At 73.8% G+C, this 56055-nt stretch carries 57 protein-coding genes and 2 riboswitches (2 of these 59 cut by a window edge); of the genes, 19 read left to right on the plus strand and 38 right to left on the minus strand.

Annotation, left to right across the window (positions count from 1 at the left end):
* A protein-coding gene (locus ACQEU6_RS14730; protein WP_499332344.1) for a vWA domain-containing protein crosses the window boundary here: on the minus strand, positions 1–757 show its 5' portion. The gene continues 362 nt to the left of window position 1, outside the view; the window shows 757 of its 1119 coding nt (coding positions 1–757); it begins with the start codon at positions 755–757; its stop codon lies beyond the left edge, outside the window.
* Positions 758–759: 2 nt separating this feature from the next.
* Positions 760–1674 (minus strand): AAA family ATPase, encoded by a 915-nt coding sequence (locus tag ACQEU6_RS14735; RefSeq protein WP_499332346.1) that lies wholly within the window; start codon positions 1672–1674, stop codon positions 760–762.
* 137 nt (positions 1675–1811) lie between these two features.
* Here ACQEU6_RS14735 and ACQEU6_RS14740 point away from each other — a divergent pair, with 137 nt between their 5' ends.
* From ACQEU6_RS14740 to ACQEU6_RS14750, 3 genes are read left to right on the plus strand one after another with little or no spacing between them, the layout of a single operon-like run.
* Positions 1812–3074, plus strand: a complete 1263-nt coding sequence (locus ACQEU6_RS14740) for a sulfite oxidase (RefSeq protein ID WP_499332348.1) — start codon at positions 1812–1814, stop codon at positions 3072–3074.
* A gap of 10 nt (positions 3075–3084) precedes the next feature.
* On the plus strand, positions 3085–4485 hold the full coding sequence (locus ACQEU6_RS14745; RefSeq protein ID WP_499332349.1) for a selenium-binding family protein: 1401 nt from the start codon (positions 3085–3087) through the stop codon (positions 4483–4485).
* Positions 4482–5120, plus strand: coding sequence for a hypothetical protein (locus ACQEU6_RS14750; RefSeq protein WP_499332352.1), 639 nt, complete (start codon positions 4482–4484; stop codon positions 5118–5120). The genes ACQEU6_RS14745 and ACQEU6_RS14750 overlap by 4 nt, the downstream gene beginning before the upstream one ends.
* A gap of 10 nt (positions 5121–5130) precedes the next feature.
* Here the strand turns inward: ACQEU6_RS14750 and ACQEU6_RS14755 are convergent, their stop codons facing one another.
* The 14 genes from ACQEU6_RS14755 to ACQEU6_RS14820 all read right to left on the minus strand — a co-directional run bounded on the left by ACQEU6_RS14755 (position 5131) and on the right by ACQEU6_RS14820 (position 19092).
* Positions 5131–5577, minus strand: a complete 447-nt coding sequence (locus ACQEU6_RS14755) for a PH domain-containing protein (RefSeq protein WP_499332354.1) — start codon at positions 5575–5577, stop codon at positions 5131–5133.
* Complete coding sequence (gene hisG, locus ACQEU6_RS14760; protein ID WP_499332356.1) at positions 5570–6445, minus strand: ATP phosphoribosyltransferase; 876 nt, start codon at positions 6443–6445, stop codon at positions 5570–5572. The genes ACQEU6_RS14755 and hisG overlap by 8 nt, the downstream gene beginning before the upstream one ends.
* Before the next feature lie 65 nt (positions 6446–6510).
* Positions 6511–7023, minus strand: coding sequence for a 6,7-dimethyl-8-ribityllumazine synthase (gene ribH / locus ACQEU6_RS14765; RefSeq protein WP_499332357.1), 513 nt, complete (start codon positions 7021–7023; stop codon positions 6511–6513).
* On the minus strand, positions 7020–8294 hold the full coding sequence (locus tag ACQEU6_RS14770) for a bifunctional 3,4-dihydroxy-2-butanone-4-phosphate synthase/GTP cyclohydrolase II (protein ID WP_499332359.1): 1275 nt from the start codon (positions 8292–8294) through the stop codon (positions 7020–7022). The genes ribH and ACQEU6_RS14770 overlap by 4 nt, the downstream gene beginning before the upstream one ends.
* Positions 8291–8932 carry a nicotinamide riboside transporter PnuC gene (pnuC, locus tag ACQEU6_RS14775; protein ID WP_499332361.1) on the minus strand — a complete coding sequence of 214 codons (642 nt, stop codon included), beginning with the start codon at positions 8930–8932 and terminating at the stop codon, positions 8291–8293. The genes ACQEU6_RS14770 and pnuC overlap by 4 nt, the downstream gene beginning before the upstream one ends.
* Positions 8929–9522 (minus strand): riboflavin synthase, encoded by a 594-nt coding sequence (locus tag ACQEU6_RS14780; RefSeq protein WP_499332362.1) that lies wholly within the window; start codon positions 9520–9522, stop codon positions 8929–8931. The genes pnuC and ACQEU6_RS14780 overlap by 4 nt, the downstream gene beginning before the upstream one ends.
* Positions 9523–9593: 71 nt before the next feature.
* Positions 9594–9724: riboswitch (FMN riboswitch) on the minus strand.
* A gap of 116 nt (positions 9725–9840) precedes the next feature.
* On the minus strand, positions 9841–10503 hold the full coding sequence (locus ACQEU6_RS14785; RefSeq protein WP_499332364.1) for an HAD-IA family hydrolase: 663 nt from the start codon (positions 10501–10503) through the stop codon (positions 9841–9843).
* Complete coding sequence (gene rpe, locus ACQEU6_RS14790; RefSeq protein ID WP_499332366.1) at positions 10500–11177, minus strand: ribulose-phosphate 3-epimerase; 678 nt, start codon at positions 11175–11177, stop codon at positions 10500–10502. Before rpe ends, ACQEU6_RS14785 begins: the two co-directional genes overlap by 4 nt.
* Before the next feature lie 12 nt (positions 11178–11189).
* Complete coding sequence (locus tag ACQEU6_RS14795) at positions 11190–12128, minus strand: phosphatase PAP2 family protein (protein WP_499332368.1); 939 nt, start codon at positions 12126–12128, stop codon at positions 11190–11192.
* A gap of 31 nt (positions 12129–12159) precedes the next feature.
* Positions 12160–13566, minus strand: coding sequence for an RsmB/NOP family class I SAM-dependent RNA methyltransferase (locus tag ACQEU6_RS14800; protein WP_499332369.1), 1407 nt, complete (start codon positions 13564–13566; stop codon positions 12160–12162).
* Complete coding sequence (fmt, locus tag ACQEU6_RS14805) at positions 13566–14492, minus strand: methionyl-tRNA formyltransferase (protein WP_499332371.1); 927 nt, start codon at positions 14490–14492, stop codon at positions 13566–13568. The genes ACQEU6_RS14800 and fmt overlap by 1 nt, the downstream gene beginning before the upstream one ends.
* Positions 14493–15038, minus strand: coding sequence for a peptide deformylase (gene def, locus ACQEU6_RS14810; RefSeq protein ID WP_499332374.1), 546 nt, complete (start codon positions 15036–15038; stop codon positions 14493–14495). It lies immediately after the preceding gene.
* A 129-nt stretch (positions 15039–15167) separates the two neighbouring features.
* Positions 15168–16976: a hypothetical protein gene (locus tag ACQEU6_RS14815; protein ID WP_499332376.1), complete on the minus strand. Its 1809-nt coding sequence runs from the start codon at positions 16974–16976 to the stop codon at positions 15168–15170.
* Between the two features lie 46 nt (positions 16977–17022).
* Positions 17023–19092, minus strand: a complete 2070-nt coding sequence (locus ACQEU6_RS14820; RefSeq protein ID WP_499332377.1) for a primosomal protein N' — start codon at positions 19090–19092, stop codon at positions 17023–17025.
* Positions 19093–19341: 249 nt separating this feature from the next.
* Between ACQEU6_RS14820 and ACQEU6_RS14825 the strand changes: the two genes are divergently transcribed.
* Positions 19342–20895, plus strand: a complete 1554-nt coding sequence (locus ACQEU6_RS14825; RefSeq protein ID WP_499332380.1) for a DUF8823 domain-containing protein — start codon at positions 19342–19344, stop codon at positions 20893–20895.
* 83 nt (positions 20896–20978) lie between these two features.
* Here the strand turns inward: ACQEU6_RS14825 and metK are convergent, their stop codons facing one another.
* From metK to pyrR, 13 genes are all read right to left on the minus strand, one after another.
* Positions 20979–22172 carry a methionine adenosyltransferase gene (metK, locus tag ACQEU6_RS14830; protein WP_499332382.1) on the minus strand — a complete coding sequence of 398 codons (1194 nt, stop codon included), beginning with the start codon at positions 22170–22172 and terminating at the stop codon, positions 20979–20981.
* 125 nt (positions 22173–22297) lie between these two features.
* Complete coding sequence (coaBC, locus tag ACQEU6_RS14835) at positions 22298–23539, minus strand: bifunctional phosphopantothenoylcysteine decarboxylase/phosphopantothenate--cysteine ligase CoaBC (RefSeq protein ID WP_499332385.1); 1242 nt, start codon at positions 23537–23539, stop codon at positions 22298–22300.
* Between the two features lie 71 nt (positions 23540–23610).
* Positions 23611–23865 (minus strand): DNA-directed RNA polymerase subunit omega, encoded by a 255-nt coding sequence (gene rpoZ / locus ACQEU6_RS14840; RefSeq protein ID WP_121435004.1) that lies wholly within the window; start codon positions 23863–23865, stop codon positions 23611–23613.
* A gap of 27 nt (positions 23866–23892) precedes the next feature.
* Entirely contained in the window at positions 23893–24480 is a 588-nt protein-coding gene (gmk, locus tag ACQEU6_RS14845; protein WP_499340197.1) for a guanylate kinase, read from the minus strand.
* Positions 24481–24574: 94 nt separating this feature from the next.
* Positions 24575–24901, minus strand: a complete 327-nt coding sequence (gene mihF, locus ACQEU6_RS14850) for an integration host factor, actinobacterial type (protein WP_067463056.1) — start codon at positions 24899–24901, stop codon at positions 24575–24577.
* 765 nt (positions 24902–25666) lie between these two features.
* On the minus strand, positions 25667–26368 hold the full coding sequence (pyrF, locus tag ACQEU6_RS14855; RefSeq protein ID WP_499332387.1) for an orotidine-5'-phosphate decarboxylase: 702 nt from the start codon (positions 26366–26368) through the stop codon (positions 25667–25669).
* Positions 26365–27345 carry a dihydroorotate dehydrogenase gene (locus ACQEU6_RS14860; protein ID WP_499332389.1) on the minus strand — a complete coding sequence of 327 codons (981 nt, stop codon included), beginning with the start codon at positions 27343–27345 and terminating at the stop codon, positions 26365–26367. The genes pyrF and ACQEU6_RS14860 overlap by 4 nt, the downstream gene beginning before the upstream one ends.
* On the minus strand, positions 27342–28229 hold the full coding sequence (locus ACQEU6_RS14865; protein WP_499332391.1) for an iron-sulfur cluster-binding protein: 888 nt from the start codon (positions 28227–28229) through the stop codon (positions 27342–27344). Before ACQEU6_RS14865 ends, ACQEU6_RS14860 begins: the two co-directional genes overlap by 4 nt.
* A 74-nt stretch (positions 28230–28303) precedes the next feature.
* Positions 28304–31687 carry a carbamoyl-phosphate synthase large subunit gene (carB, locus tag ACQEU6_RS14870; RefSeq protein ID WP_499332393.1) on the minus strand — a complete coding sequence of 1128 codons (3384 nt, stop codon included), beginning with the start codon at positions 31685–31687 and terminating at the stop codon, positions 28304–28306.
* On the minus strand, positions 31687–32805 hold the full coding sequence (carA, locus tag ACQEU6_RS14875) for a glutamine-hydrolyzing carbamoyl-phosphate synthase small subunit (RefSeq protein ID WP_499332395.1): 1119 nt from the start codon (positions 32803–32805) through the stop codon (positions 31687–31689). Before carA ends, carB begins: the two co-directional genes overlap by 1 nt.
* Positions 32802–34088, minus strand: a complete 1287-nt coding sequence (locus ACQEU6_RS14880) for a dihydroorotase (RefSeq protein ID WP_499332397.1) — start codon at positions 34086–34088, stop codon at positions 32802–32804. The genes carA and ACQEU6_RS14880 overlap by 4 nt, the downstream gene beginning before the upstream one ends.
* Positions 34085–35026, minus strand: a complete 942-nt coding sequence (locus ACQEU6_RS14885; protein ID WP_499332399.1) for an aspartate carbamoyltransferase catalytic subunit — start codon at positions 35024–35026, stop codon at positions 34085–34087. Before ACQEU6_RS14885 ends, ACQEU6_RS14880 begins: the two co-directional genes overlap by 4 nt.
* Positions 35023–35583: a bifunctional pyr operon transcriptional regulator/uracil phosphoribosyltransferase PyrR gene (gene pyrR / locus ACQEU6_RS14890; RefSeq protein WP_141577110.1), complete on the minus strand. Its 561-nt coding sequence runs from the start codon at positions 35581–35583 to the stop codon at positions 35023–35025. The genes ACQEU6_RS14885 and pyrR overlap by 4 nt, the downstream gene beginning before the upstream one ends.
* A gap of 436 nt (positions 35584–36019) precedes the next feature.
* Here pyrR and bldD point away from each other — a divergent pair, with 436 nt between their 5' ends.
* Complete coding sequence (gene bldD / locus ACQEU6_RS14895) at positions 36020–36514, plus strand: transcriptional regulator BldD (RefSeq protein ID WP_021597992.1); 495 nt, start codon at positions 36020–36022, stop codon at positions 36512–36514.
* Positions 36515–36600: 86 nt separating this feature from the next.
* Here bldD and ACQEU6_RS14900 read toward each other — a convergent pair whose 3' ends face one another.
* Positions 36601–38022: an MFS transporter gene (locus ACQEU6_RS14900; protein WP_499332402.1), complete on the minus strand. Its 1422-nt coding sequence runs from the start codon at positions 38020–38022 to the stop codon at positions 36601–36603.
* 130 nt (positions 38023–38152) lie between these two features.
* Between ACQEU6_RS14900 and ACQEU6_RS14905 the strand changes: the two genes are divergently transcribed.
* Positions 38153–38728: a hypothetical protein gene (locus ACQEU6_RS14905; protein ID WP_499332404.1), complete on the plus strand. Its 576-nt coding sequence runs from the start codon at positions 38153–38155 to the stop codon at positions 38726–38728.
* Here ACQEU6_RS14905 and ACQEU6_RS14910 read toward each other — a convergent pair.
* From ACQEU6_RS14910 to ACQEU6_RS14920, 3 genes are all read right to left on the minus strand, one after another.
* Positions 38715–39902, minus strand: coding sequence for a CoA transferase (locus ACQEU6_RS14910; RefSeq protein WP_499332405.1), 1188 nt, complete (start codon positions 39900–39902; stop codon positions 38715–38717). The two genes, ACQEU6_RS14905 and ACQEU6_RS14910, sit on opposite strands and share 14 nt — an antisense overlap.
* Positions 39903–40135: 233 nt before the next feature.
* Positions 40136–40639, minus strand: a complete 504-nt coding sequence (locus ACQEU6_RS14915; RefSeq protein WP_499332407.1) for an SAV_6107 family HEPN domain-containing protein — start codon at positions 40637–40639, stop codon at positions 40136–40138.
* Positions 40640–40900: 261 nt separating this feature from the next.
* Positions 40901–41689, minus strand: a complete 789-nt coding sequence (locus ACQEU6_RS14920) for a L,D-transpeptidase family protein (protein ID WP_499332408.1) — start codon at positions 41687–41689, stop codon at positions 40901–40903.
* Positions 41690–41712: 23 nt separating this feature from the next.
* Here ACQEU6_RS14920 and ACQEU6_RS14925 point away from each other — a divergent pair, with 23 nt between their 5' ends.
* From ACQEU6_RS14925 to ACQEU6_RS14945, 5 genes are read left to right on the plus strand one after another with little or no spacing between them, the layout of a single operon-like run.
* Entirely contained in the window at positions 41713–42177 is a 465-nt protein-coding gene (locus ACQEU6_RS14925; RefSeq protein WP_499332410.1) for a YbaK/EbsC family protein, read from the plus strand.
* 8 nt (positions 42178–42185) lie between these two features.
* Complete coding sequence (locus ACQEU6_RS14930; protein ID WP_499332412.1) at positions 42186–42536, plus strand: arsenate reductase family protein; 351 nt, start codon at positions 42186–42188, stop codon at positions 42534–42536.
* A gap of 55 nt (positions 42537–42591) precedes the next feature.
* Complete coding sequence (locus ACQEU6_RS14935; RefSeq protein WP_499332414.1) at positions 42592–43434, plus strand: hypothetical protein; 843 nt, start codon at positions 42592–42594, stop codon at positions 43432–43434.
* Between the two features lie 9 nt (positions 43435–43443).
* The gene (locus ACQEU6_RS14940; protein WP_499332416.1) at positions 43444–43776 is read left to right on the plus strand and encodes a hypothetical protein; all 333 of its coding nucleotides are present in this window, start codon (positions 43444–43446) and stop codon (positions 43774–43776) included.
* A 10-nt stretch (positions 43777–43786) separates the two neighbouring features.
* Positions 43787–44389 carry a GNAT family N-acetyltransferase gene (locus ACQEU6_RS14945; RefSeq protein WP_499332418.1) on the plus strand — a complete coding sequence of 201 codons (603 nt, stop codon included), beginning with the start codon at positions 43787–43789 and terminating at the stop codon, positions 44387–44389.
* Here ACQEU6_RS14945 and metF read toward each other — a convergent pair.
* Positions 44326–45261, minus strand: coding sequence for a methylenetetrahydrofolate reductase [NAD(P)H] (metF, locus tag ACQEU6_RS14950; RefSeq protein WP_499332420.1), 936 nt, complete (start codon positions 45259–45261; stop codon positions 44326–44328). The two genes, ACQEU6_RS14945 and metF, sit on opposite strands and share 64 nt — an antisense overlap.
* Positions 45262–45457: 196 nt before the next feature.
* On the opposite strand from metF, the gene ACQEU6_RS14955 reads away from it, so the two are divergent.
* From ACQEU6_RS14955 to ACQEU6_RS14970, 4 genes are all read left to right on the plus strand, one after another.
* Entirely contained in the window at positions 45458–46510 is a 1053-nt protein-coding gene (locus ACQEU6_RS14955) for a polyprenyl synthetase family protein (protein WP_499332421.1), read from the plus strand.
* A gap of 77 nt (positions 46511–46587) precedes the next feature.
* On the plus strand, positions 46588–47133 hold the full coding sequence (locus tag ACQEU6_RS14960; RefSeq protein WP_499332422.1) for a carboxymuconolactone decarboxylase family protein: 546 nt from the start codon (positions 46588–46590) through the stop codon (positions 47131–47133).
* Complete coding sequence (locus tag ACQEU6_RS14965) at positions 47130–49283, plus strand: beta-glucosidase family protein (RefSeq protein ID WP_499332424.1); 2154 nt, start codon at positions 47130–47132, stop codon at positions 49281–49283. The genes ACQEU6_RS14960 and ACQEU6_RS14965 overlap by 4 nt, the downstream gene beginning before the upstream one ends.
* A gap of 92 nt (positions 49284–49375) precedes the next feature.
* Positions 49376–50464 (plus strand): serine/threonine-protein kinase, encoded by a 1089-nt coding sequence (locus ACQEU6_RS14970; protein ID WP_499332426.1) that lies wholly within the window; start codon positions 49376–49378, stop codon positions 50462–50464.
* A gap of 49 nt (positions 50465–50513) precedes the next feature.
* Here ACQEU6_RS14970 and ACQEU6_RS14975 read toward each other — a convergent pair whose 3' ends face one another.
* The 4 genes from ACQEU6_RS14975 to ACQEU6_RS14990 all read right to left on the minus strand — a co-directional run bounded on the left by ACQEU6_RS14975 (position 50514) and on the right by ACQEU6_RS14990 (position 53201).
* Positions 50514–50672, minus strand: coding sequence for a hypothetical protein (locus ACQEU6_RS14975; RefSeq protein ID WP_499332427.1), 159 nt, complete (start codon positions 50670–50672; stop codon positions 50514–50516).
* 64 nt (positions 50673–50736) lie between these two features.
* Complete coding sequence (gene thiE / locus ACQEU6_RS14980; protein WP_499332428.1) at positions 50737–51423, minus strand: thiamine phosphate synthase; 687 nt, start codon at positions 51421–51423, stop codon at positions 50737–50739.
* Between the two features lie 109 nt (positions 51424–51532).
* A complete protein-coding gene (locus ACQEU6_RS14985) occupies positions 51533–51907 on the minus strand; it encodes an Rv2175c family DNA-binding protein (RefSeq protein WP_499332430.1) in 375 nt (124 codons plus the stop codon).
* 58 nt (positions 51908–51965) lie between these two features.
* The gene (locus tag ACQEU6_RS14990) at positions 51966–53201 is read right to left on the minus strand and encodes an NAD(P)/FAD-dependent oxidoreductase (RefSeq protein ID WP_499332432.1); all 1236 of its coding nucleotides are present in this window, start codon (positions 53199–53201) and stop codon (positions 51966–51968) included.
* Between the two features lie 104 nt (positions 53202–53305).
* A riboswitch (TPP riboswitch) is annotated at positions 53306–53419 on the plus strand.
* Between ACQEU6_RS14990 and thiO the strand changes: the two genes are divergently transcribed.
* The 4 genes from thiO to ACQEU6_RS15010 form a co-directional block, all read left to right on the plus strand.
* A complete protein-coding gene (gene thiO / locus ACQEU6_RS14995) occupies positions 53409–54536 on the plus strand; it encodes a glycine oxidase ThiO (protein WP_499332433.1) in 1128 nt (375 codons plus the stop codon). Its footprint overlaps the riboswitch before it by 11 nt.
* Positions 54533–54733 carry a sulfur carrier protein ThiS gene (thiS, locus tag ACQEU6_RS15000; RefSeq protein WP_499332434.1) on the plus strand — a complete coding sequence of 67 codons (201 nt, stop codon included), beginning with the start codon at positions 54533–54535 and terminating at the stop codon, positions 54731–54733. Before thiO ends, thiS begins: the two co-directional genes overlap by 4 nt.
* Positions 54734–54735: 2 nt before the next feature.
* Positions 54736–55512, plus strand: coding sequence for a thiazole synthase (locus tag ACQEU6_RS15005; protein ID WP_499332436.1), 777 nt, complete (start codon positions 54736–54738; stop codon positions 55510–55512).
* Positions 55513–55648: 136 nt separating this feature from the next.
* Positions 55649–56055: the start of a DMT family transporter gene (locus ACQEU6_RS15010; protein ID WP_499332438.1), read on the plus strand. The gene runs 562 nt beyond the window's last position; 407 of the gene's 969 nt are visible here — the first part of the coding sequence; it begins with the start codon at positions 55649–55651; its stop codon lies off the right edge, out of view.

Below are 56055 nucleotides of genomic sequence, written 5' to 3' on the forward strand. Positions count from 1 at the left end.
CCGCCGCCATCGCCGCGTCCGGGTCGCGGTGGCGCAGCTCCCGGGTGAGGCGGGTGAGGCGCGTCCCGGCGCTGAACACCTCGACGTCCCTCCCGCCCGAGCGCGCGGCGGCGTGCGCGAACCGCAGCAGCGCGTCGGCGTACGGGCTCATCGACCCGCTGACGTCCACGATCAGCACCACCCGGCGCGGCCGGGTGCGGTGGCTCCGGTGCCGCAGCAGGGACGTCTCGCCGCCGCGCCGCAGCGTCTCCCGGACGGTGCGCGCCGGGTCGAGCCGCCCGGACGGCGTCGCGGCGAACCGTCTCGACCTGCGCCGCTCGGCGCCCGCGTCCAGCAGGGCGATGAGCCGCGCGACCTCGGCGCGCTCGGCCGCGCCGAGCCGCGCGACGTCGCGGTCGCGGAGCACCTCGACGTCGCTGACCGCGGCCGCCTCCAGCTCCCGCGACTCCTGCCCGCCGCCGCGCCCGCCCGGCTCCGCCATCGGCACCCGGCGCACCACGACGGGCGGGGTCCTGCGGCCCGGACGGGCGGTCGCGCCGGAGAAGTACGCGGCGAAGCAGCGGTCGTAGCGGGCGAGGTCGTCGGGGTCGGCGCACAGGGTGAGCCGCCCCGCCCAGTACACGTCGCGGGGGTCGAGCACGTCCAGGTGGCCGAGCGCCGCGAGCATCGCCTGGACCCGCTCGGGATCGGCCGCCCCGCCCGCCGAACGCACCGTCCTGGCGAAGCCGACCATCGTCTCGGTGACGTCCCGGTCCACGGCTAACCCCCGTCGAGCAGGGCCTCTAGCCCGGCCGCCCCGCCGCCGCCGAGCACGCGCTGCTGGTCCTCGCGGTACTTCAGGACGGCGCCGAGCGTCACCGCCGCCGTCCCCGGGTCGAGGTCGCGGACCCCGAGGGCCACGAGCGCCTCCGTCCAGTCCAGGGACTCGGCGACGCCCGGCGGCTTCAGCAGGTCGGTCTCGCGCATCCGCTGCGCGGCCCGCGCCACCTGCCCGGCCAGCCGCTCCGCCGCGCCCGGCAGCCGCCGCCTGATGATCGCGACCTCGCGGTCGAAGGAGGGGTGCTCCAGCCAGTGGTACAGGCAGCGGCGCTTCAGCGCGTCGTGGACCTCGCGGGTGCGGTTGGAGGTCACCACGACCACCGGCGGCCGCTCGGCCCGGATCGTGCCGAGCTCGGGGACGGTGATCGTGAAATCGCTGAGGACTTCGAGCAGGAACGCCTCGAACTCGTCGTCGGCACGGTCCAGCTCGTCGACGAGCAGCACGCTGGGGGACGTCTCCAGCGCCTGGAGCAGCGGCCGCGCCAGCAGGAACCGCCGGTCGTAGAGCTCGCCCTCCAGCCGCGACACGTCGCTGACGCCCGCGGCCTCCGCCGCGCGCAGGTGCAGGAGCTGGCGGGGGAAGTCCCAGTCGTAGAGGGCCTGCGACGCGTCGAGGCCCTCGTAGCACTGCAACCGGATCAGCGGCGCGCCGAGGCCCCGCGCGAGCGTCTTGGCCAGCTCGGTCTTGCCGACGCCCGCCTCCCCCTCCAGGAACAGGGGCCGCCCCATCCGCAGGGCGAGGTAGCAGGCCGTGGCGAGACCCTCGTCGCACAGGTAGCCATGCCTGTCGAGCAGGCCCGCGAGCTCCGCGGGCGATCCGACCTGGTCCACGGTCATCGGCGCCGCCTCCCCCACGGATCACAGGCTACTCAGCCGAGACCCGGGGCACACATCCGGTCCGCCGCGTATCGCGATTCCCACCTCCGTCCAAAAACCAGTTAAAGCAGTAGGGAAAGTTGACTTTTGAGGGAGGGCTGAGCAGCATCGGAGCCATGCGAATGGGTGATCCCGGTGACCTGCCCCCTGAGGACGACCTGACCGACGAGGCGACCTACGAGCGCGTCCGGCTCCCGTCCCGGCGGGGACTGCTGCGGCTGTCGGCCGGAGCCGGGCTGACCGCCGGCCTCTCCGCCGCCCTCGGCCCGCGGCCCGCGGCCGCCGCGACCGGGATCGTCAAGCCGCTCCCCCCGGAGCTGTTCATCCCGCAGGGCACCAACGCCGAGATGCGGTGGGAGGCCATGCGCGGGCAGGGGCGCCTCACGCCCGCCGACCGGTTCTTCGTCCGCAACCATGTCGCCACGCCGCTCATCGACGCCCGCACCTGGCGGCTGAAGCTGTGGGGAAGCGGCCTGCGCGGCGCCCCCGCCGAGGACCGCCCCGTCGAGTTCACCTACGAGGACCTCCTCCGGCTCCCGGCGGAGGAGATCACCGCGTTCATCGAGTGCACCGGCAACGGGCGCGGGTTCTACGCCTCCCAGCAGGGCCAGGAGGTGTCGGGAACGCCCTGGCGGCTCGGCGCGGTCGGCGTGGCCCGCTGGCGCGGCGTCCGCCTGGCGACCGTCCTGCGTCGCGCAGGTGTCACCCCCGAGGCCGTGGACATCCTGCCGCGCGGGCTGGACGCTGAGTTCGTGGACAAGGGCGAGAACCTCGGCCGCGTACGGCGTCCCCTTCCGATCGCGAAGGCGATGAAGGACGCCCTCCTCGCCTACGAGATGAACGGCGCGCCCCTGCCGCCCGACCACGGCCACCCGGTGCGCCTGGTCGTGCCCTCATGGACGGGCATCGCGTCCATCAAATGGCTGGGAGACATCCAGGTGGCCGACGAGCCGCTGTTCTCGCCGTGGAACACCCGCTACTACCGCCTCTTCGGGCCCGGCTACCCCGAGGAGGGGTCGGCGCCCCTGACCCGCATGAACGTCAAGTCCGCGTTCGAACTGCCCTGGGACGCCTCCCTGCCCGCGCGCCCGCACGTCCTGCACGGCCGTTCCTGGTCGGGCAACGGACGGATCCGGCAAACCGAGGTCAGCGCGGACGGCGGGAGGACGTGGCGCCGCGCCCGCCCGCTCGACCGCCATGCCGGCTCCCGCGGATGGGCGCGCTGGGAACTGGCGTGGCGCCCCGAGCGGCCGGGCCGGTACGAGCTCCTGGCGCGCGCCACCGACGAGACCGGCACCACCCAGCCCGCGACCGCCCCCTACAACACGTTCGGCTATCTCTTCGGCGCCGTCGTACGGCACCCGGTCACCATCACCTGAAAGGGCACCCATGCCTTTGTGGAAGCCAGACCCGACGTTCTACGCCTCTCCCCGCGACGCCGCCTCCGCGCCGCCGGAGAAGCTCGCCTACGTCGCGGCCTTCGACCGGGCCGCCGAGAAACCCGACGCGATCGCGGTGCTCGACGTGGACCCCGGCTCCGGCTCCTACGGCTCCGTGGTGGGGTGGACGGAACTGCCCTACCTCGGCGACGAGCTGCACCACTTCGGATGGAACGCGTGCAGCAGCGCCCTGTGCCCCGGCTCCCCGCACCCGCACGTCGAGCGCCGGTACCTGATCGTCCCCGGGCTGCGGTCGTCGCGGGTGTACGTCATCGACACCAAGGACGACCCCACCGCCCCGAAGATCGTCAAGACGCTGGAGCCGGACGAGCTGGCCAAGCGCGCCGGGTACTCGCGCCCGCACACCGTCCACTGCGGGCCGGAGGGCCTCTACCTGACCGCGCTCGGCGGCGCGAACGGCGAGGACGGGCCGGGCGGGATCGCGCTGCTCGACCACACCTCGTTCGACGTGCTCGGCCGCTGGGAGGTCGACCGGGGCCCGCAGTACTTCGCCTACGACGCCTGGTGGCACATCGCGCACGACGTGCTCGTCGCGTCCGAGTGGGGCACGCCGTCGATGATCGAGGACGGCGTCGTCGGCGAGCTGCTGCTCGGCCGCGAGTACGGGCACTCGCTGAACTTCTTCGACCTGCGCAAGCGCAAGCACGTCCAGACGGTCGACCTCGGGGACGAGCACCAGATGGTCCTGGAGCTGCGTCCCGCGCACGACCCGACGAAGCTGTACGGGTTCGCGGGCGTGGTCGTCAGCGTCGAGGACCTGTCGGCGTCGGTGTGGGTCTGGCACCGCGACGGCGACCGGTGGGCGGCGACCAAGGTGATCACCATCCCCGCCGAGCCGGCCGCCCCGGACGCCCTGCCGCCCGTCATCCGCCCGTTCGGGGCCGTGCCCCCGCTGATCACGGACATCGACCTGTCCGTCGACGACCAGTGGCTGTACGTCTCGTGCTGGGGCACCGGCGAGCTGAAGCGCTACGACGTCAGCGACCCGTTCCACCCGGTCGAGGCGGGATCGGTGCGCATCGGCGGCATCGTCGGCCGGACCCCGCACCCCGCCGACCCCGGCCGCCCCCTGGCGGGCGGGCCGCAGATGGTGGAGGTCAGCCGCGACGGCAGGCGCGTCTACGTCACCAACTCGCTCTACGGCTCGTGGGACGACCAGTTCTACCCCGACGGCGTCGGCGCGTGGATGGCCAAGCTCGACTCCACCCCGGACGGCTTCTCGTTCGACGAGCGGTTCTTCCCGAGCGGCGACGACTTCCGCGGCCGCCGCCCGCACCAGACACGCCTCCAGGGCGGCGACGCCTCCTCGGACTCCTACTGCTACCCGTGAACGACGGGTCGCTCGCCGCGCTCGTCGCGCTCGGCGCGTTCCACGGCCTCAACCCGGCCATGGGATGGCTGTTCGCCGTGGCCCGCGGACTCCAGGAGCGCAGCCGGTCCCTCGTGCTGCAGTCGCTCCCGGCCATCGCCGCGGGCCACGCCGCCTCCGTCGGCGCCGTCGCCGTCCTGGTCGCCCTCACCCGCTCCGTCGTGGCGACCCGCGCGGTCGCGATCGGCGGCGGGGCCGTGCTCGTCGGGTTCGGCCTGTGGCGGCTGCTGTCGCGGCGGCACTTCCGCTGGGTCGGCATGCGGATCTCGCTGTGGCAGCTCGCCGGCTGGTCGTTCCTGATGTCGTCGGTGCACGGCGCGGGCCTGATGCTGCTGCCCGTGCTCACCTCGTCCGGGACGGCCCCGGCGGGCCACGACCACGGCCTGGCGTCGTCCTCCGGCAGCGCCCTGTCGACCGGCGTCTTCGTCACCGCCGTGCACACCCTGTCGATGTTCACCGTGGCCGGCGTGATCGCCGTCCTGGTCTACGAGATCGTCGGTCTGGCCGTCCTGCGCCGGGCCTGGTTCGACCTCGACCGCCTCTGGGCCGTCGCCCTCATAGGCGCCGGCACCGTGACCGCCTTCACCGCCTGGTGACCCCGGCGGGTCAGGTGGGGTCGGGGGCTTCGCCCCGGGTGTGGAGGAGGGTGCGGAGTTCGGCGAGCTGGTGGGCGGCGCGGGCCTTCTCGGCGCCGTTGATGCCCATGGCGGGCAGGGAGGTGCCGTCGGCCAGGTCGAAGGTGGGCCACGGGTCGCCGGTGGTCATGGAGACGTCGACGACCTCGGGCCATTCGAGGCGGCGGGTGCGGAAGGCGTTGACGACCGTGAGGCCGGACTCGTCGGCGCTGACGCGGCAGCGGGCCAGCATGTGCAGGACCCAGGCGACCACCGCGGCGAAGGCGACCATCAGGACCCGGTCGAACAGCTTGAACTGCGGCGCCACCACCACGGCGAGCACGATCATGCCGAGCACGATCACGCCCGCCGTGGTGTAGGCGACGAGCCGGGTGGTGCGGGGGCGCCACACCGCCGGCAGGGCCGGAGCGTCAGTCAACGATCTTCGCGATGGGGATTTCGAGGATGTCGTGGGCGCCCGCCGCCTTCAGCGCCGGGATCAGCGTGTTGACGCCGCGCTTGGCGACCACCGACTCCACGGCGTTGGACTCGCCGCCGGCGAGCGAGGTGACCGTGGGCGAGGACATCGCGGGCATGATGTCCAGGACCTTCTTCAGGTCGCCGTGCGCGACGTTCAGCTTCAGCAGCACCTTGCCGCGGGCGCGGATCACGCCCTGCAGCAGGAGGGAGATGTCCTCCATCGCGGCGCGCTTCTCGGCGTCCTCGTAGGCCTCGCGGTTCGCGACCAGCTCGGTGTAGCTGGTCAGGAGCGTGTCGAGGATGCGCAGGCCGTTCTTGCGCAGCGACGAGCCGGTCTCGGTGAGGTCGACGATCGCGTCGACGATGTCGGGCACCTTCGCCTCGGTCGCGCCGTAGGACGGGACGACCGTGGCCTTGACGCCGTGCTGGTCGAGGTACCGCTTGGTCATCGCCGGGAACTCGGTGGAGATCCGCACGCCCTCCGGCAGGTCCGCCACGGACTGCCAGGGCGCGCCGTCCGGCACCGCCATGATCACGCGGACCGGGTTGGAGGTCGCCTTGGAGTACTTCAGCTCGCCGAGGCTGACGACGTCGGCGTCGGTCTCGGTGATCCAGTCGCGGCCGGTGATGCCGAGGTCGAACAGGCCCTGTTCGAGGTAGGTCGGGATCTCCTGCGGGCGCAGGACCCGGACGCGGTCGATGCGGGGGTCGTCGATGGAGGCGCGGTAGTCGCGGTCCGAGGCGCGCTGGACGGTGAGGTCGGCGGCGTCGAACAGCTGCATGGTCGCCTTCTCCAGCGACCCCTTGGGCAGAACGAGTGACAGCACGGATCAGCCTTTCGATGAGGATGGGTACGGATACCGGGTGCTCGGGAGCGGCGGCCGCTCCCCGCCTAGGAGCCCAGATGCTCCAGGCCGTGCCCGGCGTGACCGTGATGCCGCAGACCTCGCAGGGTCAGTGCCGTGTCGAGTGCGGCCACAGTCGCCTCCCATCCCTTGTCCTCGGAGCTGCCCGGCAGCCCGCTGCGTTCCAGTGCCTGCTCAATGGTGTCACAGGTGAGCACCCCGTTGCCCACCGGAGTCGACTCGTCCAGCGCGACGCGGGTCACACCGGCGGTCACCGAGTCGCACACGTAGTCGAAATGGGCGGTGGCGCCCCGGATGACCGCGCCGAGGCAGACGACGGCGTCGAAGTCGCGGGCCATCTGCTGGGCGATGACGGAGAGTTCGAGCGCGCCGGCCACGCGGGCCACGACCGGCTCGTCCACGCCGCACGCCTTCGCCGCGGCGAGCGCCCGCTCCAGCAGCCGGTCGGTCACCCGCTCGTGCCAGCGGGTGCACACGATGCCGATCGTGAGCCCGGCCGCGTCGACCGTGATGTCCTCGGGGCGTCCCGCGCCGCTCATGAGAGTCCCTCGCTCCGGTGGGTGAGCTCGATCTGGTGGCCGAGACGGTCGCGCTTGACCGTCAGGTAGCGCCGGTTGTGCTCGGTGACGATGACGGGCATGGCCTCGCGCCCCCGCACGTCCACCCCGAAACCGCCCAGGCCGCGAAGCTTGTCCGGGTTGTTGGTGAGCACCCGTACCGAGCGTACGCCCAGCTCGCGCAGCATGTGGCCGGCGTTGGAGTACTCCCGCGCGTCGGCCGGCAGCCCCAGCTCCAGGTTGGCGTCGACGGTGTCGGAGCCGTTGTCCTGGAGGGCGTACGCCCGGAGCTTGGCGAGCAGGCCGATCCCGCGTCCCTCGTGACCGCGCAGGTAGAGCACGATGCCGCGGCCCTCTTCGGCGATCCGCTCCATGGCGGCGTCGAGCTGGGTCCCGCAGTCGCAGCGCTCGGAGTGCAGCACGTCGCCCGTGAGGCACTCGGAGTGGGCCCTGACCAGGACGTCCTCGCCGTCGCCGAGGTCGCCCAGCACGAGCGCGATGTGCTCGCCGCCGTCGACGGCGCTGGAGAACCCGACCGCGCGCCACGTCCCGTACCGGTTCGGCAGGCGGGTCTCGACGACGCGGGTCACCATCGACTCGGTGCGCCTGCGGTACTCGGCGAGCTGCTCGATGGAGACGAGCCTGAGGCCGTGCTCCTTCGCGAAGACCTGGAGCTCGGGCAGGCGCGCCATGGTGCCGTCCTCGTTCACCACCTCGGCGAGGACGCCCGCCGGGGGGAGCCCGGCGAGCCGGGCGAGGTCGACGGCGGCCTCGGTGTGGCCGCGCCGGCGCAGGACGCCGCCCTCGCGGTAGCGCAGCGGGAAGATGTGGCCGGGCCGGACCAGGTCGCCGGGCTCGGACGCCGAGTCGCACAGCGTGCGGATCGTGCGCGCCCGGTCGGCGGCGGAGATGCCGGTGGTGACGCCGAGCCGGGCGTCCACGCTGATCGTGTACGCGGTGCGCATGCGCTCGGTGTTCTGCGCGGTCATCAGCGGGATCTGGAGCCGGTCGAGGTCGGCGCCCTCCATGGGGACGCAGATGACGCCGCTGGTGTAGCGGATCGTGAACGTCAGCAGCTCGGGCGTCGCCTTCGACGCCGCGAAGATGATGTCGCCCTCGTTCTCCCGGTCCTCGTCGTCGACGACCACGACGGGCCGGCCCGCCGCGATGTCGGCGATCGCCGACTCGACGGAGTCGAAGATCCCCGTGCCGCCGGTCCCCGCGGCCTCGATGACTGTGTCGTTGCCGCTCATGCGGTCACCGCCCTTTGCGTGGAGTTGCGCCCGCCCCGGGACTCCCGGAGCCAGTTCCTGAACCCGACCATCACCATCACGAAGAAGATCCCGTAGACCGCGCCGGAGACGTACAGCCCGGATTTGAGGGCCAGCGGCACCCCGACCAGGTCGACGAGCACCCAGACGATCCAGAAGTCGACGAGCGCGCGGCTCTGCGCGAACGTCGCGACCGCGCTGCCGACGAAGATGTAGGCGTTCGCCCACGGCGACCAGGCGACCTTCAGCCAGTCGAGGTGCACGAACAGTTCGGCGACCACGGCCGTGCCGACCACGAGGGCGACGAGCAGCACGGCGCGCTCCTTGAACGTCGCCTGCCGCACGACCAGTCCGTCGGCCTCGCGCCGTCCGCGGGTCCACATGAACCACCCGTAGAGGGCCAGCCCGCAGAAGAGGATCTGCTTGAGCGCGTTTCCCGGGACGTGCGCGTGCAGCGAGGCCGCGAGCAGCAGCAGGGCGCCGACCAGCTGCACCGGCCAGGTCCAGAGGGTCTTGCGCATGGCGAGCCAGGCCACGGCGAGCGACAGGACGTTCCCGGCGAGATCGGTCCAGAGGATGTGCTCGCCGAAGACCTCGAAACCGGCGCCGAGCCAGCTCACGACCGGTCCCCCAGCATGCGCTCGACGTACTTGGCGACGACGTCCACTTCGAGGTTCACCGGGTCGCCGGGCTCCTTGCGGCCGAGGGTGGTCAGCGCGAGCGTCGTCGGGATCAGGGCGACGCTGAACCGGTCGGCGCCGGCCTCGACGACCGTGAGGCTGATCCCGTCGACGGTGATGGAGCCCTTGTCGACCAGGTAGCGGCTCAGCTCGGCGGGCAGGGACACCGTCACCACGTCCCACCGCTCCCCCGGCTCGCGGGAGACGATCGCGCCGACCCCGTCGACGTGGCCCTGGACGAGGTGGCCGCCGAGCCGGTCCGACAGCCGCACGGGACGTTCCAGGTTGACCTTGGAACCCGGTTCCAGCACGCCCAGGCTGGACTTGTCGAGCGTCTCCTTGATGACGTCGGCGGTGAAGACCCCGTCCTCGACGTCCACGACCGTGAGACAGACGCCGTTGACGGCGATGGACGCCCCGTGGACGGCGTCCTGGACGACCAGCGGACCGCGGACCGCGAGCGCGACCGAGTCCCCCTGGTGGTCGATCGCCACGATCTCGCCGAGCTCCTCGACGATGCCGGTGAACATCTCCCGGGCCTCCTAGATCAGTGGCTCCGGGGACGTACGAGTGTCCTGACACACCCCTGCCTAGGGGCGTACAGCGCGCTGCCTCCCATCCGGACTTTCACCGTCGGTCCCGGAGTTCCACCGGGTCAACCGGCCGATGGCTTCGGCCGGGTCGCGGACTGTCACCGCCGGTTCGGAATTTCACCGACCCCGGAGCACGCGTTCATGCTTTGCCAACCAGTGTGCCACGCATTCCCATTCCCGCCCCTGTGGCCATCGCCACACGCCGCCGCACCGGTCCCGGCCCGTGCGGGGGCGCCGGCGGCGGAGAGCGGGTGTTCAGCCGAGGGTGAGGTGCAGGCCGGCCGGGGTCGCCCTCACGCGGCTCAGGTCCTGGACGACGTGGTGGGCCTCGGCCAGGGACTCCGCCGGGTGGCTGGTGACCAGGGCGAGGACGGTGGCCCCCGCCGCGCGGCCCGCGGCGATCCCGGCGGGGGCGTCCTCGACGACCACGCAGGCGGACGGCTCCACGCCCAGGCGGCGGGCCGCCTGGAGGTAGCCGGACGGGTCGGGCTTGCCGTCCGGGACGTCCTCGGCGGTCACCACGATCGGCGGAGCGGGGATGCCGGCCACTTCGGTGCGCACCTTGAACTGCGCCCGGTCCATGGACGTGACGAAGGCGTGGGCCAGGCCGGCCAGGTCCGCCAGCAGGTCCACGGCGCCGGGCAGCGCGACGATGCCGTCGGTGGAGACCGCTTCCAGCGCGTCCAGGCGCTCGGTGGCCTCGCGGACCCGCCCGGCCGGCAGGAACTCGGCGACGCGGTCGCTCGTGCGGCGGCCGTGGGCTCCCGACATGAACACGTCCGGGTCGATGCCGTACTCGGCCGCCCATTCACGGCCGGCGCGTTCGACGAGGGGCGTCGAGTCGACGAGTGTGCCGTCGACGTCGAACAGGACGGCCGCGCAGGGCAGAGTCAGCGTGCGCTCCGCGGGGTCGTTCACCAGTCCGCCTTGGCCGTCGCCTCTTCGGCCTGCGCGCGGAGTCCGCGGACGGCCTCGGCCGGGTCCTCCGCGCCGTAGACGGCGCTGCCGGCGACGAACACGTCCGCCCCCGCCTCCGCGCAGCGCTCGATCGTCTCGGCGCTGACGCCGCCGTCCACCTGGAGCCAGACGGGCAGGTCGCGGCCCTTGATGAGCTCCCGGGCGCGGCGGACCTTCGGCAGGACGACGTCCAGGAAGCTCTGGCCGCCGAAGCCCGGCTCGACCGTCATCAGCAGGAGCATGTCGATCTCGCCGAGGAGGTCTTCGAAGCCGTCCACCGGGGTGGCCGGGTTGACGCCCAGCCCCGCGCGCGCACCCGCGGCGCGGATGGCCCGCAGGGTGCGGATGGGCGCCTTCGCCGCCTCGGCGTGGATGGTGACGCTCCCGGCCCCGGCCTCGGCGTACTGCGGCGCCCAGCGGTCGGGGTCCTCGATCATCAGATGGCAGTCGAGGGGCAGGGCGCTGTTCCTGAGCAGCGCCTCCACGATGGGGAGTCCCAGGGTGAGGTTCGGGACGAAGTGGTTGTCCATCACGTCGACGTGGACCCAGTCGGCGGAGTCGGCGATGCGCGCGACGTCCTCGGCCAGGCGGGCGAAGTCGGCGGACAGGATGCTGGGTGCGATCTGTGGAGCCATGATGCCCCGAGTCTATTGGCGCAGCCCGGCCCGATCGTCCCCCGCCTGAGTGAGGCCGGGGGTGGGACGGGACGCCAGGCGCAGGCGGACGAAGACCTCCGGCGCGCCGGCCATCACCCACAGCACGAGCAGCGCCTGGACCACGAACGCCTGGACCGGGTCGGCCCCTTCGAAGAAGGCGATGACCGCCGCCCCGGCGAGGCCCACCGGGAGGCGCGCCAGGCGCTGCCAGGCCATGCCGCCCGGGTCGAACCAGCCGCGCCAGGCGACGAGGGAAAGGCCCATCAGGAGGCCGCAGAGAGAGCCGCACGCCTGGGCCGAGTCGGTCAGCGTGATGGGCCCGGCGACGCCGCCCGCCGCCCTGATGGCCTCCGCCCACGCCTGAGGCCACTGCCAGTTCCGGAGCGGCCGTGCCGCACCCCATGACGCCGCGAGCAGCAGCAGGGAGACCGCCAGGGAGAGAGCCAGTTGCAGGGCCAGATGCCGCCGCCGCCACCATGGGACCGCGATGGGCTCCAGCCCGAGGGCGGCGACCAGGATCGCCAGGCCGACACCCCACCCCGCCAGCACCTGCCCGATCGAGTGGACGCCCAGGTAGACGCGGGACACCCCGATCAGGAAGATGACGGCGACTGCCCCCGCCCACAGGTACCACCGCCGGGTCTGCGCCGCGAAGAAGCCCCAGCCCGTGACGCTGTTCTGGGAGTGGCCGGACGGCATCCCGAACGACGACAGCGACTGCCTGCCCTGGATCGACGGGTCCGTCCAGTAAGGGCGGGGCGCGTGGAAGACCAGCTTGAGGAGCGCGTTGACGACCGCGCCGAACAGCAGCACCACGGCGGCCCTCGCGGCCAGGCGCGGCGCCACGCACCAGTACAACGCCAGGAGGAGCGGGACGTAGAAGGCTGCGCTGCCCAGGTACGACATGAAAAGCATGAAGCCGGTCAGCACAGAGCCTCCCCCGAGAGGACGGGTGCAGCGGTCAGGTTCGGCGGAGCAGCGCCAGGAACATCGCGTCCGTGCCGTGGCGGTGCGGCCAGAACTGGGCGTACGGGCCGTCCCCCAGCCCGGTGAGGCCGGGGGCGATCCCCGCCAGGACACCGGGCGCGTCGAGGCGTTCCACGTCGTCTCGCTTGCGCAGGACGTCGTCCACCACCACGCGGGTCTCCGCCAGGTGGGGCGAGCAGGTGACGTAGGCGACCACGCCGCCGGGCCGGACGGACTCCAGGGCCGTGGCGAGCAGCTTCCGCTGGAGCGGCCCGAGTTCGGCGACCGACTCGGGGCCCCGGCGCCAGCGGGCCTCAGGACGGCGGCGGAGCGCGCCCAGGCCGGTGCACGGGGCGTCCACCATGACGCGGTCGAACGAGGACGGACGCCACGCGGGAACGGTGCCGTCGGCCGCGACCACCCCGGTCCGGCCGTCGACCGCGCGCCGGACGAGACCGGCGCGGTGCGGCTGGACGTCGGCGGCGAGAAGGCGGGCGTCGCGCCGGGCGGCGAGGGCCGACAGGAGCCCCGCCTTGCCTCCGGGGCCGGCGCACAGGTCGGCCCAACGCGTGTCGGAGCCGTCCAGGGGAGCTTCGGCCAGCGCCAGGGCGACCATCTGGCTGGCCTCGTCCTGGACGGCGGCGCGCCCGTCGCGGACGGCGTCGATGCCCGCCGGATCGCCCTCGGACAGAACGGCGCCATACGGCGAGTAGGGGGCGGGCTCCGCGCCCGCGTCGTACAGCTCCTCCAGGGTCGCCCGGCCGGGGCGCGCGACCAGCGTCACGCGAGGGCGGGCGTTGTCGGACGCGAGAAGCTCGTCGATCTCGGCCGCCCCGACGGCGTCCCGCATGGCGGACACGATCCATTTCGGGTGGCTGTGGGCGATCGACAGGCGCGTCGTGGTGTCGGCGTCGGCGGGCGCCACGATCTGCAGCCAGGCGTCCATGTCGCGCATGGCGACCTTGCGGAGCACCGCGTTGGCGAACTTGGCCTGGCCGGGCCCGGAGACCGAGCGGGCCAGTTCCACGGTCGTCGCCACGGCGGCGTGCGGCGGGATGCGGGTGGCGAGGACCTGGTGGGCCCCGAGGCGCAGGACGTCCAGCAGGGGGGCGTCGACACGGCGCAGTTCGCGGTCGCTGCACAGAGCGAGCACCGCGTCGTAGGTCCCCCTGCCGCGCAGGGTCCCGTACGTCAGCTCGGTGGCGAGCGCGGCGTCGCGTCCGGTCAGGCCCCGGTCGCGCAGGCGCGCGGGAAGCAGGAGGTTCGCGTAGGCGTCGCGGGTCTCCACCGCCCGGATCACGTCGAACGCCGTACGGCGGACGAGGTCCTGGGGGCGGCCCGTCTTGCGGGGACCGCCCGGCCGGGTGTTCGGGGCGCGTCGGCGGTTGCGGGCGGGAGGCATCAGTGCAGGGCGTCCTTGCCGGTGAGGTTGAGGCCGCGGGCCCAGTCGGCGGCGGCCATGGGGCGCTTGCCTTGCGGCTGCACCTCGCCCAGAGCGACGGGGTGCGTGGCCGTGCCGACCAGCACCTCGCTCTTGCCCGCGCTGAGCGCGCCGGGCGCCAGCCGGGCGGCGTCGGGCGCGGGGCGGACGGGGCCGAGCTTGACCCGGGTGTCGCGGAAGCTCGTCCACGCGCCCGGCGCCGGGGTGCAGGCGCGGATCAGGCGGTCGATGTGCAGGGCCGGGCTCTTCCAGTCGACGCGGCCGTCCTCGGGCGTCAGCTTCGCCGCGTGGGACACCCCCTCGGTCGGCTGGGGCCGGGGCTCCAGGACGCCCGCCTCGATGCCGTTCATGGTGTCCAGCAGGAGGTCCGCACCGGCGACGGCCAGCCGTCCCAGCAGGTCGCCGGTGGTGTCGTCCGGCCGGATGGGCTCGGTGAGAACGCCGTAGACCGGGCCGGTGTCCAGGCCCTCCTCGATCTGGAACGTGGCCGCGCCGGTCACGTCGTCGCCGTGCAGGATCGAGCGCTGCACGGGGGCGGCCCCGCGCCAGGCGGGCAGCAGCGAGAAGTGCAGGTTCACCCAGCCGTGCCGCGGGATGCCCAGGGCCTCGCGGGGCAGCAGCGCGCCGTAGGCGACCACCGGGCAGCAGTCCGGGGCGATCTCGCGGAGCCGGTCGAGGAACCCGGGGTCGCGGGCCTTCGCGGGCTTCAGCACCTCGACACCGGCCTCGGCGGCCAGCGAGGCGACCGGGCCGGCGCTCAGATGCCTCCCGCGCCCCGAACGCCCGTCGGGCCGGGTCACGACCGCCGCGACCTCGTGCGAGGACCCCAGGAGAGCCGTCAGGGCCGGGAGCGCCGTCTCGGGCGTCCCCGCGAAGACCAGCCGCATCTAGATCGCCTGCCCGAAGGTGCGGTGCGGCGACTCCTTCACGACGGGGGCCGGGTCGCCGAACCACTCGGCCTCCCGGATCGCCTTCATCGCGGCCTTGCGCTGCTCGGCGTCCATCCGGTCGATGAAGATGATCCCGTCGAGGTGGTCGGTCTCGTGCTGGACGCAGCGGGCCAGCAGGTGGGTGCCCTCCAGCGTGATCGGCTCCCCGTGCATGTTGAAGCCCTTCGCCACCACCCCGACGGAGCGGGGCGTGGGGAACGCCAGGCCGGGCAGGGAGAGGCAGCCCTCGTCGCCGGTCTCCTGCTCCTCCGACAGGTCGAGCGTCGGGTTCACCACGTGCCCCAGGCGGTCGTCGACGTAGTAGGTGAACACGCGCAGCCCGACGCCGAGCTGGGGGGCGGCCAGACCCGCCCCCGGGGCGTCGACCATCGTGTCGGTGAGGTCCTTGACGAGCTGGCGCAGCTCCTTGTCGAAGTCCTTCACCGGCTCCGCGGGCGTGCGCAGCACAGGATCGCCGAAGAGGCGGATGGGCTTGACGGCCAACGGGGGACTCCGTTTCCTGCGAAAGTCGCTGATCGCTGCGGGCGGCACCGGGTCACTACGGGTGCCGCCGACTACTGGGACGCGCCCTCAAGTCTACGGAGGCGCGGGCCCTGAACCTTCACGCCATGGTCACACGCCGCGATGCGCGCTCTGGCGCGCCGAACGCGCCTTGTAGGCGGCGGTACGGGCGGCCTTGGCCGTCGCCTTGTCGGGGTGGTGGGCGCCCAGGGCCTCCAGGACGTCGGCCACGCCGGGATGGTGGGTGCGCCACAGCTCGTCCACCATGGTCTTCAGCTCCCCACCCGGCGGCGCGTCGATCAGGGCCGCCTCGACCGCCTCCTCCGGCTCGGCGGTCTCCAGCATCCCGGCGACGGTGTCCACGAACACCCAGAGGTACTCCTCGCGGGCCAGTTCCCGCCCCGCCGGGTCGCCGGCGGCGTTCAGCCACATCGCGGCGTAGGGCGCCACGAGCGGGTGCTCCTGCGCGGCGCGGACCACGCCGGCCGCCTCCGGGCCCACCCGGTGCAGGACGGCGGCGGCGAGGTTGCGGGCGCCGGGGCCGCCGGTCCGCATGACGTCCAGCAGGTCGGCGGCGGCGTCCTTGGGGTCGTGGGACGCCAGCCAGCCGTCGATCTCCTCGTCGGCGGCGTCCGGCCGGTACCAGGTGAGCCCCGCCACGAGCTCGGACGCGCGGGCGCCCGCCAGCTCGCCGATCACGGGGGCGGTGAACCCGTCCGCGAGGAGCAGCTCCCGGACGGCCCACACGCCGAGCGGCGTCAGCGCCCGCCCCGCGCCCGACTCCTCGACGACGCCCCAGTCGCCGAGGGCCGCCAGTTCGAGCGCGAGGGCGTCCGCCACGAGGGCGTGCATCGTGTCGGCGTCGCTGAGGTCGTAGGCCTCCTCGATGTGGCCCAGCAGCGCCTCGGCGAGGGCGTCGGGCGCGGTCGGCTCCTCCTGCTCGTACAGGTGGATGAGGACCCCGGTCAGCTCGTTCTGGACGAGCTCGACGGCGTCCAGGCCGTCGGCGTAGTCGTGGCCGGGCACGACGACGGCGTCGAACAGCGGGAGCCAGGCGGTGAGCAGCGCCGCGTCGTCGCCGGACCCGAGGCCCGGCAGCGCGGGGCCCGGGGCGGCGCGGCCGTTCCCGGCGTCGACCGCCTTCGCCTCGACGGCGGCCCACCACAGCCGCTCCAGCGCGCCGTCGTCCTCCATCCGCCCGTGGCGCCGCGGGACGTCGAGGGCGAGGGCGCGGCGGGCGTCCTCGGCGTCGGACTCGGCGAGCATGCCGTGCTCGGTGAGCGGGCGCTCGCCCGTCCACCGCGCCAGGGCGAGGACGGCCTCGGTGAGGGCGGACCGCCGCGCCGCGTCCGCGACCTCCGCCTGCGGCGCGAGCCGGACCGGCGGGACCACCAGCTCCCCGGACTGCCGCAGGTACTCCTCCGTGCGGGCGAAGCGCTCCTCCTCAGGCTGCGCCTCGAAGTCGCGCACCCACGCGTCGACGGCGTCCTGGTCGTCCAGGTCGATCCCGTCGGCCTGCATCAGCCCGGCGACGACCTCGGCGGCCGCCTGCCGCTCCTCGCTGTCGACGTCCGCGACGACCTTGGCGAACTCGGCGCCGGTCCGCGCGATCTCCGCCTCCAGGCCGTCGGCGGCCGCGGCGGCGAGGGCCCCGGTGTCGCGCAGGTAGGCGACGATCCGGCGGAGGGCGTCCAGGATGGTGGGGACGTCGTCGCGCCCGGCGACCACGGACTCGGGGAAGGCCTCCAGAAGCAGCTCGCGGACATGCCGCGGCTCCAGCGCCTCGGGGCCCGCGAGGCCCAGATCCTCCCGCGCCAGGTCGAGCAGGATCCGGACGCCCTGCTCGTCCAGCACTTCCCCGCGCTCGTCCGACCATCGCCGCAGATCGCCCGCGATGGTCTCCACCCAGTTGTCGGCCACGCCAGAACCCTATTGCTCACCCGACTCCCCCGCTGCCGCTTGCGGGTCAGATCAGTTCCAGGGGGTCGATCTGGACCCGTACGGTCTCCGTCGCCTTGCGTGCGCTGCGGACGCCCTGGGCTTCCTTCAGGCCACGGGCCAGAGCGTTCCCCGCGGCGCGGGGAACGCGTATCAGCGCGCGTTCCTTGTCTTGGGGGTCCGTGCCCTGCTGCGGGACGGGGACGGGGCCGAGGACCTCCGCCCCATCGGGCATCCGGGTGTCGGCCAGAAGCTCCCTTATGGCGGCCGGGGACGCGGTCAGCGACGCCATGCGCGCGGCGGGCGGGAAGCCCACTTCCCTGCGCTCGGCCAGTTCCCGCTCCGCATACGTGACCGGATCCCAGCGGACGAGGGCCTGGACCTCCGGCAGCGCCCCCTCGGCCGCCACGATCACCGGGCCCTGCGGGCGGACGAGCGACGCCGCGTTCATCCAGCGCCTCAGCGTCTCTTCACCGGCGCGCAGGTCAGGCCGTCCGAGAAGGACCCAGCCGTCCAGCAGGAGCGCGGCCGGATACCCGTTCTCAGCCGGAGGCTCGGCCCCCGGCGTCGACACCACGAGGGCGCGTTCCGGGCCGACCCGGTCGAGGACGGCCTCGCGCCCTGAGGTGCGCACGGGCACGCCGGGGAACGCGCGGCCGAGCTCCTCCGCCGTGCGTTTGGCGCCCACCACGACGGCGCGCACCTGGAAGAAGCCGCATTCGGGGCAGTGCCAGTCGCCCGCGATGTGACCGCACCAGGCGCAGTACGGGGCCGCGTGCGACGAGGCGAGGGCCAGCGGCCCCTGGCAGGTCTGGCAGCGCGCCGGCGTGCGGCACCTCCCGCAGGCGATGCCGGGGACGTACCCGCGTCTCGGCACCTGGACGAGGACGGGCCCGCTTTCCAGCGCCTGCCGGGCGGCCTCGAACGCGATGTTCGGCAGGCGCGCGGTGCGGGCGGCGGCGTCCCGGGCGAGCTGCGCGTCCTCCCCCACGTAGCGGACGCGCGGCATCCACGCCCGGACGCGGTTCCTGTCGGCGGCGAGGGTGTGGGCCCAGCCGGTCTCCACGAGTTGCGTCGCGTCGGTGGTGCGGGTGAACCCGCCGATCAGCGCGCCGGCCCCCGACCGGTGCGCGCGCAGAGCGAGCACGTCGCGGGGATGCGGATACGGCGCGTGCGGCTCGGCGTGGACGTCGTCGCCGTCGTCCCACAGCACGACCAGCCCCAGGTCGGCCACGGGCGCGAACATGGTCGCGCGGGTGCCGACGACCGCCCGCGCCTTGCCGCGCAGGACGGCGAGCCATCTCCGGTAGCGCTCCGCCGGGCCCAGCTCCGCCGTCAGGGCGACGTGCAGGCCCTCGCCCAGCTCCGCCTCAAGCGCCGCGTCGACGCGCGCCGCGTCGCGCCCGTCGGCGACGACGACGAGCGCTCCGCGCCCGCCGCTCAGCGTGGCGGCGACCGCGCGCGCGATGGCCGCGGTCCAGTCGAGGGCGGGCAGCGCGGTCCACACGGCCCGCGGCGCCCTCCCGTCGGCCAGCGCGCTCAGGAACGACTCCCCCGCCGGGTACTCCCGCCACGTGCCGGCGTCGGGCGCCTCGGGCAGGGCGGGCGCGTTCTCCTCGACGGGCTCGGCCTCGACGCGGGCGTGCCGGGGAGGGACGGCGAGCCGCAGGACGTCCGCGAACGTGCCCGCGTAGCGGTCGGCGACCTCCCGCACCAGCGCGACGATCTCCGGGGTCAGGACGGGCTCGGACGAGGTCACCCTCTCCAGGAACAGCAGCTTGCCGCCGTGACCGCTCTCGGCGACCCGCTCCAGGAGGAAGCCGTCGACGAGCTGGCCCGCGAAGCGCACCCGCACGCGGCAGCCGGGGACCGCCTTGGCGTCCAGCTCGGCGGGGACCAGGTAGTCGAAGGGGCGGTCCAGGTGCGGAAGCGACATGTCGACCGCGATCCGCGCGACGGGCAGCTCCGCGGCCGGGCGCCGCGCCCCCTTCTTCCCCGACTTGGCGGGTCTGCCGGGCCTGCTCGGCTTGGCGACGGCCGCGTCCGGGAGGGCGTCAAGCCCCGGGATCAGGTCCGTTCCCCCGCCGTCCTTCGTCACGTCCCCGTCCTACCAGATCGATCCGACAGCCGAACGCGCACGCTAGGGTTGGTGCGTTTGAACGGGTGCGCGTCCTCCGGCCCATTGCCCGACGCCCGTCCGCACCCTCGCCGTCCGACGAGCCTTGCAGGCGATGTGACCACAGCTCATGCCCATGAGCGGACGGACTCCCCGGCCAGCACTGGGGCGTCACGCCGTTCCCCAAGCCCCTCGGCCGCCTTCAGGTGGAAGAAGTGGGCCCGCCACCCCGTGGTCGCCGCCACGCTGACCGCCGCCGTCCTGCACCTGGTGTGGGGCCTGTTCCTCGCGACCGAGGGCGGCGACCTCGCGGCGCAGGCCGCGTGGACGGACTTCGCCTGGAAGCACCCCGGCGCGGCCTACAGCTTCGCCTGGTACGGCGGGATGCACCCCGCCTCCTACAGCCTCGTGTCGCCGTACCTCATGGCGCTGTTCGGCATCCGCGCGGTCGCCGTCATCACGGGCACGTTCTGCGCCACGCTCACCGCGTACCTGCTCAAGCAGTTCAGGGCCCCGGTCGCGCTGCCCGCCTCGCTCTGGGCCGCCTTCGCGCTCTCCTGCAACGCCGCCTCCGGCCGCGTCACGTTCGGCCTCGGGCTGATGTTCGCGCTCATGGCGACCATCGTGGCGTTCACCCCGCGCGGGACGCCCGCCGTGCGCGCCGCGGCGATGGTCGTCCTGGGCGTGCTGGCCTCGCTCGCCAGCCCCGTCGCGGGCCTGTTCCTGCTGGTGCTGGCCGCCGCGCTCTTCCTGACCGGACGCCGCCGCGCCGGCGTCTGCGTCGCCGTGGGCCTGCCCGTCGTGGTCGGCACGACCAGCCTGCTCTTCCCCTTCAGCGGCGTCCAGCCGATCTCCCTCGACGCGATCGTGCTGCCCTCCGTCACCAGCGTCGCCGCGATCCTGTTCTGCGCGCCGAAGAGCTGGCGGTTCGTCCGGACCGGCGCCGGCGTCTACCTGGCCGGGATCCTGCTGGCCTGGCTGGTCCCCTCCCCCATCGGCAGCAACGTCGAGCGCCTCTCGCTGCTGTTCGGCGGCGTGTTCCTGCTGTCGGCCGTCGCGCGCGCGCACGGGCGGCTCCGGATCGCCGTGCTGTCGCTGGCGTTCATCGTGACGGCCTCGTGGCAGGTCGTGAAGCCGGTCGACGACCTCATCCACACCGAGCCCGCCGCCACCGCCGCCGACCACGCCCGCGGCCTCATCTCCGAGCTGAACGCCGTCGGCGCCGGCGACGCGCGCATCGAGGTCGTCCCGCTGCGCTCCCACTGGGAGTCCTCCGGCCTCAGCCGCCACTTCGCCCTCGCCCGCGGCTGGAACCGCCAGGTCGACGCCGAACGCCACGGGCTGTTCTACGAGAAGGGCGCGCTGACGCCCGCCTCGTACCGCGACTGGCTGCACAAGTGGGCCGTCCAGTACGTGGTCCTGCCCGAGCAGGAGGTCGACTGGTCGGCGCAGGAGGAGGCCGGCCTCGTCGAAGGGGGCCAGCCGTACCTGACGGAGATCTGGCGGGACGAGCACTGGCGGCTGTTCCGCGTGGCGAGTCCCACGCCGCTGGCCGACCCGCCCGCGTTCGTCAGGGACCTGAACTCCGGCAAGCTCGTCGTCGACATGCCCTCGGCCGGGTCCGCCCTGGTGCGCGTCTCCTGGTCGCCCTGGCTGAGCGCGACGGGCGGGAACGCCTGCCTGGCGCGGGCGGGCGAGTTCGTCCGGCTGGAGGCGCGTACTCCCGGCCGCTACACCATCGCCGCCCGCTACGGCCTCCACCGCGGCAACCACTGCGCCCCCTGAGCCTCCCACCGGCGCGCGGGCCGTCCGCGGGCGTGAAGAAGGGCCCCGAGGCATCCCCGGGGCCCTTCTTCGTGGAGGACCGGTTACAGGCCGGCGGCGGAGGCCAGGTCCTTGGCGCGGTCGGTCGACTCCCAGGAGAAGTCGGGCTCCTCGCGGCCGAAGTGGCCGTAGGCCGCCGTCTGCTGGTAGATCGGGCGGAGCAGGTCCAGGTCGCGGACGATCGCGGCCGGGCGCAGGTCGAAGACGTCCCGGATCGCCTGCTCGATCTTCTCGGGGGCGACCTTCTCGGTGCCGAACGTCTCCACGAACACCCCGACCGGGTGGGCCTTGCCGATCGCGTAGGCGACCTGCACCTCGGCGCGGTCGGCGAGCTGCGCGGCGACGATGTTCTTGGCGACCCAGCGCATCGCGTACGCGGCGGAGCGGTCGACCTTGGACGGGTCCTTGCCGGAGAAGGCGCCGCCGCCGTGCCGGGCCATGCCGCCGTAGGTGTCCACGATGATCTTGCGGCCGGTGAGGCCGGCGTCGCCCATCGGGCCGCCGATCTCGAAGCGGCCGGTGGGGTTCACCAGCAGCCGGTAGTTCTCGGTGTCGAGCTCGAACTCGGCGAGCACCGGGTCGACCACGTGCTCCTTGACGTCCGGGGCGAGCAGCTCCTTCAGGTCGATGTCGGGAGCGTGCTGGCTGGACACCACGACGGTGTCGAGGCGGACGCCGCGGTCGCCGTCGTACTCGATGGTGACCTGGGTCTTGCCGTCGGGGCGCAGGTACGGCACGTCGCCGCTCTTGCGGACCGCCGACAGCCGCCGGGCGAGCCGGTGCGCCAGCGTGATCGGCAGCGGCATCAGCTCGGGCGTCTCGTTGGTGGCGTAGCCGAACATCAGGCCCTGGTCGCCGGCGCCCTGCCGGTCCAGGTCGTCGACGCCCTCGCCCTCGCGGGTCTCGTAGGCGTCGTCCACGCCCTGCGCGATGTCGGGCGACTGCGCGCCGATGGACACCGACACGCCGCAGGAGTGGCCGTCGAAGCCCTTCTTGGACGAGTCGTAGCCGATCTCCAGGATCTTCTCCCGGATCACGCCCGGGATGTCCACATAGGTCTCGGTGGTGACCTCACCGGCCACATGCACCTGACCCGTCGTGATCATCGTCTCGACGGCGACCCGGCTCTTCGGGTCGTCCTTGAGCATCGAGTCGAGGATCGCGTCGCTGATCTGGTCCGCGATCTTGTCCGGGTGACCCTCGGTCACCGACTCGGAGGTGAACAGGCGGCGAGACACGTACGTGAACTCCTTGCAGCGGCTGCTGACTGACGTCGCAGAACGGATTCTTTGTCGAGTTCGGCGAGGGACGCCGCCCCCCGCCATGGGTTCCCCACGATGTTAGGGCCAGAAGTGTAGCGGGATCAGAGGCCGTCACCTCGACGTCCGTCGGACGGCGTGCGCTCCAGCCTCGCGGCGACGAGGTCCCAGACGACCTCGGCGAGCGCCTCCTTGGCGCCGCGCGGCACCTCGGTCCGCGACCCGTCGGCGCCGAGGATGACCGCGGCGTTGTCGGGGCGGCCGAAGGTCAGGTTCTCGCCCACCTCGTTGACGACGAGGAGGTCGCTGCCCTTGCGGGCGAGCTTGGCCCGGCCGTTGGCGAGCACGTCGTCGGTCTCGGCGGCGAACCCCACCACCACCTGGCCGGGCCGCCGGATCCGGCCCAGCTCGGCCAGGATGTCGGGGTTCTTGACGAGCCGGATCGGCTCGGGCTCGGCCCCCTCGGTCTTCTTGATCTTGGAGTCGCGGTAGCCGGCCGGGCGGAAGTCGGCGACGGCGGCGGCCATGACGACCGCGTCGGCCGATCCGGCGGCCTCCACGACGGCCTTGCGCATCTCCTCGGCCGAGCCGACGGCGACGGTCTCGGCGCCCGCCGGGTCGGGCAGGGCGACGTTCGCCGAGACGAGCGTCACCCGGGCGCCGCGGGCGGCGGCCGTCCGGGCGAGGGCGTAGCCCTGAAGGCCGGACGAGCGGTTGCCGATGAAGCGGACGGGGTCGATGGCCTCCCGGGTGCCCCCGGCGGAGACCACCACGTGCCGTCCGGCGAGGTCGCGCCCGCCGGCGCCGCGGGCCAGGACGTGCCGGGCGACCTCGAACAGCTCGGCGGGGTCGGGCAGCCGGCCGGGCCCGGTGTCCCTGCCGGTGAGGCGACCGGACGCGGGCTCGACGACGACGGCGCCGCGCTCCCGAAGGGTCGCCACGTTGGCCCGCGTGGCCGGGTGCTGCCACATCTCGGTGTGCATCGCGGGCGCGAACACGACGGGGCAGCGCGCGGTGAGCAGGGTGTTGGTCAGCAGGTCGTCGGCGAGGCCGTGAGCCGCCTTGGCGAGCAGGTCGGCGGTGGCCGGGGCGACGAACACCAGGTCGGCCTGCTGGCCGAGCCGGACGTGCGGGACCTCGGCGACGCCGTCCCAGACCCGCGGGGACACCGGCTTGCCGGACAGGGCGGCCCAGGTGGGCTCTCCGACGAAGCGGAGCGCGTCGGAGGTCGGCACGACGGTGACGTCGTGACCCGACTCGGTGAGCCGCCGGAGCAGCTCGCACGCCTTGTACGCGGCGATCCCGGCGCTCACTCCGAGCACGACGCGCGGCTTGGGGGAGGTCATGTGGCCCACGATCCCATCACGCGCCGCCCGCTCTCCTCCCGGGGTTTGGTCTCGGCCCGCCCTCGACGGGCTCAGCCCTCGATGGGCTCGGCGTTCAGGAGGCCCTCGCGCGTCTCGCGGAGCGCGATCGACAGCGGCTTCTCCTGGACCTGCGTCTCGACGAGCGGGCCGACGTACTCCAGCAGGCCCTCGCCCAGCTGGGCGTAGTAGGCGTTGATCTGCCGGGCGCGCTTGGCCGCGATGCTCACGAGGCCGTACTTGGTGTCGACGACCTCAAGGAGCTCGTCGATCGAGGGGTTGGTGATGCCCTCGCTGCTGACTGCCACTCGGTGGCCTTCCGTAGGTTGAACAGGCTACTGGTCAGCCATCAAGGCTAGCAGCTCGTCGCACACGTCCTGCACGGACGTGTTGACGAGAGTGACGTCGAACTCCTTCTCGGCGGCGAGTTCGACGCGGGCCGCGTCGAGGCGGCGCTCGATGACCTCGGGGGGCTCGGTGCCGCGCCCGGTGAGGCGGCGGACGAGCTCCTCCCAGCTGGGCGGAGCGAGGAACACCAGGCGCGCCTCGGACATGGACCGGCGGACCTGCCGGGCGCCCTGGAGGTCGATCTCCAGGAGCACGGGCTCGCCGCGGGCGAGGCGTTCCTCGACGGGCCGGCGGGGGGTGCCGTAGCGGTTCCCCGCGAACTCGGCCCATTCGAGGAGCTGCCCCTCGGCGACGAGCCGGTCGAAACCGGCGTCGTCGACGAAGAAGTACTGCACGCCGTCGGTCTCACCCGGGCGGGGAGCCCGGGTGGTCACCGAGACCGACAGCCACACCCGGGGGTGTGAGCGCCGGATCTCGGCGACGACCGTGCTCTTGCCGACGCCCGACGGCCCGGACAGGACCGTCAGCCGCCGCGCGAGCGGGCCATGCGGCGTGGAGCCCTCCGGCGCAGCGATGGGTGCGCCGGAGCCGGGCGAGATGGTGCCGTTCCCGGGTCGCCCCGAGCCGGCCGCGGCGGTCTGACCGCCGCGCCCGCCCGTGAGTCGCGCGTCAGCGGTTCGCACTTCCGCCGAACTCACGCTCCAGGGATGCGCGCTGGTTGGCGCCGAGGCCCCGCACACGGCGGGACTCGGCGATGCCCAGGCGCTCCATGATCTGCTTCGCACGGACCTTGCCCACACCGGGCAGCGATTCCAGGAGGGCCGACACCTTCATCTTTCCGATGACGTCGTCGGCCTGACCCTCTTTGAGAACCTCGGCGAGCGAGGTTCCCCCGTGCTTCAGCTTGTTCTTAACCTCGGCCCGCTCCTTGCGCGCCTTGGCAGCCTTCTCCAGGGCTGCGGCGCGCTGTTCGGGGGTTAGGGGCGGAAGAGCCACGCCGGGTCACCTCAGGTTTCCACTCGACGGAGTCGGACGGGTTGGGAAACTAGCGAGTTCACCACCCATAAGGCAACGTGAAGTGCCGTTTAGCCCGCCACAAATTCACGAAAATCACTCCTCGGAGTGTCCTGAATACAGAGTGTACCCAACTCGGCCCCCTCCGCGCCGCATCCCCTTGCCTTGCTGGGGCTTTCGCATGATCGTGAAAATCCGCCCGTTCTGACCACATAAGCGGCACCCGGCACCGCCTCACCGCTGCACTTCGCGCCCCTGGGCGACCCGGCCGCCACGGTCCCGCCACCGCCTCCCGGGGCCCCGCCGGCCCGCCGCGGCGGGGCCTCCCACAAATGATCCCGACCGAGTGACACTCGTCACCCCACGCCGTTCCGCACGTCGTCCCGGCACCGTTACTGTCATCCTCGACAACACACCCGCCAAGATCGTTCGCTCGGCCCGGAGGACGTTCGCACCGCACCTGCTCCCCCCAGCCCGCCGCCAGGGCACCCCATGGACGCGGAGACACCGCCGTCACACCGGAGACTCCCCCGGTCCGAAATCGCCCCCTCCGCGTGAACGAGTTCGCCGTTCGGCGCGTATCGCATTGAGGCGACTGCGTCCCCGCATTCGCATGCGACTAAAACCACAATCGTGATCGCGCGTGCAACAAAACTCACACCCCACAAAGCGGTTCTGCGCGCCCGCGCGCCAATGGCGCGCCGAGCATGTCCCCGCGCGGTCGGCCGCGCGCCTCCCGGCCCGCGCTCAGGCCGTGCCGGCGGACGTGCGGCGCAGCGCGGCGGCGATCGCGGCCGCGGCGGCGCCGGGGTCGGGCGCGGCGGTGATGGGACGGCCGATCACCAGCAGGTCGGCGCCGGCGGCGAGGGCGTTCTCGGGGGTGGCGACGCGGGCCTGGTCCTGGTTGCCGGATCCCGCCGGGCGGACGCCGGGGGTGATGAGCGTGATGTCCGGGCCGACCTCGGCGCGGACGGCGGCGGCCTCCTGCGGGGAGCACACGAGGGCCTGAGCGCCCGCCTCGACGGCGAGGGAGGCGAGCCGGCGGACGGCGTCCGGGGCGGGCCCGGCGAGGCCGAGGGCGGCGAGATCGGCGTCCCCGAGGGACGTCAGGACCGTCACCGCGGCGATCTTGGTGGCGGGGACGGCCTGCACCGCCTCGCGGATCATCGCCGGCCCCCCGGCCGCGTGCACGGTCAGGTAGGCCGGCTTGAGGCGCGCCACGGCGCGGGCCGCGCCGCGGACGGTGGCGGGGATGTCGTGCAGCTTGAGGTCGAGGAACACCTGGACGCGGCTGGCGCCCCGCACGCTGGCGACGACGTCCGGCCCGTACCGCAGGTAGAGCTCCAGGCCCACCTTGACGGTGGAGACGTGCGGGGTGACCAGGGTGGCCCAGCGCGCGGCCGTCTCCAGGTCGGGTGCGTCCAGCGCGACGGCGATGGGGGCGGTCACAGTTTCTCCTTCTCGGGCTCTTGCGGGCGCACCTGCGGCGGGACGTACCCGGCGGGCTTGTGCGCGAGGCCGACGGCGTCGGCGAGGCGGGCGATGCGGCGGGCCGCGAGCGCCTCCTCCAGTTCGCGCAGGACGCGCGGGCCGGCGGCGGGGTCGTGGAAAAGGGCGGTGCCGACGGCGACGGCGCAGGCCCCGGCGAGGATGAACTCCAGGGCGTCCAGGCCGGTGGCGATGCCGCCGACGCCGATGATGGGGGTGGTGGGCAGCGCGGCGTGCACCTGGTAGACGCAGCGGACCGCCACGGGCCGCACGGCGGGCCCGGACAGGCCGCCGGACACGCCCGTGAGGGCCGGACGCAGCGTCTGCGGGTCGATCGCCATGCCCTCCATGGTGTTGATCAGAGTGAGGCCGTCGGCGCCCGCGTCGACGCAGGCGAGCGCGATGGTGACGATGTCGGTCACGTCGGGGGCGAGCTTGGCGAAGACCGGGACGCCGGGCCGGGCGTGCGCGCGCACGGCCCGCACGACGGACGCGGCGGCGGCCGGATGCCAGCCGAACATGCGGCCGCGGTCCTCGACGTTGGGGCAGGCGACGTTGACCTCGATCGCGGCGACTCCCGGGACGTGGCGGAGGCGGCGCGCGAGGTCGCCGTACTCCTCGACGCTGCCGCCCGCGATGGACACGATCGTGCGGACCTCCTGCTCGATGAGCCAGGGCAGGTCGCGCTCCAGGAAGGTCTCCACGCCGGGGCCGGGCAGGCCCATGGCGGTCAGGAGGCCGCTCGGGGTCTCGGTCACCCGCGGCGTGGGGCGTCCCGCGCGCGCCTGCGCCATCACCGACGTCGTGACGAACGCGCCGAGGCGGGCGAGGTCGAAGAACTGGGCGAGCTCGCGCCCCGTCCCGCCGCACCCGGAGGCCGTCAGGACGGGGTTGGGCAGCTCCAGCGGCCCGAGCGAGGTCGTGACCCGGTCGCTCACTGCGAGCCCCCTTCGGAGACGCTCAGGACGCGCGGCGCGCCGAGCGCGTCGAACGGGATGGTGCCGAGGTCGCCCCAGCGGACGCGGTCGCCGCGCAGGACGGGGCCGTCCGCGCAGGCGCGGACCATGCGGGTCACTCCGTCCTCGCCGTGGACGGGGAGCATGCACGTCATGCACACGCCGATGCCGCACGCGCCCGTCTGCTGGAGGAACTCCTCGACCGACACCTGCGAGGGCAGGCCGAAGTCGCCGGCGATCTGGGTGAGCGAGCGGAGCAGGGCCGTCGGGCCGCAGCCGTAGACGACGTCCGCGCCCGTCTCCTCGATGACGCGCGGCAGCACGTCGCGGACGGCGCCCTTCTCCCCCATCGACCCGTCCTCGGTGACGACGGCCGAACTGTCGCCGATGCGCTGCGCCATCCGGGACCCGAACACCTGCCGGGCGGAGGCGCCGGCGAGCACGAAGTGCACCTGGCAGCCGCGCCGCAGCAGCGTGTCGGCCAGCGCGAACACGGCCGCGCCGCCGGGCCCGCCCCCGACGAGCAGGCAGGTGACGGGGTCGCGGGGAAGCCGGAACGGGCGGCCGAGCGGCCCGACGAGGTCGATCTGGTCGCGGGAGCGGCGGCCGGCGAGCCAGGCGGCGCCGGGCTCGGTGTCGGCGAACACCAGTTCGACGGTGCCGCCGTAGTCGGACTTGACCTCGTGCACCCCGAAGCATCGGCGCACCAGGCGGGACGTGTGCTCGCCTCCCACGGCCAGCGCGACGAACTGGCCGGGCCTGAACCGTTCGGCGATGGCCGGGGCCACCAGCGTCATCGCGCGGTACTCCTGCACCTGGCGGACCGTCAGAACCGTCGCCGAGGTCTGCACCGGCGTGTCGGACACCCGTCTCCCTCTCCTCATCGCGTGCGCCGGGCGGGCCGGGCGGGCGTCCTCCCCGCCCGGCCCGCCCGGTCCTGTCAGCCGGGCGGCACGGCGCCGTCCCCGTCCGGGGCCGCCGCGCCGTCCTCGCCGGGAGCGCCGCGGCCGTGCGCGCCGCTGAGCCGCTCGGCGTGCTCCTGGAGGGAGCGGACGCCGACCTGGCCGCCGGCGACGGCCTCGATGCCCTGCACGGCCGCCGCGAGCCCCTGGACGGTCGTCACGCACGGTACGCCCCGCAGCACGGCCGCGGTACGGATCTCGTAGCCGTCGAGCCGCGGCCCGGACTGGCCGGGGCTGCCGAAGGGAGTGTTGACGATGAGGTCGACCTCGCCGTCCAGGACGCGCCGCACGATCGTGGGCTCGCCGGACGGGCCCGGACCCTCGCTGTGCTTGCGCACGATCTTGGCACGCACGCCGTTGCGGCGCAGGACCTCCGCGGTCCCTTCCGTGGCAAGAATCTCAAAGCCCAGGTCAGCCAGGCGCTTCACGGGGAACACCATGTGCCGTTTGTCGCGGTTCGCCACGGAGACGAACGCGCGCCCCTTGGTCGGCAGCGACCCGTAGGCGGCCTGCTGCGACTTGGCGAACGCGGTGCCGAAGACCTCGTCGATGCCCATGACCTCGCCGGTGGAGCGCATCTCGGGGCCGAGGACGATGTCGACGCCCTGCCCGCGCTCGTTGCGGAACCGGTCGAACGGGAGCACGGCCTCCTTCACCGCGATCGGCGCGTCCAGCGGCAGCGTCCCGCCGTCGCCGGCCTCGGGCAGCAGGCCCTCGGCGCGCAGCTCGGCGATGGTCGCGCCCATCATCACGCGCGCCGCCGCCTTGGCGAGCGGCACCGCGGTCGCCTTGGAGACGAACGGCACCGTGCGGGAGGCCCGCGGGTTCGCCTCCAGCACGTACAGGACACCCGCGGAGAGCGCGTACTGGACGTTCATCAGCCCGCGCACGCCGACGCCGCGCGCGAGCGCCTCCGTCGACTCGCGGATGCGGCGGATGTCGTCGTGCCCCAGCGTGATGGGCGGCAGGGCGCACGCCGAGTCGCCGGAGTGGATGCCGGCCTCCTCGATGTGCTCCATCACACCGCCGAGGTAGAGCTCCTCGCCGTCGAACAGGGCGTCCACGTCGATCTCGATGGCCTCGTCCAGGAAGCGGTCGACCAGGACGGGGTGCTCGGGGCTCGCCTCGGTGGCGCGGGCCATGTACGACTCCAGCGTGGTGTCGTCGTACACGATCTCCATGCCGCGCCCGCCCAGCACGTAGGACGGGCGGACGAGGACCGGGTAGCCGATCTCGGCGGCGATCTCCCGGGCCTCCTCGTAGGACGCGGCCGTGCCGTGCTTGGGCGCGAGCAGCCCCGCCCTGTGCAGGACGCGCCCGAACGCGCCGCGCTCCTCGGCGAGGTGGATGCTCTCCGGCGAGGTGCCCACGATCGGCACGCCGGCGTCCTTGAGCTTCTGGGCGAGCCCGAGGGGCGTCTGGCCGCCGAGCTGGACGATGACGCCCGCGACCTCGCCGGACTGCTGCTCCGCGTAGACCGCCTCCAGGACGTCCTCCAGCGTGAGCGGCTCGAAGTAGAGCCGGTCGGAGGTGTCGTAGTCGGTGGAGACCGTCTCGGGGTTGCAGTTGACCATCACGGTCTCGTAGCCCGCCTCGGCCAGCGTGAACGACGCGTGGACGCAGGAGTAGTCGAACTCGACGCCCTGGCCGATGCGGTTGGGGCCGCTGCCCAGGATGATGACCTTCGGCTTCGCGCCCGGCGGTACCTCGGTCTCCTCGTCGTAGGCGGAGTAGAGGTAGGGGGTCTGCGCGGCGAACTCGGCGGCGCAGGTGTCCACGGTCAGGTAGACCGGGCGGATGCCGAGGGCGTGGCGCAGCTCGCGCACGACCTCCTCGGACAGGTTGCGCAGCTCGCCGATCTGCGCGTCGGAGAACCCGTGCCGCTTGGCGCGCAGCAGCTTGTCCTTGGTGAGCGCGTCGTCGGCGGTGCGGATCTCCTCCGCGACCTCGTTGATGGCGGCGATCTGGTCCAGGAACCAGGGATCGATGCCGGTCGCCTCGTACAGCTCCTCGATGGCGGCCCCGGCCCAGAGCGCGCGCTGGACGTCCTTGAGCCGCCCGTCGTGGGGGCGCCGGGCCGACTCGACGAGTTCGGCGGCGTCGGCCTCGCCCGCCCAGCTGAACGAGGTGCCCTTCTGTTCGAGGGACCTCAGGGCCTTCTGCAGCGCCTCGGTGAAGCACCGCCCGATGGCCATGGCCTCGCCCACCGACTTCATGTGCGTGGTGAGCGTGCCGTCGGCGCCGGGGAACTTCTCGAACGCGAACCGGGGCACCTTCACCACGACGTAGTCGAGCGTCGGCTCGAACGAGGCGGGCGTCTCCCGGGTGATGTCGTTGGGGATCTCGTCCAGCGTGTACCCGACGGCCAGCTTCGCCGCGATCTTGGCGATGGGGAAGCCGGTGGCCTTGGAGGCCAGGGCCGAGGACCGCGAGACCCGCGGGTTCATCTCGATGACGATCATCCGGCCGGTGCCGGGGTGCACGGCGAACTGGATGTTGCAGCCGCCGGTGTCGACGCCGACCTCGCGGATCACCGCGATCGCGACGTCCCGCATGTTCTGGTACTCGCGGTCGGTCAGCGTCAGCGCGGGCGCGACCGTGATCGAGTCGCCGGTGTGCACGCCCATCGGGTCGAGGTTCTCGATCGAGCACACGATCACCACGTTGTCGTGGCGGTCGCGCATGACCTCCAGCTCGTACTCCTTCCAGCCGAGGATCGACTCCTCCAGGAGCACCTCGCCGGTCGGGGACGCGTCCAGCCCGGCCCCGGCGATGCGGCGCAGGTCGTCCTCGTCGTGGGCGAAGCCGGAGCCGCGCCCGCCCATCGTGAAGGACGGCCGGACGACCAGGGGGTAGCCGAGCTCGCCCGCCGCCGCCAGGCACTCCGGCATCGAGCGGCAGATGACCGACCGGGCGGACTCGGCGTTCAGGCCCTGCTCGCGGGCGACCTTGGCGACGACCTCCTTGAACCGCTCCCGGTTCTCGCCGGCCTGGATCGCGTCCACGTCGGCGCCGATCAGCTCGACCCCGTACTTGGCGAGGACGCCGCCCTCGTAGAGCGCGATGGCGGTGTTGAGGGCCGTCTGGCCGCCGAGGGTGGGCAGCAGCGCGTCCGGCCGCTCCTTGGCGATGATCTTCTCGACGACCTCCGGGGTGATCGGCTCGACGTAGGTCGCGTCGGCGAACTCGGGGTCGGTCATGATCGTGGCCGGGTTGCTGTTCACCAGCGTGACCCGCAGCCCCTCGGCCCTGAGCACCCGGCACGCCTGGGTGCCGGAGTAGTCGAACTCGCACGCCTGCCCGATGACGATCGGCCCGGAGCCGATGACCAGGACGGAGTTCAGGTCTTCGCGGCGCGGCATTACTTCGACGCCTCCATCAGGTCGCAGAAACGGTCGAAGAGCCCGGAGGCGTCGTGCGGGCCGGCCGCGGCCTCCGGGTGGTACTGGACGCTGAACGCCGGCCGCTCCAGCAGCCTCAGCCCTTCGACGCACCCGTCGTTCAGGTTGACGTGGCTGACCTCGCCGGGCCCGTAGGGGGTGTCGAACGGGCCGTCGGCGGGCGCGTCCACGGCGAACCCGTGGTTGTGCGCCGACACGTCGACCCTGCCGGTCGTCCGGTCCTGGACGGGCTGGTTGATGCCCCGGTGGCCGAACCTCAGCTTGTAGGTGCCGAGGCCGAGCGCGCGGCCGAAGATCTGGTTGCCGAAGCAGATCCCGAAGAACGGCGTCCCGGTGCCGAGGACGCCCTTCAGCGCGTCCACGGCGTAGCCCGCGGCGGCCGGGTCGCCGGGGCCGTTGGAGAAGAACACGCCGTCGGGGGCGAGGGCGAGGATGTCCTCGGCCGTGCTGGTCGCGGGCAGGACGTGCACCTCGCAGCCCCGCTCGGACATGCGGTACGGCGTCATCGACTTGATGCCGAGGTCGACGGCCGCGACCGTGAAGCGCTTCTCGCCCCGCGCCGGGACGATGTAGGGATCCCGGGTGGTGACGTCGCGCGCCAGGTCGGCGCCCTCCATGGAGGGGCTCTGCCGGACGCGCTCGACGAGGGCCTCCTCCGCGGCCAGGGCGGCGTCGGCGCCGCTGAAGATGCCGGCGCGCATCGCGCCGCGGTCGCGCAGGTGCCGCGTCAGGGCCCGCGTGCCGGGCATGGCGATCCCCACCACGCCCGCCTCGCGCAGCGCGGAGCCGAGCGATCCCGTGGCGCGCCAGTTGGACGCCACGCGGGCGGGCTCGCGCACCACGTAGCCGGCCACCTGGATGCGGCGCGACTCGGGGTCCTCGGCGTTGACGCCGGTGTTGCCGATGTGGGGGGACGTCATCGCCACGATCTGGCGGGCGTACGAGGGGTCGGTCAGGGTCTCCTGGTAGCCGGTCATGCCGGTGTTGAAGACCATCTCGCCGAAGGTCTCGCCCTCGGCGCCGTACCCGACTCCGCGGAACACCCTGCCGTCTTCCAGAACGAGCAGAGCAGGGTTCATTGGAGCTTCCCTTCGAGGACGGTCGGCTTGCCGCGCAGGAACGTCGCGACGACCCGGCCGGGCAGCTCCAGCCCCGCGAACGGGGTGTTGCGGCTCTTGGAGGTCATCGCGGACGGGTCCACGGCGCGGCGCGGCGACGGGTCGTACAGCGTGATGTTGGCGGGCGAACCTGCCTCGAGCGGACGACCCTGTCCGGAAAGGCGGCCGATGCGGGCGGGGCGGACCGACATGCGGTCGGCGACCCCGGCCCAGTCGAGCAGGCCGGTCTCGACCATGGCCTCCTGGACGACCGGCAGCGCCGTCTCCAGGCCGATCATGCCCATGGCGGCCACGGCCCACTCGGTCTCCTTGGCCTCGACCGGGTGCGGGGCGTGGTCGGTGGCGACGCAGTCGATCGTCCCGTCGGCGAGGGCGTGCCGCAGCGCGGTGACGTCGTCGGCGGTGCGCAGCGGGGGGTTGACCTTGAAGATCGGGTCGTAGGACCCGGCCCGGGCGTCGTTCAGCAGCAGGTGGTGGGGAGTGACCTCGGCGGTCACCGGGCAGCCCTTGCTCTTGGCCCACCGGATGATCTCCACCGACCCGGCCGTGGAGACGTGGCACACGTGCAGCCGCGACCCGACGTGCTGGGCGAGCAGCACGTCCCGGGCGATGATCGCCTCCTCGGCGACGGCGGGCCAGCCGCGCAGGCCGAGCGCCGCGGACATCTCGCCCTCGTTCATCTGGGCGCCCTCGGTGAGGCGCGGCTCCTGGGCGTGCTGGGCGACGACGCCGTCGAACGCCTTCACGTACTCCAGGGCCCGGCGCATGATGACCGCGTCCGACACGCAGTGCCCGTCGTCGGAGAACACCCGCACCTCGGCGGCGGAGTCGGCCATCGCGCCGAGCTCGGCGAGCTGCTCGCCGGCGATGCCGCGCGTGACCGCCCCGACCGGCTGCACGTCGCAGTGGCCGGCCTCGCGCCCGAGGCGCCACACCTGCTCCACCACGCCGGCCGTGTCGGCGACGGGGTCGGTGTTGGCCATCGCGTGCACGGCCGTGTACCCGCCCATCGCGGCGGCCCGCGTGCCCGACTCGACGGTCTCGGCGTCCTCGCGTCCCGGCTCGCGCAGGTGGGTGTGCAGGTCCACGAGGCCGGGCAGGGCGATCAGCCCGGCTGCGTCGACGACCTCGGCGCCGGCCTCGTCCAGGCCGGTCCCGACCGCGGCGATGACGCCGTCGCGGACGAGGATGTCGGCGGTCTCGCCGCCGAGGATCCGGGCGCCCTTGATGATGACGGTGCTCACTGGGGGACCTCCTGGCCGATGGCGGGCTCGGAGCCTCCGAGCAGCAGGTAGAGGACGGCCATGCGCGCGCTGACGCCGTTGGCGACCTGCTCGACGATCGTGGAGCGGACCGAGTCGGCGACCTCGGCGGCGATCTCGACGCCGCGGTTCATCGGCCCGGGGTGCATGACGATGGCGTGGTCGGGCAGCTCGCCCATGCGCTCGGCGTCCAGCCCGTAGCGGCGGCTGTACTCGCGCACCGTCGGGAAGTAGGCGGCGTTCATGCGCTCCTGCTGGACCCGCAGCATCATGATCACGTCGCTCTTCGGGATGACCGCGTCCAGGTCGTAGGACACCGAGCACGGCCAGGTGCCGATCGCGACCGGCAGCAGCGTCGGCGGCGCGACCACGGTGACGTCGGCGCCGAGCGTGTCCAGCAGCAGGACGTTGGATCGTGCCACGCGGCTGTGCAGCACGTCGCCGACGATCGTGACCTTGCGGCCCTCCAGGTCGCCCAGGCGCTTGCGCATCGTGAACGCGTCCAGGAGCGCCTGCGTGGGGTGCTCGTGGGTGCCGTCGCCGGCGTTGACCACGCTGCCCTGCACCCAGCCCGCCAGCCGGTGCGGCGCCCCGGAGGCGTTGTGCCGGATGACGACGCCGTCCGCGCCCATCGCCTCCAGGGTGAGCGCGGTGTCCTTCAGGCTCTCGCCCTTGGACACGCTGGAGCCCTTGGCGGAGAAGTTGATCACATCGGCGGACAGCCGCTTGGCCGCGGCCTCGAACGAGATGCGGGTGCGGGTGGAGTCCTCGAAGAACAGGTTGACGACCGTCCGGCCGCGCAGCGTCGGCAGCTTCTTGATCGAGCGGCCCGCGATCTGCGCGAGCTCCTCGGCCGTGTCGAGGACGAGCAGCGCGTCGTCGCGGCTGAGGTCGGCGGCGGAGATCAGATGGCGGTTCATTCGGCACCCCCCGTCGGGCCGAGCAGCACCGCGTCGCGCCCGTCGTTCTCGTCCAGCAGGACCTTCACGGTCTCGCGCATCGAGGTGGGCAGGTTCTTGCCCACGTAGTCGGCGCGGATCGGCAGCTGCCGGTGCCCGCGGTCCACCAGGACCGCCAGCTGGACGGCGCGGGGCCGGCCGAGGTCGTTCAGCGAGTCCAGCGCGGCGCGCACCGTCCGGCCGGAGAACAGCACGTCGTCGACGAGCACGACGACCCGGTCGTCGATCCCCTCGGCGGGCAGCTCCGTGCGGCCGAGCGCGCGGGCGGGCCGCATCCGCAGGTCGTCCCGGTACATGGTCACGTCGAGCGAGCCCCAGGGCACCGGGCGGCCCTCGACCTCGCGCAGCGCCCCGGCCAGCCGCTCGGCCAGCGTCACGCCGCGGGTCTGGATGCCGAGCAGCAGGACGTCGTGGCCGCCCTTGGTCCGCTCGAGGATCTCGTGTGCGATGCGGGTCAGCGCGCGCCGGATGTCGGGACCCTCCAGAACGGCCTTGGGCCGGGGGTCACCGTCCGCCACGCGATGCTCCTGCCTGGAGGCAGCATTCACCGCCGAAACCTCCTTCCCCGCCTCACGGGACGGGCCTTAAAGGACGTCATGTCCCCCACACGTTAGCAGCCGCCCCCGCCTGCCCCGCACCCCGGGCCGGTCCACGTCTTCGCAGGTGAGAGGGGTCACATTCGGACGCGGCCCGGAGGGGCGCGCGACCGCGCCGGCGGGCCGCCGCACCCGCCGCCCGCACGGGGCGGACGCGATCCGGACGGCCCGGATCGAGTCCTGCGGATTCGACCGCTTTTTTCCAATCAGCTTGACCTGGGGCCGTACCCGTTTTACCGTCACTGTCCGTAACCATCCCTGGAGACAGAGTCCTGAGGCCCCCTGGCTTCGCGAATCTGTCTCCCCCCGGTGACAACCGGGGTCCGACGACGACGAAAGTGAGCCTGGGGGCCGCATCATGCCGTCTGAATACGCAAAGGCTCTCGGCGCGCGCCTGCGCGCCATCCGCACCCAGCAGGGCCTGTCCCTGCACGGCGTGGAGGAGAAGTCCCGCGGCCGCTGGAAGGCCGTCGTCGTGGGTTCGTACGAGCGGGGCGACCGCGCCGTCACCGTTCAGAAGCTGGCCGAGCTCGCCGATTTCTATGGCGTGCCGGTTTCCGAGTTGCTGCCCGGCGGAGCCGCGCCGAGCCCGCTCGGGCCTACACCCAAGCTCGTGATCGATCTAGAGCGGTTGCAGCAGCTTCCGAAAGACAAGGCCGGTCCTCTCGCCCGCTACGCCGCGACGATCCAGAGCCAGCGGGGCGACTACAACGGAAAGGTCCTGTCCATCCGTCAGGAGGACCTGCGTTCACTCGCGGTCATCTATGACAAGTCCCCGACCGAGCTGACCGAAGAGCTGATCGGCTGGGGCGTCCTCGACCCGGAGGCGCGCCGCGCCGTCGAGTCGTTCTGATTCACCGCACGACCTGATCCACCGCACGACCTGATTCACCGCACGACCAGATTCACCGCACGACCAGATTCACCGCACGACCAGATTCACCGCACGACCGCGACGGGGTCCGGCACCGCGCCGGGCCCCGTTCCGCGTGCGCGCCGCCGCCCCGGGCGCGGGACGAGCAGGGCCAGCGGCAGGACGGCCGCCATGACGGCGGCGCTCACCCCGAACCCGGCGGAGAACCCGCCGTCGCCGGGGACCGCGACGACGACGACCGCGCTGACCTGGGTCCCGAGCGACGCGCCGACCGTGCGGAGCAGCGTGTTGATGCCGGTGGCCACCCCGGTCTCCCCGGGCGGGACGGCGGCGACCACCAGGGTCGCCACGGCGGCGTAGGCGAAGCCCAGGCCGACGCCGCGCGCCAGGCCGCCGACGTAGAGGTGCCACATGGCGCCGTGCTCGACCGCCACGAACGCGTAGCCGAGGCCGGTCGTCACCGCGCCGCCGAGCAGCACCGTGCGGGAGCCGACGCGCCGGTCGAGCAGGCCCGCCGTCATGCCCGCGACGGTCATGCCGACGCTGGCGGGGAGCTGGAGCAGCGCCGCCTGCGTGGCCGTCCCGCCGAATCCGTACCCGGTGCCTTTCGGGAGCTGGACGAGCAGGGGGAACAGCAGCCCGCCCGCCATCAGCGCGTAGCCGGACAGGAGCGAGGCGGCGTTCGCCGTCCACACCCCTCGCACCCGCATGAGGCGCAGGTCGACCAGGGGCTCGGAGACGCGGCCCTCCACCCACAGCCACGCGCCGGCCGCCGCGAGCGCGAACGCCAGCAGCCCGAGGACGCCGGGGGACGTCCAGCCCCACTCCATCCCCTCGGTGAGGGCGGTGAGCGCGGCCACCAGCCAGGCGGCGAAGAGGGCGGCGCCCCACCAGTCGACCCGCGCCGCGCGGGAGGGCGCGTCGCGGCACCCGGCCGGAACGATCCACCAGGCGAGCAGGACGCCGGGCACCAGGCCGGTCACCGGCACCCACAGCAGCCACCGCCAGCCGAGGAAGTCGATGATCGGACCGGCCAGGCACCACGACACGGCGCCGCCGAGGCCCAGCATGGACGACATGAGACCGACGGCGGGGGCCCGCCGGGCGGGCGGCAGGACGTCGCGGATGATCGTGTACGCCAGCGGGAAGACGCCGCCGCCGACGCCGCCGAGGACGCGCCCGGCGAGCATGACCGGCACCGTCCCGGCCAAAGCCGCGACGACCGTTCCCACGGTGGCGACGGCGAGCACGGCGAGCAGCACCCGGCGCGCCCCGTACAGGTCGCCGAGCCGTCCGACCACCGGCGTGGCGACGGCCGCGGACAGCGTCATCGCCGTGAGCGCCCACGCCGCGCCCGCCGGGGTCGTGTGCAGGCCGTGCTGGATCTGCGGCAGCGCGGGCGTCACCACGGCCATGGACAGCGAGTAGGCCATCACGCCGAGGAAGGCCAGCAGCGGGACCAGCCCGCGCCCGCCCCGCCCCGCCACCGCGCCCTCCCGAAGTTCGCCCCCCTAACAATCTCATACCGGGACGAACCACCCCTCTCCCCCCTGCGGGGGATCCGGTTCGGGCCCCGGAGGGAGGACGGGCCGCGCCCGGGCGGAGAAGATCATCAACATGACCGTGCTCTCCCCTCCCGCCCCTCCCACGCCCCCGGCGACGCGGCCCGCGCCCCGCTGGGCGCGCCCGGCCGCGCACGCGATCACCCTGCTCGCGCTCCCGTCCGGCGTCTGGCGGCTCGGTCTCGCCCTGGGCTTCCCCCTCGGATACACCGAGGAGGGCTACCGGACCGTCTGCCCGCCCGGATTCTGGGGCCCCGCCTACCTGGTCCTTCTCGCCGTCCTCAGCGAGGGCGCCGCCCTGCTCGCCCTCGGCCTCGTGCGGCCGTGGGGCGAGGCGGCCCCGCGCCGGATCCCGTTCATCGGCGGCCGGACCGTTCCGCCCCTGGCGGCCCTGATTCCCGCGTGGGCGGGCGTCGCCGTCCTCGCCGTGCTGTGGACGCCCCTGGCGGCCTGGTGGAGCATGCCCGCGGACGACATGACCCCGGCCGGCCACACCGCCGTCGGGTTCCTCTACCTCCCTCTCGTGGCCTGGGCTCCGCTCCTCGCCGCCCTCGCCGTCGCCTACCGGCGCCGCCGCCTCGCGATGCCCGTCGTGAGGGTCTCCGCGCCGGCGCGCGTCACCGACCCATGATCGTCCCGTTGCCGCGCAGGGCCTCGACGCGCCCGGACGGCAGGCCGAGGACGTCGCGGAGCACCTCGTCGGTGTGCTCGCCGAGGGCGGGGGCCGGGACCGGGGGCGGGGACGCGTCACCGAGCCGCACGGGCGAGCCCGGGGCCAGGTGCCGGCCCACGCCCGGCTGGTCGAGCGGCGCCATGATCGGCTCGTCCGGCAGTCCGGCGGCCACCTCCGCGAAGTCGCGGTAGCGGGACCAGAGGACGGACGTCCGCTCCAGCCCGTCCGCGACCTCCTCGCAGGTGCGGGAGGCGAACCACGACGCGAGCACGCCCCCGAGCGCCTCGCGGTGGCCGTAGCGGTCGCCGGCGCGGCGGAAGTCGGCGCCCAAGGCGCGTTCCAGGGCCCCGGCCACCTCGCCGAGGCCGGTCGCCTCCACCAGGTCCCGCCAGTGCCGGGCGGTGAGGATCGCGACCATGACCCGCCCGTCGGCCGTGGCGAAGTCGCGCCCGAAGTCGCCGAAGAGGTGGTTGCCCAGGCGCGCCCTGGGCTCCCCGAGCTGCGCCTCCGCGAGGTACCCGAGGTTCCCCGCGGTGGCCAGGGCGACGTCCTGCAACGCGACCTGGATCCGCCGCCCCTCGCCGGTGCGCGACCGGTGCCGTTCCGCCGCCAGCAGCCCGACGGCCGTGTAGAGGCCGCACGCCACGTCCCACGCGGGCAGCGCGTGGTTGACGGGCGCCTCCACGTCCGCGGGCCCCGTGATCGACGGGAAGCCCATGGCGGCGTTCACCGTGTAGTCGACGGCGTTGCCGCCCTCCCGCGTCCCCTGGAGCCGGACGTGGATCAGGTCGGGCCGCGCGGCCCTCAGCTCCTCGTAGGACAGTCCCGGCCGCGGCGGCGCGTTGGTCAGCACGACGCCGCCGTCCGCGGCGAGCGCGGCGACCAGCTCGCGGCCCTCGGGCGAGCGCAGGTCGACGGCGACCGACCGCTTGCCCTTGTTCAGCCCGGCCCAGTACAGGCTCCGCCCGGACGGCGCGAGCGGCCACCGGTCGATGTCGGGCCCGCCGCCGATCTGGTCCACGCGGATGACGTCCGCGCCGAGCTGCGCCAGGGTCATCCCGCCCAGCGGCGCCGCGACGAAGCTGGACAGCTCGATGACGCGCATCCCGTCCAGCGGCAGTAGGTCGGTCATCCGGCCATGTCTACCAACCGCCCTCCCCCGCGCGGGCCCCGGGGCGAGACCGCGCCGGAGGGGCCGGCTCGGGGGGATGCGGCCCCTCCGGCGGGGTCGGTTCGGCCGCCGGAGGCGGGGCGCCTCCCCCCATGGCGGGACGGCGCCCCCGGCCTCCGGCGGTGGCCGGCCCGGGGAGGGGGACGGCCTCCGGGGTGGCTCGGCCTTCTCGGGAGCTCGGCCTTCTCGGGTGCTCAGCCGGCCTCGGGGACGGGGAGCGTGGGCTGCCCGTCGACGCCGAGGGTGTCCTCGACGAGGGTGACGAAGACCTCGGCGTCGTGCAGGAGCTCCTCCGCCTCGCGCGGGGTGACGGCGCGCGGCAGCCCCGCCTCGGCGGCGGCGCGCTTGTCGGCGCCGGCGGCGAAGAAGGCGGCCCACTCGCGCAGCGCGGGCTCGGCCTCGGGCAGCAGCACCCACACGCTGCGCGGACGGCCGCGGCGGTGGGTCTCCAGAGGCTCCCGGGACGCCAGGACGGCGGCCGCCGCGCGCAGCGCCGCCAGGTGGGCGCACACGTAGCGGACGGCGGGCGAGGTGGCCTCGGCCGCCTCGGCGAGGCCCATGCGGGCGGCGTGCAGCTGCCCGACGGCCGTGTGCGCCGGGCGCGGCGCAGGCATCGGGCGGTGGCGTGGGCGAGGACTGGGGGACGGGACGGACTGGGCTGCGGAGTGGACCCCGCGTGCGGTCATCGTTCCGGACATGTCTGCCTCCTTCCGGGGCTCGGGCCGGCCGGGCGGAGAGCTTCCCCTCTCTCCGCCCGGCCGTCCGTCCCGCCGAAACACCGCGATCGGCGGGGACGTCGCCCTGGCGCGGGCCGCGAGTCCCGCACCACATCGAACATAAGTTCGACGCGCTTCACAGTAAACCGCCCTGACGGCGATTCGTCAACGTGTTCGAACACGTGTCGTACACCGCAGGTCAGCGGGCTTGACAGCGACTCGAAGGCGGCTCCCGCGGGGACGCTAGCGGGGGCGCCTGACGTGCACGGGGACGCCCGTGCCGACGAGGCCCGGGAAGTACTCCGCGATGTGCATCGGCATGCGGACGCAGCCGTGCGAGGCGGGCTGCATGGGCACGTCCAGGGCTCCGTGGAAGGCGATGCCGCCGTTGAAGTAGATGGGGTTGTAGAGCTGCCCCAGCGGCGAGGTCTCCCAGCCGGAGGCGCGGCGTCCCGTCTGGAAGTCGCCCGTCCCGGTCGTGGCGTAGCGGCAGCGCGCGACGGTGGCGCCCCGGTCCTTGGCGCAGTAGTACTCCCCCGAACCCGACGACACGTGCGTGATGAGCCGCGGGCGGCCGTCCTTGTAGAGGACGAGGTACTGGCGCTTCAGATCCACGTCGACGCGGTTCTTCTCGCGTTTCTTGGCCACTGGCCGAGGCTCCTTGGGCGCGTCCAGGGCCTTCCAGAACGAAGAGGAAGGGGTGCTCTTCTGCTTGAGGCGGTTCACCGCCTGGAACGCCCACACTGCCGTCTGCGTGGACGGTCCGTACTTCCCGTCCGCCTTTCCGGGGTCGTAGTGCAGTTCCTTCAGGCGCCGCTGGAGCGCCTCGACGTCGGGCCCCTTGGCACCCGGTTTCAGCTTTCGGTGCGTGGGGCTCGGTTCGGGCGTCGCCGGCGCCTTGGACGGCGTCCCCTCCGGCGACTCCTTCGACGGGGCGGGAGCCGCCGCCCCGATGTCGTTGCAGCCCGTCAGGACGACGGCCGCGACCAGCAGAACCGCGCTCTTCCGCACGTCGATCGCTCTCCCTCGCATGCGCTGACCTTAAAGTTCTACCCATGCATCCGAATGCCGAAATCGTCGCGAAGGCTCTGCTCGACCTTGGCGCGACCGGAGCCGTCGTCGAGCTGCCCGACTCCGCGAGGACGGCGCAGGCCGCCGCCGAGCAGCTGGGCTGCGAGGTCGGCGCGATCGCCAACAGCCTGGTGTTCGACGCCGACGGGTCTCCGCTGCTGGTGATGACCAGCGGCGCGCACCGCGTCGACACGGTGAAGATCGCGGCCCTGGTGGGCGCGGCGAAGGTGCGGCGGGCGTCGCCGGAGTTCGTCCGGGAGGCCACCGGTCAGCCGATCGGGGGCGTCGCGCCGGTCGGCCATCCCGAGGCGATCCGCACGCTGGTGGACGTCTGGCTGGACAGGTACGACAAGGTGTGGGCGGCGGGCGGGCACCCGCACACCGTCTTCCCGACGTCGTACGACGAACTGCTGAGGATCACCGGGGGAACCCCGGCAGAGGTGGAGTGAGGGGAAGCATGGAGCTCTGGCACAACCCGCGCTGCTCGAAGAGCCGCGCCGCCAAGGCCGCGCTGGACGAGGCGGGCGTGGAGTACACCGAGCGCCGTTATCTGGACAGGCCGCCCACGGCGCGGGAGCTGGACGAGGTCCTCGCCCGGATCGGCGCCGAGCCGTGGGACGTGGCGCGGCTGAACGAGCCGGTCGCCGAGGAGCTCGGGCTCAAGGACCTCGAACGCGACCGGGCCCGCTGGATCGAGGTCATGGTGGCGAACCCGGTGCTGATCCAGCGCCCGATCGTCGTGGCGGACGAAAGCGCCGTCGTGGCGCGCGATGCCGAATCGGTGCGCAAGGCCCTCGACAGCCAGTGACACCGGTGTGATTCTGGGGAGTCGGGAACGGCGAGGCGTGAGCACCGGAGGGGTGATGGCGACGCAGATGCGGACGGGTCCGGCGGCGCGCGACCCGGAGTTCCGGGGGATCGACCCGCCGGCGCTCAACCAGGTCATCAGGCAGCTCCAGGACGCGCAGAACGCGATCCAGGGGTGGCTGAACGGCCACCGCCCGCCGCCCGGCGTCTCCGCGGCCGGCTACCGGCAGGCCGACGAGGTGGCGCGGTGGGCCGCCGAGCAGCTCGGGATGCTGACGCGCCGGTACAACTTCGCGGTCACCCATCCCTCCCCCGGCGGAGGCATCGACACGCCGCCGGCGCCCACCCCGGCCCCGGCGCCGAGCAGGACCGGGGGCCACCCGGCGGGGACGCCGCGCCCGGTGAAGGCGCCGCCGCAGCCGACCCCGCCCGCGAAGGCGGCGCCGCAGCCGACCCCGCACGGCGCCGGTGACCTCGGCGCCTTCCCCGACCGGCCCGCGGCCGCACGGGCCGCCCGGGCCGACGCGCTGGCCATAGCGGCGTCCGTCCAGCACGGCCGGCCCGTCCCGGACCCGGTGTGGCGGCACCTGAAGGCCAATGCCGGCGACCCCGACTACACCGAGAAGCTGTACGAGCGCCTCGGCCCGGAGGGCGCCGCCGGCCTGCTGGAGGCCGCCCAGGGGGACAAGGCGAGGCCGGCGGCCGTGCGGCAGTCCCTCGGCACGTCCAGCCACCATCTGACGATGGACGTGACGTGGCTGCGCGCCTTCCTGGCGGAGGCCGACCGCGCCGGAATCCGGCCCGTCGCCGTCCAGGTGCTCCTCGGGGCCGACATGAGCGCCCGCACGCGCGAGGCCGTCGCCAGGCTCGACCTGCACCCGTCCACCGCCACCGCCTGAGAGGTCGCCATGGCCGCTCCTCCGCCTCCCGGCAGCCTGCCCCCGCCGATCACGGGGGCCGCGTCGGCCCGGCTGTCGCCCGCCGAGCAGCCCAATCCGGAGTACCAGCAGCTCTACCAGGCGTACGCCGACGCCTACGGCGGCATCGACCGGCTACGCCAGGCGCTGGACGGGCCCGTGAAGACGCTCGGCGGGACGGACGCGTGGCTCGGCCCGGAGGCGCGCGAGTGGGCCGGGCAGCTCGACACCAACCGCGGGACGCTGCGGAAGGCCGCCGACCGGATCCTCTGGGACATCTACGATCGGCTTTCCGCGACCCAGCGGACCATCACGCGGGTCTAGTCTCTGTCGGGTGAGGGACCCGAAGCTGCGCGAGATCGACGAACGCGCCTTCCTACGCAGGCTGAGCCCCATGCTGGACGTGTACGCGGCCGCGATGGAACCGCCGAACGAGCAGCTCCCTGGCCGGCACACCATCATGGAGCGGCATTCCTCGTACCCGGGGTTCCGCGCGTTCGTGGTCGAGCGGCGCGGCGCGCTGCCGGTCATTCCTGGGCAAGCCCAGGGGTTCGCGTACGGATTCCATGGTGCGCGCGGCCAGTGGTGGCACGACGTCGTCCACCAGGCGCTGTCCGACCGGGAGGGGCCCGAGCACGCCGACTCGTGGCTGGAGGACGCCTTCGAGGTCGCCGAGTTGCACGTCCACCCGCAGTCGCAGGGCAGGGGCCTCGGCCGGGCGCTGCTCAGCGCGCTGTGCGCGGGGCGGCCGGAGGGCACCGTCGTGCTGTCGACGCTCGACAGGCGGCCGGACACCCCGGCGCGCACCCTCTACCGGTCGGTCGGCATGGTCGACCTGCTGACCGACTTCGAGTTCCCGGGCGGCGGGCCCCGCTACGCGGTGATGGGAGGAACGCTGCCCCTGGCGCCGTACCCGGCGCCCTCCAGCAGGGAGTAGACCTCGCGCGTCGCCGTCGACTGGTTGAACGTGATGAAGTGGATCCCCGGCGCGCCCTGGTCGAGCAGCTCGCAGCACAGTTCGGCGGCGTGCTCGATGCCGAGCCGGCGGACGGCCTCCGGGTCGGAGGCGACGGCCTCGAAGCGGGCCCTGACCTCGGGCGGGAACGGCGCGCCCGACAGCTGCTCGGACCGCTCGATCGTGCTGAGCCGGGTGACCGGCATGATGCCGGGCAGGATCGGCACGTCGCAGCCGGCGGCGTCGACGCGGTCGCGCAGCCGGAAGTAGTCGTCGGCGCGGAAGAACATCTGGGTGATCGCGTAGTCGGCGCCGGCCCGGCACTTGTCCACGAAGTGGCGGGTGTCGCTCTCGACGTCGCGCGAGCGCGGGTGCTTGTACGGGAAGGCGGCGACGCCGACGCTGAAGTCGCCGTAGGAGCGGATCATCCGGACCAGCTCGGCGGCGTACTCGACGCCGTCCGGGTGCTTGACCCACTCCCCCATCGGGTCGCCGGGCGGGTCGCCGCGCAGCGCCAGGACGTTGCGGACGCCGGCGGCGGCGAACCGGCCGATCAGGTTGCGCAGCTCGGCCTGGGAGTGGTTCACGGCGGTGAAGTGCGCGACCGGCGTGAGGGTGGTGTCGGTGGCGATGCGCTCGACGATGTCGACGGTCGTGTCGCGTGTTCCGCCGCCCGCGCCGTAGGTGACCGAGACGAACGTCGGGTGCAGGGACTCCAGCTCGCGGATCGTACGCCACAGGTTCCGCGCGCCCTTGTCGGTCTTGGGCGGGAAGAACTCGAACGAGAACGAGCGTTCGCCCGAGGCGAGCAGTTCTCGGACGGTGGGGGGCCTGTCAGGGCGTACGCGTCGCATCCACCAAGCCTACAGAAGCGCCGCTTCAGCGGATCGGGCCGATCGCGCACGGAGAGCCGCGGAGGGACGCGACCGCGCGCCGATACGCGTGATGCTCGCCACACCGAGCGTGTGTTATGTCCTTTTTTCTGACGATCTAGTGACATCTCACGCCTGTGATGCCGGGGAGAAGCGCCCAGGTGGATACGATCTCGGCATGTCGACCATCCGGATCCGCAAGGAGGTCGACGAGGCGCTGCTGGCCTTCGTCGACCGCCGGCGCCCCGCGCTGCGCGCCATCAGCGAGGACCTCGCTCCGCTGCTGTCGGCCCTGGACGCCCTGCTCGGCGGCGGGAAGCGGCTGCGTCCCGCCTTCTGCTACTGGGGGTGGCGCGCCGCGGGCGGCGAGGACGGACCCGGCATCGTGGCCGCCGCGGCGTCCCTGGAGCTGCTCCAGGCGAGCGCGCTGATCCACGACGACGTGATGGACTCCAGCGACACCCGGCGCGGCCAGCCGTCCGCCCACCGGCGGTTCGAGGCGCTGCACCGCGCGCAGGGGTGGCCGGGCGACGCGGAGTCCTTCGGCGGCGGCGCCGCCATCCTGCTCGGCGACCTGTGCCTGGCCTGGTCGGGCGAGATGTTCGAGACCTCCGGGCTGGACGGGGCGAGCAGGGTGCGCGGCCGGGAGGTCTACGACCTGATGCGCACCGAGGTCATGTGCGGCCAGTACCTCGACATGCTGGAGGGGACGCGCCGCCAGGCGAACGTCGCCACGGCGCTGCGCGTGGTGGAGTACAAGAGCGCCAAGTACACGATCGAGCGCCCGCTGCACCTCGGCGCGGCGCTGGCCGGCGCCCGCCCCGACGTGGCGGCCGCGCTCACCGGCTACGGCCTGCCGCTCGGCATCGCCTTCCAGCTCCGCGACGACGTGCTCGGCGTCTTCGGCGACCCGGCCGAGACCGGCAAGCCCGCAGGGGACGACCTGCGCGAGGGCAAGCGGACCGTCCTGGTCGCGCTCACTTTGGAACGTGCCTCCGCGGCCCAGGCGGCGGCGCTGGAGCGCCGCCTCGGCGACCCGGCGCTGGACCGCCCCGGCGTGGACGAGCTGCGCGCCGTCATCGAGGAGACCGGGGGCCTCGACGCGTGCGAGGCCATGATCGAGCGCTACCTGCGCGAGGCGGAGCGGGCGCTGGAGACGGCCCCGATCACCGACGGCGCCCGGGAGGCGCTGGCGGAGCTCGCGGTGGCCGCCACCACGCGCAGCACCTGAGCCCCCCGTGACACGATTCGGCCAAGTTTTCCCGGCGGTCTAGAACTCTCCCACTGATCGGTGGCAGAAATGTCGCCATGTGCGCCGACACCCCAGGAGACCGCGTCCCGCGCTTCGCCCCGCTCCCGGAGGAGGAGTGGGACGACGTGGTCCGGGCCGTGACCGACACGATCGGGCCCCTGAACGTCATCACCACGCTCGCCCGGCATCCGGAGCTGTTCCGGTCGTGGATCGGGTTCGGCTCGATGCTGCTGATGAACGGGACGCTGGGCGCCCGCGACCGCGAGCTGGCGATCCTGCGCACCGCGCACCACCGGTCCTGCGCGTACGAGTGGGACCACCACCGGCGGGTGGGGCTGGACGCGGGGCTCACCGAGGACGAGATCGACGCCCTGCGGAAGGACCCGGACGGGCACGGCTGGAGCGGCGACGACCGCATGGTCCTGGCCGCCGCGGACGAGTTGCACGCGAACGGCACGATCAGCGACGCGACGTGGACGGAGCTGGCCGCGCGCTTCGGGGAGCACCAGCTGATCGAGCTCGTGATGCTGATCGGCCACTACCACATGGTCGCCTTCGCGCTGAACGCCCTGCGGGTCCAGAACGAGGACGGCGGCCGGTGAGGCCGGGGCGCGGGCTGCCGGCGGCGCTCGCGGTCGCCTCCGCCCTCGCGCTGACGACGGCGCTGACCGCGGCGTCCGCTCCGGGCGAGGCGCGGGCGGCGGGCGGGCGCTGCGGCGCCCCGGCCCAGCGGCCGTGGTGCGACGCCGCGCTGTCACCCGACCGGCGGGCGGCGCTGCTGCTGGCGCGGATGACCGGGGACGAGAAGATCTCGATGCTGGCGTCGGACGATCCGCTCGGCGGGCCGCTCGGCGGCCTCTCCGAGAACGCGCACGCCGACACCGCCGACGGGATCGACCGGCTCGGCGTCCCGCCGGTCCGCATGGCCGACGGCCCCGCCGGCGTCCGCCAGGGCAGGGCGACGGCGCTGCCCGCGCCGATCGCGCTCGCGGCGGCCTTCGACCCGGAGGCCGCCCGGCTGTACGGCGGGACGGTCGCCTGGGAGGCCAGGCACCGGGGCAACGACCTGGTCTTCGGCCCGACCGTGGACGTCCTGCGCACGCCCCGCAACGGCCGGACGTTCGAGGGCCTCGGCGAGGACCCCTACCTGTCGGCGACGCTCGGCGTGCCGTGGATCCAGGGCGCGCAGGCGCAGGGCGTGATGACCTCCGTCAAGCACATGGCCGTCTACACGCAGGAGACCGACCGGCTGTCGCTCGGCATGAACGTCGACCCGCGCACGCTCCGCGAGATCTACCTGCCGCCGTTCGAGGCCGCGGTGAAGGACGCGGGCGCCGCGACGGTGATGTGCGGGTTCGGCAAGCTGAACGGCCGGTGGGCCTGCCAGGACGGCGCCGTCCTCAACGGGATCCTGCGGTCGGAGTGGGGGTTCACGGGGTTCGTCCCGTCCGACCACACCGCCGTGCAGGACGCCGCCGGCGCCGCGGCCGGCGGACTGGACATGGAACTGCCCTTCGGCATGAAGTACAACGCGTTCCTGCTGCGGCTGGCCGTCGCGCAGAAGAAGGTCACGCAGGCCGCCGTCGACGCGCACGTGCGCAACATCCTGCGGACGATGTTCAGGTTCGGGGTGTTCGACCGGCAGGCGTACCCCAACGACCTCAGCCGCGCCGACCGGACGGCCGGCCGGAACGCCGCCCGGGCCATCGAGGAGGGCGGGATCACGCTGCTGAAGAACGACGGCGTCCTCCCGCTCCGGGCCCCGGGGTCGATCGCGCTGATCGGGCGGGCCGCGCGGCAGAGCCCGAGCGGCTTCGGCTCGGCGAAGGTCGTCCCGTTCGCGACCGTGAGCGCGCAGGACGGCGTCGCGCGCCGCGCGGGTCCCGGGACCAGGGTGACCTACCACGACGGCGACGACCGCGGAGGCGCCGCGGCGGCGGCCCGCGCCGCCGACCTCGCCGTAGTGTTCGCGACCGACAGCCAGGGCGAGTTCTTCGACAAGTCGTGCCTGACACTGCGATGCGGGGAGCCGCTCAGAGGCGACCAGGACGGGCTCATCTCCGAGGTCGCCAGGGCCAACCCCAACACGGTCGTCGTGCTGAACACGGGCGGACCCGTGCTGACGCCCTGGGCCGGGCAGGTGAGGGGCATCGTCGAAGCCTGGTACCCGGGTCAGGAGGCAGGGGACGCCTTGGCCCGCGTCCTGTACGGGGACGTGGACCCCGGCGGGCGGCTTCCGGTGACGTTCCCCGTCAACGAGAACGACGCCCCCGCGTCCGGGAACCCGGCGCAATACCCCGGCCTCGGCAAGAACACCACGTTCTCCGAAGGCGTCATGGTCGGCTACCGGCACTACGACGCGAAGGGCATCACGCCCAGGTTCCCGTTCGGGCACGGCCTGTCCTACACCACGTTCGCCTACAGCGGGCTGGTCGCGACGTCCAAGTCCGTGCAGGTGACCGTCACCAACACGGGCCGTCGCGCCGGCGTCGCCGTGCCGCAGCTCTACATCGGCATGCCGTCGCCGGGCGCGGAGGTCCCGCAGCCTCCCAGGCAGCTCAAGGGGTACGCCAAGGCCGCCCTCGCGCCCGGGCAGAGCGCGAGGGTGACGTTCCCGCTGTCGTCGCGCTCGCTCGCCTACTGGAACGAGCGGGCGAAGGCGTGGAAGGTCGCCGCCGGCTGCTACAAGATCATGGTGGGCGAGTCGTCGCGGCGGATCGTCGGCTCCGCGGCGCTCGGGACGTGCCGCTGACGGAGAAGATCGCGGTTCCCCTGCCCTACTCGCCGGTTACGAGGTACAAAGGGGGAGATCTTCGTCCGCCCCCGCCGAGTCGGAGTCCCCCAGTGCCGCACGACACCTCCCGCGGGAGGACGGATCCCCATCCCCCGCGTTCCTCTTCCAGCCGCCCCGGCCGCGCCGCCCGCGCCGGCCAGCCCCACGGCGCGCACGCCGGCCGCCCGGCCAAGGCGCACCCCGGGCCGGGCCGCGTGCCCGTCCGGCCCGCGCACGGCCGCGACCACCGGTGCGGCGCCCCGCTCGGCCCCGACGACCCGCGCGGCCTCGGCGGCTACACGCTGGTCGGGCGGCTCGGCGAGGGCGGACAGGGCGTCGTCTACCTCGGCCGGGACGGCGACGGCGAGTTCGTCACCGTCAAGCTGCTGCGCGGCGGCATGGCGGCCGGGCAGCGGGCGCGCAGCCGCTTCGCCAAGGAGGCGGACGCGGCCCTGCTGGTCTCGGGGCGGCACACCGCGCGCGTGCTGGACGCCGACATGACCGGCGACCGCCCCTACATCGTCAGCGAGTTCGTCGAGGGGCCCTCGCTCCAGGACGTCGTCGCCGACCGCGGCCCGCTCACCCCGCCGCAGCTCCGCAAGCTCGCGCTGCGGACCGCCGCCGCGCTGGCGGCGATCCACCGCGCCGGGATCGTGCACCGCGACTTCAAGCCCGGCAACGTGCTGCTCGGCCCGGACGGCGCCAAGGTCATCGACTTCGGCATCGCCCGCACCGCCGACGCGACCCCGCTGACCACGGGCCCGGTCGGCACGCCCGCCTACATGGCGCCCGAGCAGATCGAGGACGAGCCGGTCGGGCCCCCCGCCGACGTGTTCGCGTGGGGCGCCTCGATGGCGTTCGCCGCGACGGGCCGCCCGCCGTTCGGCACCGGGCCGAGCGCCGCAGTCATGCGGCGCGTGACGTCCCGCAAGCCCGACCTCGGCGACATGGAGGGCCCGCTGGGCGACCTCGCGGCGCGCTGCCTGGACAAGAACCCCGCCGCGCGCCCGACCGCGCCGCAGATCGTCCGGGCGCTGCGCGAGGGCCAGGCGCCGGCGCCGAAGCCGCGCCCGACGCGGATCCCGCGCTACCGGTGGCGGATGATGGTCGCGCTCGGCGCCGTCGTGGCCGCCGGGTTCCTCCTCGGTGTCCTGTCCTGACGCTGCGTCCTGTCCTGACGCTGCGTCCTGCCCTGACCCGGACGGCCGCTCACCAGTGCGGGGGGCGGTCCTCCAGCAGGCGCGCGTCGTCGTCGCCCGTGCGCCACTCGCCCCATCCGGCGTCGGTGTCGTCGGACGTCTGGTCCGGCAGGACGTCCATGTCGTCGTCCAGGACGACCTCGCGGTCGTCGTCGGGTCCCACGCTCATGATCCCCATTGTCGGCGACCGGGCCGCGGCCCGCACCGTGATCCGCGTCAAACCGCGCCGCGCGTCAGGCGGCGCCGAGCGGCCGCGCGGCCAGGCGGCGCGCGAACAGGGCCGCGGCGGCGCCCGGGTCGTCGGCCTCGGTGATCGCCCGGACCACCACGACGCGCTCCGCGCCCGCGGCGAGGACCTCGTCGAGGGTGCCGAGGTCGATGCCGCCGATCGCGAACCACGGCCGCGCGACGCGCTGCGCCGCGACGTACTCCAGCAGCTTGGGGCCGGGGGCGGCGCGGCCGGGCTTGGTCGGCGTGGGCCACACCGGGCCCGCGCAGAAGTAGTCGGCGCCGGGCTCGGCGGCCGCCGCCGACGCCTGCTCGCCCGAGTGCGTCGACCGGCCGATCAGCATGTCGCCGCCGACGATCGCGCGGGCGGCGGGCACCGGCAGGTCGTCCTGGCCGAGGTGCAGGACGTCCGCGCCGACCGCGTGCGCGATGTCGGCCCGGTCGTTGACGGCCAGCAGCGCCCCGTGCCGCTCGCACGCCGCCCGGAACACCTCCAGGTGGGCCGTCTCCTGCCGGGCCTCCAGGCCCTTCTGGCGGAGCTGGACGATGTCGACCCCGTTCGCGAGCACCGCGTCCAGGAAGGCCGCCAGGTCTCCCTGGCGCTCCCGCGCGTCCGTGCAGAGGTAGAGGCGGGCGCGGCTCAGCCGGGCGCGCAGCGCCACGGCGCGCTCGGTGGGGAGGTGCCTGGACACGGCCGGGGAACGTCCTTTCCAGAGATGACCACGGAGTCGCGCGCGCGGGTGACCCGCCGCGCGCGACTCCGCGATCGTGTCACGTGCGTCGTACTCCGCCGGCGGCGGGCTAGAAGGCGAGCGCCTGGGCGCGGCGGCGGACCTCGGTCCCCCGGTTCTCGGTGAGCGCGTCCACCGGCGTCCCCGGCAGGGTGTCGTCGGCCGTGAACAGCCACCGGATCGTCTCGGCGTCGTCGAAGCCGGCGTCCGACAGGAGCGTCAGCGTGCCGGGGAGCCCCTTGATGACCTGGCCGTCCTTGATGAAGGCCGCGGGCACCATCGGCTCCCCGCCCCGGCGCACCGCGAGGATGCGGTGCTCGTGGATGAGCTGCTTGATCCGGTTGGGCTTGATCCCGAGTCTCTCGGCGGTCTCCCGGAGGGAGAGCCACTCGCCGGCCAGGGCGTCGGTGCGGGGGTCCAGTGCGCTGTCAACGGTTGCGTGCATCTGCGTCACGCCCCCTTGCTACCACGCCTTCGGAAGACTCAAACCCGCTGCACAGCCGTTACGCCCTCTCCGATCGCTCTGCGCGAACAGCCTGCCGGACGGGCACGTCCGGATCGGCGATCATCTCCGGGTCCACCGGCGTCCCCGCGGCGATCACGCGCCTCGCCTGCACCAGGTCGCGGGGCCGGTCGACGGTGAGGATCGCGTCGAGGCGGTCGCCGGTCAGCCACGCCGCCGCCCACTTGCGGCCGGACGGGTCGCCCCGGCGCACGAGCCGCTCGGACGCCGAGTGGTCGCCCGCGTACTGGACCATGCGACCGAACTGCTCCGACCAGAAGTACGGGGCGGCGTCGTACTCGGCGTCCCCGCCGAGGAGCGTCGCGGCGGCGACCTCGGGCGCGTTCAGCGCGGTGTCCCAGTGCTCGACGAGGAGCCGCCGCCCGTAGCGGCGCGACCACCAGGCGGCGCAGTCGCCGACCGCCACGACGTCGGGGCGCCGCGCCCCCGCGTCCTCCTCGCCCATGTAGGTCCGGAACGAGCCGTCGGTGACGACGCCGCGCTCCAGCAGCAGCCCGGAGCCCTCCAGCCACGACAGGACGGGCCGGACCCCGACGCCGACGACCACCTCGTCGGCCTCGACGCGGCCGCCCCCGGCGAGGGCGAGACCGCCGTCGCGCACCTCCGCGACCTTGATCCCGGTCCGCAGCCCGACGCCGGCCTCGGTGTACCAGGGGGCGGTGAGCGCGCCGACCTCGGGCCCGATCGCGCCCGCCAGCGGGGTGTCGGCGGCCTCCACGACGGTGACCTCGCATCCGCGGCGGGCCGCGGCGGTGGCGACCTCGGCGCCGATCCAGCCCGCCCCGACGATCACGATGCGGGCGCCCGCGGTGAGCCGGGCGCGCAGATCGCGGGCGTCGTCGACGGTGCGCAGCACGTGCTGGCGGCCCTCCCCCGGCAGCGTGATCGGAGCCGCGCCGGTCGCGATGACGAGCCCGTCGAAGGGCAGGTCGCCCGCCGTGGACGCCACCGTCCCGCCGCGTCCGGGCTCGTCCAGCCGCAGGCCGGTGGCGCGCTCGCCGAGCAGCAGTTCGCAGCGCAGCGCGTCCCAGTCGGCGTCGACGGTCGTGTCGTCGGACTCGCCCGCGAGGACGGCCTTCGACAGCGGCGGCCGGTCGTAGGGCCGGTGCCGCTCCGCCGACACGAGGGTCAGCGCGCCCTCGTACCCCTTGCTCCGCAGGGCCTCCACGGCGCGCACGCCGGCCAGCCCGCCGCCCACGACGATGACCCTCTCCATGGGGTCACCCTAACGGGCGGCGATCCAGGGGTGGACAGGTGTCCAGGCAGTTGCCCGGTTCGCCGAGGTCGTAAGGTGGGGGCGGGAGAACGGCACAGCAGAACAGCACAGAGCGCGGGAGTCCGGTGCGACCGGGCTGAGAGGGCGGCTGAACGGGCCGCCGACCGCCACGACCTGATCCGGATCATGCCGGCGAAGGGAGCGCGCATGCAGATCGTCATCATCGGCGCCGGGGTGGTCGGCCTGGCCACCGCCTGGCGCACCGCCGCCGGCGGCGCCGCCGTCACCCTCGTCGACCCCGCGCCCGCGTCCGGGGCCTCCTCCGTCGCGGCGGGCATGCTCACCCCGGTCAGCGAGCTGACCTACGGCGAGGAGCCGCTGCTGCGGCTCGGCCTCGCCTCCCGCGACCGGTACGGCGCGTTCGTCGCCGAACTGGAGGAGCTGACCGGGCTGGAGACCGGCTACCGCACCGACGGGATCATCGAGGTCGCCTTCGACTCCGACGACCTGCGGCACCTGGACGACCTGCGCCGATTCCAGGAGGACCTGGGCATCCCCGCCGAGGCGCTCACCGGCCGCGAGTGCCGGCGGCTGGAGCCGATGCTCGCGCCCGGCGTGCGCGGCGGCCTGCTCGCCCCCGAGGACGGCTCGGTCGACCCCCGCAGGCTCGCCCCGGCGCTGCTGGCGGCGTGCGAGCGGCTGGGGGTCCGGCTCGTCCGGCGCCGGGCCGAGCGCGTCGTCGTCGAGAACGACGCCGCCGCCGGCGTGGGACTGGACGACGGCACCGTGATCCGCGCGGACCGGGTGCTGCTGGCGGCCGGGCCGTGGTCGGGCGACCTCGGCGGCCTGCCCCCCGGGACCGTTCCACCCGTCCGCCCGGTCAAGGGCCAGGTGATCCGGCTGCGCACCCGCACGCCCTTCCTGCGGCGCTCGACCCGCGGCCTCGTCCGGGGCTCGTCGGTCTACCTGGTGCCGCGCGCGGACGGGGAGATCGTCCTCGGCGCCACGCAGGAGGAGCTGGGCTTCGACACGCGCGTCACCGCGGGCGGGCTGTGGGAGCTGCTGCGCGACGCCCGCGAGCTGCTGCCGGGCATCACCGAGCTGGAGTTCGCCGAGGTCACCGCCGGGCTGCGGCCCGGCTCCCCCGACAACGCGCCGGTGATGGGGCCGACCGCGCTGCCCGGGCTGCTCGTCGGCACCGGGCACTTCCGCAACGGCATCCTGCTCACGCCGGTGAGCGCCGACATCCTGTCCGCGATGCTGCTGGACGGGCCCGTCCCCGAGGTCGCCGGGCCGTTCGCCCCCGACCGCTTCTCCCCCGAGGTGAGCGCATGAAGGTGATCGTCAACGGTGAGCCGCGCGAGCTGCCCGACGGCGCGAGCGTGGCCGAGGTCGTCGCGTCCGTCACGGCCGCCGCGACGGGCGTGGCGGCGGCGCTGAACGACGAGGTCGTCCGGCGCTCGGCGTGGGCGACCACGCCCCTGCGGGACGCCGACCGCATCGAAGTGCTGACCGCGGTCCAGGGAGGCTGAGGATGAACGACACCGACGGGCTGGTCATCGCGGGCGAGGAGCTGGGCTCGCGGCTGATCATGGGAACGGGCGGGGCGCCCAGCATGGCGGTGCTGCGCGAGGCGCTGACCGCGTCCGGGACGGCGCTCACCACGGTCGCGATGCGCCGGGTGGACCCGTCCGCGCGCGGCTCGGTGCTGGACGTGCTGACCGAGTGCGGCATCCGTGTGCTGCCGAACACCGCCGGCTGCTTCACCGCGGGCGAGGCCGTCCTGACGGCCAAGCTCGCCCGGGAGGCGCTCGGGACGAACTGGGTCAAGCTGGAGGTGATCGCCGACGAGCGCACGCTGCTGCCCGACCCCATCGAACTGGTCGAGGCCGCCGAGCAGCTCGTCGACGACGGCTTCGTCGTCCTGCCCTACACCAGCGACGACCCGGTCCTCGCGCACCGGCTGGAGCGGATCGGCTGCGCGGCCGTGATGCCGCTCGGCTCCCCGATCGGGTCGGGGCTCGGCATCCGCAACCCGCACAACATCGAGCTGATCGTCGAGCGCGCGGACGTCCCGGTGATCCTGGACGCGGGTCTCGGCACGGCGTCCGACGCGGCCCTGGCCATGGAGCTCGGCTGCGACGCCGTGCTCCTCGCGACCGCCGTCACCCGCGCGCAGTCCCCGGCCCGGATGGCCGCCGCGATGCGGCACGCGGTGGAGGGCGGCCGGCTCGCGCGGCTCGCCGGGCGCATCCCGAAGCGCCGCCACGCCCAGGCGTCGTCCCCGTTCGACGGGCTCGCGACCTCGTAGCGACGCTAAAGATCCGTCTGAAGAAATAGTCGCTGGACCTGCAAAGTCACCCGCCACCAGACTGGGCCGTACCGGGGCGCGACCCCACAGATCGCTTCGGTGTTGATGGAAGCGTCCCCTCCCTAAGGTGCGTGACATGCAGCAGGACGAAGGCGCGCGCGCCGGCAGGCTCGCGGTGGCGGCGGCGACGGTCACGGTGGTGTTCTGGGCCTCGGCCTTCGTCGCCATCCGCAGCGCGGGCGCCGACTACGGCCCCGGAGCCCTCGCCCTCGGCCGCCTCCTTTCCGGGACGGTCGTGCTGGGGACGCTCTGGCTCATCCGGGGCGAGGGCCTGCCGCCCAGGGCCGCCTGGCCCGGCATCGCCACCGCCGGCGTCCTGTGGTTCGGCGCCTACATGGTCGCGCTGAACTGGGGCGAGCAGCTGGTGGACGCGGGCACCGCCGCCCTCGTCGTCAACATCGGGCCGATCCTCATCGCGCTCCTCGGCGGCTGGCTGCTGAAGGAGGGCCTGTCGTCCCGGCTGATGCTCGGCATGGCCGTGTC

The sequence above is a fragment of the Spirillospora sp. CA-108201 genome (genome assembly GCF_050936235.1).
In the GTDB taxonomy this organism is placed as follows: domain Bacteria; phylum Actinomycetota; class Actinomycetes; order Streptosporangiales; family Streptosporangiaceae; genus Spirillospora.

Coding starts and splice junctions, on each gene's coding strand:
- ACQEU6_RS14740 (WP_499332348.1), top strand. CDS start 1,812: ATGCGAATGGGTGATCCCGGTGACCTGCCCCCTGAGGACGACCTGACC.
- ACQEU6_RS14745 (WP_499332349.1), top strand. CDS start 3,085: ATGCCTTTGTGGAAGCCAGACCCGACGTTCTACGCCTCTCCCCGCGAC.
- ribH (WP_499332357.1), bottom strand. CDS start 7,023: ATGAGCGGCGCGGGACGCCCCGAGGACATCACGGTCGACGCGGCCGGG.
- ACQEU6_RS14770 (WP_499332359.1), bottom strand. CDS start 8,294: ATGAGCGGCAACGACACAGTCATCGAGGCCGCGGGGACCGGCGGCACG.
- ACQEU6_RS14780 (WP_499332362.1), bottom strand. CDS start 9,522: ATGTTCACCGGCATCGTCGAGGAGCTCGGCGAGATCGTGGCGATCGAC.
- rpe (WP_499332366.1), bottom strand. CDS start 11,177: ATGGCTCCACAGATCGCACCCAGCATCCTGTCCGCCGACTTCGCCCGC.
- ACQEU6_RS14800 (WP_499332369.1), bottom strand. CDS start 13,566: ATGCCTCCCGCCCGCAACCGCCGACGCGCCCCGAACACCCGGCCGGGC.
- fmt (WP_499332371.1), bottom strand. CDS start 14,492: ATGCGGCTGGTCTTCGCGGGGACGCCCGAGACGGCGCTCCCGGCCCTG.
- coaBC (WP_499332385.1), bottom strand. CDS start 23,539: ATGACCTCCCCCAAGCCGCGCGTCGTGCTCGGAGTGAGCGCCGGGATC.
- carB (WP_499332393.1), bottom strand. CDS start 31,687: ATGCCGCGCCGCGAAGACCTGAACTCCGTCCTGGTCATCGGCTCCGGG.
- carA (WP_499332395.1), bottom strand. CDS start 32,805: ATGAACCCTGCTCTGCTCGTTCTGGAAGACGGCAGGGTGTTCCGCGGA.
- ACQEU6_RS14885 (WP_499332399.1), bottom strand. CDS start 35,026: ATGAACCGCCATCTGATCTCCGCCGCCGACCTCAGCCGCGACGACGCG.
- bldD (WP_021597992.1), top strand. CDS start 36,020: ATGCCGTCTGAATACGCAAAGGCTCTCGGCGCGCGCCTGCGCGCCATC.
- ACQEU6_RS14905 (WP_499332404.1), top strand. CDS start 38,153: ATGACCGTGCTCTCCCCTCCCGCCCCTCCCACGCCCCCGGCGACGCGG.
- ACQEU6_RS14910 (WP_499332405.1), bottom strand. CDS start 39,902: ATGACCGACCTACTGCCGCTGGACGGGATGCGCGTCATCGAGCTGTCC.
- ACQEU6_RS14915 (WP_499332407.1), bottom strand. CDS start 40,639: ATGTCCGGAACGATGACCGCACGCGGGGTCCACTCCGCAGCCCAGTCC.
- ACQEU6_RS14920 (WP_499332408.1), bottom strand. CDS start 41,689: ATGCGAGGGAGAGCGATCGACGTGCGGAAGAGCGCGGTTCTGCTGGTC.
- ACQEU6_RS14925 (WP_499332410.1), top strand. CDS start 41,713: ATGCATCCGAATGCCGAAATCGTCGCGAAGGCTCTGCTCGACCTTGGC.
- ACQEU6_RS14930 (WP_499332412.1), top strand. CDS start 42,186: ATGGAGCTCTGGCACAACCCGCGCTGCTCGAAGAGCCGCGCCGCCAAG.
- ACQEU6_RS14935 (WP_499332414.1), top strand. CDS start 42,592: ATGGCGACGCAGATGCGGACGGGTCCGGCGGCGCGCGACCCGGAGTTC.
- ACQEU6_RS14940 (WP_499332416.1), top strand. CDS start 43,444: ATGGCCGCTCCTCCGCCTCCCGGCAGCCTGCCCCCGCCGATCACGGGG.
- metF (WP_499332420.1), bottom strand. CDS start 45,261: ATGCGACGCGTACGCCCTGACAGGCCCCCCACCGTCCGAGAACTGCTC.
- ACQEU6_RS14955 (WP_499332421.1), top strand. CDS start 45,458: ATGTCGACCATCCGGATCCGCAAGGAGGTCGACGAGGCGCTGCTGGCC.
- ACQEU6_RS14960 (WP_499332422.1), top strand. CDS start 46,588: ATGTGCGCCGACACCCCAGGAGACCGCGTCCCGCGCTTCGCCCCGCTC.
- ACQEU6_RS14975 (WP_499332427.1), bottom strand. CDS start 50,672: ATGAGCGTGGGACCCGACGACGACCGCGAGGTCGTCCTGGACGACGAC.
- ACQEU6_RS14985 (WP_499332430.1), bottom strand. CDS start 51,907: ATGCACGCAACCGTTGACAGCGCACTGGACCCCCGCACCGACGCCCTG.
- ACQEU6_RS14990 (WP_499332432.1), bottom strand. CDS start 53,201: ATGGAGAGGGTCATCGTCGTGGGCGGCGGGCTGGCCGGCGTGCGCGCC.
- thiO (WP_499332433.1), top strand. CDS start 53,409: ATGCAGATCGTCATCATCGGCGCCGGGGTGGTCGGCCTGGCCACCGCC.
- thiS (WP_499332434.1), top strand. CDS start 54,533: ATGAAGGTGATCGTCAACGGTGAGCCGCGCGAGCTGCCCGACGGCGCG.
- ACQEU6_RS15005 (WP_499332436.1), top strand. CDS start 54,736: ATGAACGACACCGACGGGCTGGTCATCGCGGGCGAGGAGCTGGGCTCG.